We start from the raw sequence: 57,671 nt of genomic DNA on the forward strand, positions 1-57,671 counted from the left end.
ATGTTCATGAAGTCTTTTTTATTGGTTAGACAGAGTTGATTGATCTAAAAAACGATTAACCATATCTAATATTTGATAGAGATATCAGTTCCTGCAGTTTTTTGGAATAAGCTTCATCTAACGAGACGCCATCTTTTTTTATTGCATTCGCTATTTCTACATTCATACGGCTTAGTAGTAATGGCGCTGAAGCTCCTTCATTTTGTAGATTTCTTAGATTGGATTTTAGTACCACTCTAAGCGATTGGCTTTCCGAATTTACCTCTAAGTCATCGATTAATTCCGTTATTAACGCTTCTGCTTTTTTGCGTCGATCGTCTCCACCAGAAAACCAGCTTAGATTACTCATTTACTTATGCTCCTTATCTAGCTTTTCAAGGAAGAATATCGTGATTTTTGATACTTAAAATAAAGTGTTTCTAACAGAACTAATTCTTTTTGCTATTCCTTCTTGAACCAAGTAAATAGGCAATGGAGAAACCTATGAACATACCTAAAGTGAGCCACCATTTGAATGGTCTATCCAACAAATAAGCTAGCCCAAAGTTTAAGAGCAATGTTAAAAGAAAAGCGCAAAAAATCATTTTCCACTCTTTCATATGTCCTCCATTTTTATACTATAGGGTCAAGTTAGTTCAAGATAAGAAAAAATCACTTTCTTTTAAACGATATTTGTCGCTTTAATTCTCAACATTGCGAACATAGTCATCAAAATACTTGATCAAATCATTTTTGATTTTTTGATATTCTTCTTCGCTATACTCTTTGTCTTCTATTTTTCCTTGAAAAAATGGAATCTCTAATTCTTCACGTAATCGGTCTAATACTTCTTCTTTATTCATGTCAATACTCCTTAATCAAAATAAACGCAGACACACTCTGGTGCATAAATGTCTTTTTGGATCAATGTTAATTTTCCATTCTCAGCATCACGTTTGTACAAAGTAAGATTGTCTGTATTCTGATTCGCACATACCACGTAGTCATTCGCTGGATCTAATGCAAAATCTCTTGGGAAATCCCCTTCAGTTGAGATTGTTTGTACGTTTTCTAACTGTGAGCCATCTTCATTCACAGCGAATACGGCAATTGAATTATGTCCACGATTTGATGCGTAGACATAGCGTCCATCTTTGGAAATACGGATGGCAGCACCACCGTTTTCATCGGTGAATCCTTCAGGTAATGTACTGATTTTTTGTACCTCTTTGAATTCGCCAGTTTCTTCATCGTATGAAAGTACGCGGACTGTACTATCTAACTCACCAAATAAATAGGCGAATTGATTATTTGGATGGAAAACTAAATGACGCGGCCCTGTTCCCGGCTCTACTTCTAAGACTGCTTTCAAAGTCAATTTGCCATGTTCATCTACATCATACGTGTATACGCGGTCCGTTCCTAGATCACACACTGCCAATCGTTGATCAGGTGTTAAATCTGTGTAATGGACATGTGCATGATCTTGATTTTTGTGTGGGCCAGTCGGTTCTTGATGAAAGACTGCATCTGTCGCCTCTAAACTACCGTCTTCAGAGATACGATAAACATTGACTTCTCCTTTATGGTAATTTGCGCCATAAACAAGTTGACGTTTTTCATCAACTGTCACGTAACACAATGGGGCACCGGCTTCTGTTACCGCATTCAAAAAATTGTACGAATGATCATACGCACCTACGCCACCTAAGCCATCGACACTTGTTACCGTGTAAAGATTTCCTGCCACGCTTTTTGCTACATAAGTGGGGCTATTTTCTTTTGTCACTAATGTTAGATTTTCTAAAGTTCCTTTATCTGTATCTAATTCGATTTGATAAATGCCTTCACTTTTTCGTCTTGTGTATGTTCCTAGAATGATTTTTTTTAACATTTTGATCCTCCTCAAAATAAGAATTCTAATTTATTCTATCATACATCCATTCATGACGGTAATCAAAGAGAATATGTTATACTGTTTTTGTAGCGATAGAATCATTGATTTTTGTAGGAGTAAAGGAGAGAAATGAAATGACTCAAGCAACAATAACAGAAATAGGGACATCAGCAATCAACCCAGAAGAATCGATGCTGATTTTATTTGATCAGTCTGCAACCTCTGCGCTGCGTGACTATACGATCATTCAAGAATTTAGCACAAAAGAGAATTTTTCTCTTGAAACAAATGATCGGATTTCTTTTGATCATCAGGAATATACGATCGAACATGTTGGTCCGTTAGCCAATGAAAATCTAACAACGGTTGGCCACGTGACTTTGGTTTTTGAAGAACCGCCAAAAGGGGACAAAATCGTCAATGGGATCTACCTGTCCCCGTATCAATTGCCAGAAATCAATGTTGGCACAATAATCAATTATAAGCAGGTGAAATAAATGGCAGAGGACAAAAAGAGAAAAATCAAACCTGCCTCTTGGTTTTGGCGTTGGTTCTTAAACAATCAAGTAGTCACAGCTTTATTAGTTGTTCTTTTAGTCCTACTGATTGTTTTCCTATTCACCAAAGTTTCTTATCTTTTCGAACCAATTTGGCAGTTTCTAGCAATTGTAGGTTTACCGATCATTTTAGCGGGTATCCTATATTACCTGATGAATCCTGTGGTCGATTATTTGGAAAAGAAAAAGATCCCCAGACTTTATAGCATCATCGGACTATTTATACTCGTAGTCGCTTTGATCGTATGGGGAAGTGTCGTGATCATTCCTAAAATCCAGGAACAGACCGTCAGCTTTGTTAGCAATTTCCCACAATATGTTGAAACGATCGATGACAAGTTAACAGAGATCTTACGTGACCCACTATTCAATCAATTTCGAGAACAACTCGAAAAAACTGGCGATCAGTTTATGAATTCTGCCGGAGATATTTTACAGAATCTATCGAAAACGACTGTTCAAAGCTTAGGTAGCTTTGTTGGTGCAGTAGCAACGATCGTCGTTGCTGTCTTGACGATGCCGTTTATTTTGTTTTATCTGTTGAAAGATGGGAAACAATTAGCGCCTTACTTGGTGAAATTCTTGCCTACTCGGATGAGAGTACCAACTTTGAAAGTATTAGGTGAGATGAATGATCAGGTTTCTTCTTACATTCGTGGACAGTTGACTGTCGCTTTTGCGGTTGCAATCATGTTTATGATCGGATTTGCGATCATCGGCTTAGAATATGCTGTTACCTTAGGGATCATTGCTGGTTTCTTGAATTTGATTCCTTATCTCGGTTCATTCCTAGCCATGATACCTGCTGTCTTTTTAGCGATTGTCGCAGGTCCAGTCATGTTAGTCAAAGTACTGATCGTTTTTGCATTAGAACAAACGATTGAGGGCCGTTTGATTTCGCCGCTTGTACTAGGGAATCAGCTGTCGATCCATCCAGTGACGATTTTACTTGTCTTATTGACATCTGGAAAATTATTTGGTGTGATCGGGGTGATTTTAGGGATTCCTGTCTATGCCGCAGCGAAAGTATTGATTTCTCACATCTTTGAGTGGTACACCACGATTTCTTCTCTTTACGAAGAAAAACATCAAGAATAAATAAATCCGAGACGTTTGAGAATAGGAAACCTATTTTCAGTCGTCTCGGATTTTTGATTATTTCATTAATAGATTAGTCATTTTTTGGATAGCTGCTGAAATATCATCTGTTGCTTGGTCTTGTTTTGCTTCTGACGCATCAAATTGTGCTGTATCGATGCCTTTTTCCGGTTCGATACTTTGAGTCATCTCTTCACAACCAGCTACATAATTTTTGTACGCTTTTTCAAAGTTCTTATGGATACCCATCACTTTTGCTGGCGGACGCAATGTACTGATTTTCTTCAGCATCGTGCGATATTTTTCAGTGCCTTTTTCAAATAAATCGACAGTCTCAACTAACTCTTCTCGCGTGAGATCAGCTGTTTTGTTTTGATCGATTGCTTCTCTGATTTTTTCGTATTTAGGGTGCATCGTTTCGCCGATTGCTTCTGTTTCTTTGACGATTTTATCGACAGTCTGCACATAATAACCGAGATTCGGTAACATAGGTTCTCCTACTTTCTTCATTTTCTTTCTCTATTTTACCTGCTTTTTCTAGTAGAAAACAAGTCATTCTATAAATAAAATGTTATTTTTATCGTTTATTTCTCATAAAAACCTGTATCCAAACTATATTGTTCCCCTGAAACTAGATCATACTGGATCAAGCGATACGCCTCGTAGACTTCCTCTTGTGCCCGATTCAGCTGAGCTTCTTTTCCCCACTGGCCATTTTGAAAATACAGTTCGCGTTCAAATGCTGGGATGGCTGACTCCATTTCAAGTAATAATTGATAAAATCCAGTGGTCTTTAGATTCGTTTGTTCTAGTAGACTTGCTGCAAAATAAAATGGACTAGTGACTGCATCATTTATTTCTCGTTTCTCTAACTTACCAGCTGTATCAAACATTAAAAACTCTGTTTGATGTAACGCCTGCTTCTCATTTTTATTTTTGATCTCATCTGAATAGATCCCAGGTAAGTGATCGCCCCAAAACACGACCAATGTTCTCCTTGAAGTATCTTTCAGCGCTTCAGTGAATGCTTTCAACGCTTCACTACTATAAGCAATATCTTGCAAATAATTATTGAGGGTATCCGTTCCATTATTATCTTCTGTCGTAGCAGAAAAATCTAGTTGCGAATACTTGCCTGCATAAGGCATATGCGTCTGCATCGTGACTAGATGGATAAATTGCGGTGTTTCTTCATCTTTCAATAAATCCAAGATTTCTTTATAGGCAGATTCATCGGAAATATAAGGATTATTATCAATGGTATCCGTATAAGTCATATTCCTCTCACTGATAAATGAATCAAACCCTAATGTCTGATAGACATCTTCACGCTTATACATAGATGTATTGTACGGATGGATCGCCGTTGTTTGATAGTTCTGTGCATTGAGTGTCGACACAAGCGATGGTAATTGATCAAGCTTTGGAACGAGCATCGTATAAGGCGTGGTCATTTGACCATTGAATAATGCCATTGATAGACCTGTCAACGCTTCGAACTCAATATTCGCTGTTCCACCACCATAATTTTGAGAAAGCATCCGGCCACTATAGGTTTGATTCGCCACTTCACGATAGTCAGCTAACGGATCACCTGTCACTGTTACACCATTTAGATGACTTGGATCTGAAAAGCTTTCGCTCATCACATAAATAATATTTGGCTGCTCATCGCTTGCCGTTTGATTTTTTTCATCTGCTTTTGCTTGATATTTCTCAGTGATCTCTTTGATTTTTTCTTTTGAATAGCCTTCAGGTCTCTCCATTGGCTCGACTCTTAGATTATACAAAAAGCCACCAATAAATCCTGTATTATAATAATTCATTTTCTGACTGTATGGAATCCATAACGCCGTTTGATTGTAGGCTTTACGCAATAAATTATTTGGATTATTGAAATTACTGAAATAGCCCATCATTGCGACTGTCATGACTAAAGTTAACACACGGTAGATTTGGAATGTCCGGTCTTTTTTGAAACTACGGACAATTGCCCAAACTACACCACCAAAGGCGAGTGCCGCTACTAGCATCAACCCGATAAAAATCGGTGTTCCTGTCATGTCTTTTAATAAATTGAACTCTGTGATCATCTTGAGGTCATCTGGATAGATCGGTTCTTGACGATAGCTCATTTTCAAGTAATTCGCAAAACCTAAAATACCGATACTTACGAGATAAAAAAGCAGACCGAAAATATAAGAACCTGCAAAAGCGACCATAAATAAAAAGACCGTGAGTAACACGAAACAAGCAAGTAAGAATTTTTCTGTGTGCCAAGAAAAAGCAAATTTCAAGGCTAGATCAACAGAAAGATTATTCTGGCACCATTGCAAATATAAATTACTTAAAAGGATCACTAAGACTGTTACTACCCCAAGAGTAGTGATTCGTAGAATATTTTGTTGTTTGGTTGAAAGCTTATCTAAATATCTTTTCAAGAGAGCGCTCCTTCACTTTTTCTAAACTACTTTAACGCCTATTTTATTCTAGTCGCTCCTCAAATGAAAGTAAAGTTCAAAAAACAAACAATTTTTACTATCAATTTTATAAAAAAATAAATAGAAAACAAAAAAAATCGAACGCTGTCTTCGGCTTCTTCCAACACAAAGAATAAGCGGTAATAGTCCAAAATTTGAAGAACAAATTCGGCTATTACCGCTTATTTCTCGAAGTTGATCTCTTCTGTCACTTTGCTTGAAATGACGCGCGCACATCTGCCGCATATGCCACTGGTTCACCAAAAACCGGGAATCCTTCTGTATCCCATGAAAATACTTGTGCGTTGGCATGGCGATTCGGATTATTCAGTGGATCGATTCCTTCATTTTTTTCTGGTCGTGCGTGATAAACTAATACATCTTCCTGACCATCTTCTGAGAGAGTAAAGGAGTTATGTCCTGGTCCAAATTGTTTATTTTCCTCAGAAGAAACAAAGACCGGCTCAGGATGTTTATGCCACGAATAACCGTCTAATAAATCAGCTGACGCCTCTGCCCATAATAGCCCCATCGCATAATTTTCATCTGTGGCACTACCTGAGTAAGTGATGAATATCTTCCCATTACGAATCAATACGGCGGGGCCTTCATTAACTGAGAATCCTCGTTTCTCCCAAGGAAATTCTGGGATCGCTAACAGCAATTGTTTGCCAGTCAACGTCCAAGGATTCGCCATTTCTGATAAGTAGAGGTTGGAGTTCCCAGGAATCCGAGGATCTAATTGCGCCCACACATAATACAACTTCCCTTGATGTGTAAAAGTCGTCCCGTCTAAACTAAATGTGTCTGCGGCAGTAATGATTTGTCCTTTCACTTCCCAATCGGTATTCATAGGGTCAATTGAAGAGTTCTCAAGGACGAACATTCGATGGTGATGCTCTCGGTCACGTATCTCTGCATGATCACTCGCTGCAAAATAGATGTACCATTTTTCTTGGATATAGTGGATCTCCGGAGCCCAGATCAACTGGCTCATCGGTCCAGTTTCCGGCGCATGCCAAACCAGTAACGTTTCTGCTTCTTTCAAGCCATCGATCGTTTTCGCACGTCTCACTTCAATCGACTGGTAACCAGGTAAAGAACCCGTAAAATAATAGTATCCGTCCGTATGCTTGTAGATCCAAGGATCAGCTCTTTCAAGAACGATTGGATTCATATACATTGTTTTTTTCATAAAGGTCCCTCGCATTTTTTTAGTCTGATGACATTCCAAGAATATGCTTCAAGCACTACGTGGATCTTGGTCATTTCGTTTACAGCGATTTCTTGTTGCAATGGTTGAATCGTATCCGGTGCTTCTTTCGTATTTTTATCAAGCAGATCATTACTCTTTAAGACGAGTTGGACCGCCTTAGTTTCCAGATCAAAATCATGTGTTGTCGTGATCGTTACTTCCTCTTCTGTGCGATTCACTAAAAACAATACGATTTCATGTTCGTTTTCGACCACTACGCTGTCAATGATCGGAACCACTTGCCCATCCGCACACTCATAAGTAGGACAAACCATCTGTTGGTCTAATACTTCCCCTTTCGCATAGTTTGCCAAGTGCTGCATTACGTAGTACGTCGGATTCACCCAGGCACTGCCATTTTTTTCCGTTAAAATAAGCGGGATCGTATTGACTAGGAGGGATTGACAAGCAATTTTCACACGGCCAGCATGTCGCAAAATCGCAAGGCCCAACGTTCCAAATAATAAGGTATCTTCCATTGTGAAATGGCACCAATCGATCGGTGAGCCTACTTGAAATTTTTGATGGACTTGGTCTGGTTGGCTATGGACATTCCATTCATCAAAAGCTAAGTACATTGTCTTATCGCTACGCAAATAGCCTTTGACGTAATCACATGTCGCAATGATTTCTTCAATCTGTCGATCAAATCGCTCGGCTTTCGCTAAGTATACCTTCGTATCCGCTCGTTCGTTTTTCGGTGGCTTCGTCAAATCGTCTTCGTCATATTTATCGATGTAATTGTGTAAAGCAATATAGTCCACATTTTCATAGGCTTCTTCTAAAGCAATTCGGTCCCATTCAGGATAAGAGGCTAAACGCGGTGTTGAACTGCCCACTAGGATCGTTTCGATGGATTCATCCACTAATTTCATCGCTTTGGCAGCTTCATTAGCTAGGCGACCATACTCATACGCACTTTTTGCGCCAATTTGCCACGGCCCGTCTAGTTCATTCCCTAAACACCAAAGCTTCACATCAAAAGGCTTCTGCTGCCCATTTTTTTGCCGTAACTCACTCCACGAGGTACCTTCAGGAAAATTACAATACTCTACTAGATTACGCGCATCATCGATCCCTTTTGTCCCTAGATTCACTGTCATGATCGGCTCCGCTTCTACCATGTCTAACCATTGGAAAAATTCATGTAGCCCGAATGTATTCGGTTCGATCCCTTGCCATGCAAGATCGATTTTTTTTGGACGATCACTGATTGGTCCGATCGTATCTTGCCAATCATAGCCTGACGTGAAGTTTCCTCCAGGATAACGGATCACACCTAAAGACAGCTCTTTCACATAAGAAAGTACATCTTGTCTAAATCCATTCGCATCAGCGGTTGGATGATCTGGTTCATAGATCCCGTTATAGACCACACTTCCCATATGTTCGACAAATGAACCGAAAAGTCTTGGACTGATCGTCCCTTTAGAGAAACCTTTCCGCACGTCTATCTCTACTTTTTTCATTGCCACACTCCTTTTCTCTTCCTACTCCCCATCAACTGATCGATCAACCACCAAACCCCACCGGCTAACACAAAAATAATCGGGGGAAACATAAAAACAAGTACCATAAAAACCAACAACACCCCACAACAAAGCAGATTTCTCAAAAAGTTGAACAATACCCATAACGTACTTTCCTGAAAGAGCTGCTTCAAAGAAATCGTTTCATCTTTTGCCAGACGATAGCTCCATGAAAGCAAGAACATCGTAAAGACCATCGTTGCCATGTAACCACTAATCACTAAAAGCACATCAGATTCTTGGAACATACGATTGATCGAGAAAAAAATGATGATCGTTAAAGCGCTCATCAATGTTTGGAGAATAAACTTTCTTTTGAAACCTTGTAAAAACGAATAGCAAACCTGACCGGATTCCCCAGATTTCCATTTATCCAACGTCGTAAACACTCCTGTAGTAGCAGATACCACTGTGACCAAAGGTAAAGAAACGACTACCCACAAAATACCTAATAAGATATGATCGGAAATTTGGATCAATTGACCATACCACTTTGTTTCGACTAATTTCATTTTCTCACTCTTTCATGCCAGACATAGCAGTTCCTTGTACAAAGTATTTTTGAGCAAAAACATAAATAATCAATAACGGTAACATCGAAATCACTGTTCCAGCCATTACTGGTCCATAAAACGAGATGTTTTGTCCCGTGAATAACGCCAATCCCGCAGGCAACGTCCGCATTCTCGAACTTGTTGTCAAGATCAATGGGTAAAGTAAGTCATTCCAACTGTTCATCAGCGTGAAAATCGCCAATGACAACAGTGTCGGCTTACTCAACGGCAACATGATCTTCAAGAAAATCTTGAACTCACTCAAACCATCGATACGTGCGGCCTCTTCCAATGAATCAGGTAAGGTCACAAAGAACGACCGCATCATAAATATCCCAAAAGCAGTAGTCATCCGAGGAATGATCAATCCGGCATACGTGTCTAACATGCCTAGAAAATTCGCTTGGATAAACAGTGGGATCATGAAGACTTGAAAAGGGATCATCATCGTTAACAAAACAAAGTAAAACAACACCGATTTCCCTTTGAAACGCATTCGTGCAAACGCATATCCTGCGAGAGAATCAAAGAACACAGAAGTGATCACTGTCCCACCTGCAAAAATTACGGTGTTTTTGATATAGTCCAATAACGGAATCGTCGTCCAGACCTTGATATAATTGTCAAACGTATATTCATCTGCAAAAATTCTCGGGGGAAATGAAATGATGTCTTTTTCATACTTGAACGAGGAAATGATCAACCATAAAAAAGGAAATGCAATAATCAACAATACAAGCAACATTCCCACGACACGTAGCCATTTCTTCCCATCGAACTTTTTCCGTCGATTCGCTTCAACTGCTGTATAACTTTCCGAAAGCATCTTGTTTCCCCCTATTTCATTTGTTTTTCTTTTCTGCCCATGTACAAGTTTGTCGAAATGGCGATCGCCGCAACGATGACAAACAATACGGAAGATAATGCGGACGCATAGCCCAATTCATACGGTGCAGTAAAACCTCGACTATAAATATATTGGACAGCTGTTTCCGTTTTGAACTGTGGACCACCGTTCGTCGCCACATAGACTTGGTCAAATACTTGCATGGAACCAATCAGATTAGTCAATATACAAAAACCAAGGGATGGAACGATCTGCGGTAATGTGATATTAAAGAATTGTTGACGATTCGTTGCGCCATCCATTTGAGCCGATTCGTAAAGCGAAGGTGAAATCCCTTGAATTGCAGTAATCAAGATCGTCATGGTGACCCCGAAATTTTTCCAAACTGTCATAAGCGCCACCGTTGGCATCGCTAAGGTTGGGTCACGGAAAAATTGCGGAATCGGCAAACCTACTTGTGAAAAGAGATAAGGAATCGCTCCAACGTTTGGATCAAGCAACATCGAAAAGATGATCGCAATAGAAGTGAGCGAGCAAATCACAGGAATATAAAATGTTGACCGACAAAAACGATTGAAACGGGTATTTTTCGACAAAATAACCGCTGCTAATAAGCCAACGATAATCTGTGTAGGAGTTTCAAGTAAGGTAAAATACAACGTATGCAAAAGTGAATTGACTGCACGTTCATCCTCAAAGATCCGTAAAAAATTACTCATGCCTACAAACTCTCTGGAAGTAAAAAAGATGTTCAAATCAGTAAAACTGATTGCGAATGTACCAATCAGTGGTACTACTGTGAATAACAATAGAATCAAAAAGGATGGCACTAAAAATAAATACGCCGCTCGATCCGGTCGGTTCCAATATCTGGATAATGCTTTCATTTTCGTCTATTCCCCGTTGCCAAAAATCTATAAATATTTCTAACCAACTATAAAAGTTGTCAGATCAATGTTTATTTCCTGTTTCTCTGTGTCCGATTTTGCCATGTTCTCGCTACTCTCGTTTGATGTAACACTCCACAGGCGTCAATTCGGATACAACGAATCCTATCATTCTACGATTTTAATTTGATTAAAAACATGTAGATCAAGCACGATAACTCGCTAAGTTCAGACTGGTATTGTCATCCAATGTTTCTACAACGATTTTTGATCGTTTGGTTTTCACGATTTTTGTCGTTGATGGCTGGCTGTGGTTCTGACGAAGATTTGCTAGTTTTCGATGTATCTGTCGATTTTTTTAATTTATAGATGTTACAAGTTTGACAAATCGGTTTCCCTCCTTATTCATCTTGTATTTTTGAGAAGTTTTGCGTTGTAACCACGCAAAAGCGCTCAATTTGCTTATTTGTTTCTATTTAGTCAATGCTTTTGTAGATGCTGCCATTCGATAGAACTGCTCTAGCTTTGATATTAGGATAGTTTACCAGCGAAAGAAATTCGTAAATTGGTATATTCATTTTCATTGGAAATTCTTCAACGAAATCGAGTGCTACTTTTCCCTCTCAAAACTAAAATACGCATATTTAAAAGATTACCCACTAATTTTATAGGTATTTATAGATTTAAATTAGCTATTGTAGCCCCTCTTTTTTATTTGAATGATTTCCTAAATAAACATCTCTAGCTATAAAACCCAGAAAAAAACATAGGAAATGTGTTCTATATGAAACAAGGCGAAAGCGATAAAAACTGCTTTCCATTTTAATCTCTTCCGCCTTATTTACTACGAGGTCATTTCTGTTCTCTTCGTCGATTCGATGCCATGGGAAGTTGTTCCTCGATCATTCTTTCAATAAGTCATTGATCTTATCATCTGCATCATTCATCAATTTCTCTGGATCTTCACCCGCCAATAATTTTTCGATCAACGGATTGATGATATCATTATTGATCGCTGCAATCTTCGTGAATCCTGGGAGGAAAGGTTCAGCATATTCCATTTGTTTCGATAGTTCCGAAACGATAGGATCATTCTTCACTTCTTCATCTTCTGCAACAGAGGATAGATATGCAGGGAAGCCATTTTCAATGCTCCATTTTTTGCCGATTTCACTTGTATTCCAATATTTTAGGAATTCGTAAATCGCCTCTTTTTTATTGCTATCTGTACTTGCTGGAATTGCATAACCCACACCATCTAAAATCGCGGTTTTCTCACCGTCAGCACTAGCTTGTGGCAAGGTCGTCACTCCATAATCGATCTCATTGGCTTTCAAGCCATTATTCAACCACGGTCCATTGATGATAATCGACAACTGCCCAGCATTCATCAAATTATCCATTTCTGCTCCTGAAATCGATTCTGGCCCTGCTTTATCAACGTGGATCATTTTTTGGATTGCTTTTAATGTTTCTAAGTTTTCTGGTGAAGCAAACTCAGATTTTGTATAATCATCGCTGACAAGTTTTCCACCATTTGCCAACATCCAGTTGTAAAGAGGAGCAGTACCATCTTTGTTGAAAACAAAACCTGAAACATTTTTACTACTATCTGTTAGTTGTGGTGCCATTTCTGTCAATTCTGTCCAAGTCGTTGGTGGTGTCGTTTCATCCATACCTGCTTGTTTAAATAGCTCTTTGTTCCAATACATGTACATCCCTTGTACCTGCATCGGGATGAAGTATTGTTGCTCATCGACCGTCCCTAGATCAATGGCGGTGTCTTGAAAGTCTCCTTTATCCACCCCTTCATATTCCCAGAAATCATCAATAGGTTGCACCGCACCATTTTCAACGTATTGCGCAAAATCAGCGTAATTCAGTGCGACAAAATCTGGCGCTTTTCTTGAAGAAATAGCCGTTGGCAATTTTTCATTCAAGTTCGCCCAAGTCATCACGTCCATCTCGATCTTGATATTTTTGTCATTACTTTCATTAAAATCGTTAACGATCTCTTGCAAGATCTCCCCATCAGAAGCAGTAAACCCATTCCAAAAAGTCAAGGTGACATCTCCTTCTTCGTTACTTTGAGATGAAGCACCGCCACCACAAGCACCTAATATTCCAGTCGCAGCTAACAATAATGAACCAATAATGAATTTTTTTCCTCGCATGTTGAATTTCCTCCTTAATTTTTCGGGGTCAAGCTTGTTCGGATCACATTCCATGATAACGGTTTCAATAAACAGTGAAGCTGATTTTCTTTTCGTTCATACGCCTGAGAGGATACTGGTTTGATTTGCTCATTTCCAGCTTGATTGACCGCTTTGATCTCGTACCCACTCATCTCTGAAAAGTCGATAACTTCCGCAATCTCTAAGTCAGGAAGATGTAGATCCAAGTGCATCTCCTCTTCTCCACGATTCACCGCAAAGATCACCAACTCATTTTTTTCCTCATTGATCACCGCAATGCTTTCTAAATATGGGACTGCGACAAATTCACTTGTCGCATACGTATCTACAGTGATTTCAGGTCGTAAAGCCACGCCTTGCCCTAATGTAGCAACTTGCATAAATGGATAATAGATCGTTTGTCGCCAAGTTTCACCATCTTCTTCTGTCATGATGGGTGCAATCACGTTGACAAGCTGTGCCAGGCAAGCAATTTTCACCCGATCGGCATGCTTCAATAAGGTGATCAACAAGCAGCCTAACACCAAGGCATCTTCAAAATTATAGTGGTCTTCTAACAATGGCGGAGCAACTTGCCATGGCTTGACTGTTAAATCATGTTCCGCAGAATGGTACCAAATATTCCATTCATCAAAGGATAGATTGATTTGTTTCTTGCTGTGTTTTTTCGCTTTTATCGCATCGCACATTGCGACAACGCCTGAAATAAATTGATCCATATCCAGTGAACGAGCTAAGTAGTTTCCAAGATCATCTGTAGGGTTGCCATAATATTGATGCAATGACAGATAATCGATTTGGTCATAGGCTTGATCAAGGACTGTTAATTCCCACTCGCCAAATGTTGGCATTTGACTATTGGAACTGCCACATAAAACCACTTCGATCGACTCATCAACAAGTTTCATGGCTTTCGCCGTTTCTTCTGCCAACCTTCCATACTCTTTTGCTGTCTTATGACCGATTTGCCAAGGCCCATCCATTTCATTTCCTAAACACCAAGTCTTGATCGCAAACGGTTCGATTTGCCCATTCGTTTTTCTTTTCTCACTCCAATAAGTACCACCGGGATAATTGCAATATTCGACTAGATTTCTTGCCGCATCTAAACCACGAGTCCCAAGATTGACCGCCATATTGATCTCTGCACCCACTTCTTGACACCATGCAGCAAATTCATGTACACCGACTTGGTTCGTTTCTAAGGAACGCCATGCAAGGTCTAATCTTTTCGGTCGCCCCTCTACAGGTCCCACACTGTCTTCCCAATTGAAGCCAGAAACAAAATTCCCACCCGGGTAACGAATCAGTGGTACAGATAATTCTTTGACTAGCTCCATGACATCTTGGCGAAATCCTTGGTCATTTGCAGTAGGATGATCCGGTTGATAGATCCCCCCATATACTGCACGTCCCATATGTTCAATAAACGAGCCATACAAACGACGATCGATTTCCCCTATCTTTTGCCCACGACTAACTGACATTACAGCATCCATATATTCCCCTCCTTTAATTCATAAGTGAATCATATCTTTCTTTGAAAGCGTTGTCAATAATAATATTGTTAAATATAAAATTATTATTGTATAATAATTAATAGATTTATTAATCATAAATATCCATATTATATTTAACTGCTATAAATTAATATTTATGTTAATATAAAACTAAATAAAAAACCTAAGTACGAGGTGTAAACCATGCAACTACAAATCAACGAAGAATCGTTACCTGTCTATGAAGCATTAGCTAGTAAAACAAGGATAAAAATCATCCAGCTACTTTCAAAGAATAAAATGAATATCAAAGAGCTCGCCCAAGCACTCGGAATCAGTAGTGCCATTACGACGATGCATGTAAAAAAACTTGAGGAAGCGAACATCATCAAATCTGAGAAAATCGGCCAAAAAAAAATCTCCAGCTTACGTGTCGATAAAATCAACATCACGTTCCCAGAAAAAATCTTCAATGCGTTTGACACAAAAGAAACATCGATTCCTATTGGTCATTACACTCGCTATTCAATCGAGCCGACATGCGGTCTGGCAACGATCCATGATTTTATTGGCAAAGTCGATGAACCACGTTACTTTGCTGATCCCCGTCGCATGGATGCACGGATCTTATGGTTTACAAGCGGGTTCGTAGAATATCAAACTCCGAATTTTTTGAACGAAGAAGATACTTTGGAAATGTTAGAATTATCTGTTGAACTTTCTTCTGAATTTCCATTTTCCAATGACAATTGGCCATCTGATATCACATTTAGCTTAAACGGTGTGGAACTAGGTAACTGGACAAGTCCGGGAGATTTCGCAGACATTCGCGGAAAACACACACCTGACTGGTATCCAGATAACTTAAATCAGTATGGATTATTGAAAACGATCCGCATCACCAAACATTTGACCAATATCAACGGTGAACCTTTATCTGAAATCACAATCAATGACATCCCAAGAAACGAAGATATCTGGACTTTCCGCATTGAAGTCAAAGAAGACGCAAAAAACGTCGGCGGGTGCACCTTATTTGGCAAAGGCTTCGGCAACTACGACCAAGATATAAAGATGAAGGTGTATTATAGTTGAGGTTGTGAAAAAAGCGTTTTAACCTGAGCAGTAAGATGGAAAATCAGAAAATAGCTTTCCATATTTTTTGATTTTTCATCTTAATGTTGAAGGTCAGCTTTTTGAACACCGTTTATCTAGGTTGTGAGAAAGCCGTTCAACTCCGAATAGTAAGGCGGAACGTGGGAAAATAGCTTCTCATATTTTTTCACGTTTCGACTTACTATTGAAGGAGTTGGCTTTCGAACACCGTTTATCATAGGTTGTGAAAGAAGCGTTCAGCACTGAGTAATAAGACAGAACCATCGAAAATGGCTTTCTCATTTTTGATGGTTTTGGCTTATTATTGAAGTGCTGCTTCTTGAACACCGTTTATCTAGGTTGTGAGAAAAGCGTTTTAACCTAATCAATTTCAAAAACAAAAAGAAACCGTGATTCCCTTATTCAACAAAGGATTCACGGTTTCTTTGATTATTTCGTTTTATTTCCAAAAATCATCAAAAATCGAAATTGGTAAATGACGTTTATGTTGTGTTTTATTCCACCATTGTTCGATCTTTTGTTGCGCATCTGTTGGAATTTCTTTTCCTTCCAAATAGTCGTCGATTTCATCATAAGTGACGCCTAATGCGACTTCATCCGCAACCATTGGCTTGCCGTCTTCTAGGTCAGCCGTTGGGATTTTTGTGTATAAATGTTCTGGTGCATTCAAGACTTTCAATAGCGCTTTGCCTTGGCGTTTATTCAAACGGAACAACGGAAGGATATCTGCTCCGCCATCCCCATATTTTGTAAAGAACCCAGTAATGTTTTCAGCTGCATGGTCGGTACCGATCACAGCCCCTGCACGTTGTCCAGCAACCGCATATTGGGTGATCATACGTTGACGTGCTTTGATGTTTCCTTTATTGAAATCACTGATTTCCACACCTGCTTCAGTCAATGCTTGTGTTTGTGCATCAACTGCAGGTTTGATATTTACACGTAATTGGACGTCTGGTTGGATAAATTCTAACGCAGCTTTCGCATCTTCTTCATCCGCCTGTTCGCCATATGGCAACCGTACAGCGATGAATTGGTAACTGTCATCTTTCGTTTCTTCTCGCATTTCTTCCATCGCCAATTGCGCTAAACGTCCAGCTAAAGTAGAGTCTTGTCCGCCACTGATCCCTAATACTAACGTTTTTAAGAAGGGATTTTTCTTCAAATATTCTTTCATAAAATCGATACTGACACGAATTTCATTTTGAGGATCGATGACCGATTTCACGCCTAGTTCTTCAATGATTGCTTGTTGTAAATGATTCATCTTCTCTTCCTCCTATAGTTCACTAGTTAATTGTGTGACGCTTTTTTTCATTCGTTCCATGATTGCCATCTTATGATTCCAGCAATCTGTTGATAAATCCACTGGATATTTTTGTGGATTCAAATCACGTTTGTATTCTTCCCAAAGAGAATCTAGGTTTCCTCTAGTATACTCTTTGATTTCTGCTAAAGTCGGTAAGTCATAGACTCTCTTTCCTTCCACAAAAATATCTTGTAAAATTGGCCGAGCAGTAAAGTCACGAACAGTTTTATTGATAAATGTATGTGTGGGGTGGAACATGAAAATCTCTTCTTCTTGTCGAGGATCTTCATCCCATAATGTCACATAATCACCTTCTGATTTCCCATCAAAATTACGAGTGATACGCCATACTTGTTTCTTACCGGGTGTGGTCACTTTTTCTGCATTGCTAGACAATTTGATCGTATCGATCATTTCGCCTTCTTCATTTTCAATCGATACTAGCTTGAAGACTGCACCTAATGCAGGTTGGTCATAAGCTGTAATCAGCTTCGTCCCAACGCCCCAAACATCGATTTTTGCTTTTTGCATTTTCAAGTTTAGAATAGTCGCTTCATCTAAGTCATTTGAGGCATAGATTTTCGCTTCTGTAAAACCAGCAGCATCTAGTTGTTCTCTGACTCTTTTTGAGATATACGCCATGTCCCCACTATCGATACGCACTCCTTGGAAGTTGATTTTGTCACCAAGTTCTTTCGCCACACGGATCGCACTAGGAACGCCCGATTTCAAGGTATCGTAGGTATCCACTAGAAAAACACAATCTTTATGCGTCTTTGCATACGCCATAAATGCTTCATAGTCATTCCCATAACTTTGAACAAGAGAATGAGCGTGAGTACCGCTTGCCGGAATCCCGAAAATTTTTCCTGCCCGAACATTGCTCGTTGCATCTGCTCCACCAATGTAAGCTGCCCGAGTACCCCAAACCGCAGCATCCAATTCTTGCGCACGGCGTGTACCAAACTCTAATAATGGATCATCACCGATCACTGATTTGATACGAGCTGCTTTCGTTGCAATCAACGTTTGAAAGTTTACCATATTCAATAATGCTGTTTCCACTAATTGACAATGGGCTAATGGACCTTCTACTTGGATCAACGGTTCATTCGCAAAAACGAGCTCGCCTTCACGAGCTGAACGAACAGTCGCTTTGAATTTGAATTCACGTAAATATGTCAAAAAGCCTTCTGGATATACATCCATCTCACGAAGATACGCAATATCTGTATCAGTAAATGTCAAATTTTCCAAGTAATCTACTAACCGTTCTAGCCCTGCAAAAACAGCGTAACCATGATTGAATGGCATTTCGCGGAAGTAACATTCAAATACTGCATGTTTATCTGCTCTATCTAGTTCCCAGTATGTCTGCATCATGTTGATCTGGTAAAGATCAGTATGTAGCGTCAAACTGTCATCTGAGTAAGTTGTCGTCATCTTTTTATTGCTCCTCTAAGCCAATTTTCATTTCTTATCTATTATAACAAAAAAATACCCTGGTAAAAGAAATCTTGTTTTATTTTGTATAAAGTAAAGAAATAAGACAGAAGGTTGTGAGAAAGCCGGGTAGCTCCGAGTAGTAAGTCAGAACTTGAGAAAATAGCTTCTCATATTTTTTCAAGTTCTGACTTACTATTGAAGGAGTTGGCTTTCGAACACCGTTTATCTAGGTTGTGAGAAAAGCGCTTTGACCTGAGTAAAAAGATAAATTTAAAAAAAAGCCAAAATCCCAAAAGATTCTACTATCTTGGGATCTCAGCGCTTTACTTTTTATTGTATTCATTTTTGGGGTTATCTAGTAGCTTAGCCATATTTATTTTGCTAGGCGATCGCAGCAATCGCTTGTTCTACAATGACGATGTCCTTATTCGGTCGCTTGAACTTCACCCCTGCTTGTTCTAATTCTTGCTTGACACCTACATGGATATTGACAGATTCTCGTTCTGTTTTCAGTACTTTTTTGATTGCATAATCAATCTCTTGTTTAGAAATTTTCTTTTTCGTATTGATCATCACTAATTGGACTTGATCGAACGTATCAATCAATAAAATTTGCGTACGATCAAGAGAAAACAGTTTATAAAATCGAATGGCAGAATTTCTAAAAAAGAAATCAACGATTTTAGGATAAAAGGTTTTGATATTCAAGTTGCTTGTTATCGGCGTTTCAATCAATTTCATAGTGATCCTCTTCTCTCTTTTTAACTTAAAATGAATCGCTTTCATAAATGATTAAAAAAACAATTTCATTTCCCTCTCTTTTGATAATAGTATAACATATAATCAAGCAGATAAAAAAGACGATTTTTTTCTTGACCTTCTCGTTACGTCAAGGATTATGCTAGTTTTGTCAGGAGGGAAAGCAATGGAATACACAATCAAAAAAATGGCGCAGCTTTCAGGAGTGAGCAGTCGGACACTTCGTTTTTATGATGAAATCGATCTCCTCAAACCAAAACGAATCAACTCAGCAGGTTACCGCATCTATGGTTCTAATGAAATCGACCGCCTGCAACAAATTTTATTTTATCGCTCCTTAGATTTTCCATTGAATCAAATTCGAGAATTGTTAGATGAGCCTACGTTCGATCATCAACGTGCACTCATCGATCATCAGAGAAAGCTATTGGAAAAACGAGCAGAAATCGATACTCTCCTGGCAACGGTCCAACAAACATTAGCACAATACGATGGAGGGAAAAAAATGACTGATCAAGAAAAATTTGAAGGCTTTAAAAAACAAAAACTAACAGAAAACGAAACAAATTATGGTAAAGAAATCCGCGAGAAGTACGGAGAAGGAACCATCGATAAAGCAAACGAACAATGGCAAAACATGTCGCAAGAAGTGTATCAAGAGATGCAAGCAGTGGAACAACGATTACTAAGTGATTTAACAACTTACCTGTCTGATAAATCTAATCAGGCACTCGCTAAAGAAATTTTTGACGCACATAAAAAATGGTTATTGTTTAGTTGGCCAACCTATCAAACAGAAGCGCATAAAGGATTAGGCACACTTTACATCTCTGATGAACGCTTCGCTGAATACTACGATTCTCGCAGTGGCAAAGGTGCGGCAGAAGCATTGAATGAAATCATCCAAGCAAATGCGTAAAAGAAAAAAGACAAATCTTTTTTGAGATTTGTCTTTTTTTTACTAACGTTGAATAAAAGTATACGGAATTTTCACCTGTTTAATTGTGCCATTCAAAAACAAACGAAAAGCGGTTTCACCACATTGTTTCAAATGATGGTCGATCGTCGAAAAATTCAACAGTTCACTGATCAGCATATTTTCCCGACCAACTATGGGAATTTTTTTATTTTGATAACTTTGGAGAATCCCAGCCGCTACCGTATCTGAATTCGTAAAAATACCATCGATTCCTCGTTCTTCAAAAAATTTTCCTGCCTGTTTTCCTTGTTCGGTATCGATGCACTGCCAGTAAACATCCGTCTCGTTAAAATCAGGAAAAATCTCTTTACATAGTTTCAACGTGATTTTCGAATTATAACTTAATCGTCCGGTTCTTCCCAAAGTAACACCTAAGCGTTTGACTCCTTGAGTTTTTAAAAAGGTTAACCCATCAGTAATTGATTGTTTTCGATCAATATAGACACTCATAGCCTCTAACCCTTCGATCTTTTCACAAAAGACGATAGGACCGTATTGTTGATAATCAAGCAACAATTCTAAAGGATTCGCTCTTGATGTGATGATCAATCCGTCAAATGCTTTTGCCGCAAACTCTTCCAAATATTGTTGCTCACGTTTTATTTGATAGTTTGTTGGTAATAACGTCACTTTATACCCTTCGCCAAAAGCGACTTCAATGATTCCACTTAATAGCTGATCAAAGTATGGGTGATTGGTGTATGGTAAAATGACACCGATATTTTTTGTTTTTCCAGAACTTAGTTGTCTGGCATTCGCATTCGGTACATAATTTAATTCTTTGATCACTTTCAAGATCTCTGCTCGCTTTGTCTCATCAACATACGGATGTTGATTGATTACACGAGAGACCGTTGAAACAGAATAGCCTGTTCTTTTGGCTATATCGCGGATGTTTGCCATGACTGCTGTTCGCCACCTATACAAAAAGATTTTCTTGTAGATAGTCTACCACAGCTGGCCCACATTCGAAAAATTGATACAACGTTCCTTGATCGTAAAAACTGATTCGTTGACCGCCCCAATAATCATCCTTGGTCAAGCCAGAAATATCTGCTAAATTGATTTTTCTGATTACTGATCGATTAAGACCTTGAAAACTAGATAACACGAGCATGGAATCTTTAAACTCGACAAATGCGTAGAAACATTGATTCTTTAAGCCTTGTGTTGTTTTGATATAGGTATTCATAAGAAGCCCTCCTTTATTTATGCTTTGAGTATACGGTATGAAACGCGTCTCATAGCAAGGAGTTTGCTTCTTTTATTCTTCTGGTTCACCTAGATTAGGATCTAAGCGGTTAGCAGCCAAGATAAATGGTGCCCAAATTAGTGCAGCCACTAAAAGATTGACGATCGTCAAGACGATTGCGCGCCAATCACCAGCTGTTGCTAAAAACCCACTAATGATCGTCGGCATGACCCAAATCACATTTACTACTACCGGACGAACAAGACCGGCCATTGTCGCAAAGTAAGCAATCGTAGCAGTTGCAAGCGGCGCCAAGATGAATGGAATCATCAACAACGGATTCAATACGACTGGTAGCCCAAACATTACTGGTTCATTGATATTGAACAAACCTGGTGCAATCCCTAATTTACCGACCGTTTTGTAATCTGCTCGTTTTGATAAAAATAAGATCATGACAATCAGTACTAATGTTACACCCGCACCACCAGGCCATACAAATGCTTCAAAAGAACCTGCTACCCATTTGAACGGGATCGGTTCATTATTTTGAAAGGCGTTGGTATTTTCGACCATCGCTGTACCATAAAGAGTCTGTAACACTGGCGACATGATATTTGTTCCATGTAATCCAAAGAACCAAAGAACATGAACCAATAATACGATAATAAAGACTGCCCCATAACCTTGCGACAAGTTCATCAAAGGTTTTTGAATCGCTTCAGAAATCCAGTCGATCAATGGTACGCCTGCTGTTTGTCTAAAGACATAATTGATTGTACCTACAACATATAAAGAAACAACTGCTGGAATAATTGCGGCAAAAGCTCGAGCAACTGCCGGTGGAACTGATTCTGGCATTTTGATAATAATTTTTTTACGCATCAATATCGCAAAAATGATGACAGAAATAAAACCAAAGATCATGGCTGTAAATAGACCAGAACCGCCCATGTATTTTCCAAAGTTGAAATAACCCCATGCGCCCATAGAAAGGGTCTGTCCACCATCGGCACCATCAGCAATCACACCACCTGCTGTAGTGATCATGTCCATCGCATCTTGTGACAATTTTTCTGGTAACGTCAAAACAGCTGTGGCAGCATCAGGTAATCCAATAATAAATGCAACTAATGATACGATACTTCCTGATACAGGGTCCACTTCATATGCTTTTGCTAAGTTTGCACCTAAAGACAGTGCGAATACGACAGCCATGATTGCTAGCGTCCCATTCCAAATCAAACCATTGACGCCAATAACCGGTGTAAAGAAAGTCGTAATGGCGTTTCCTTCACCTAAATACGTATTAGGAAAGTCACGCATAAACGCATTCAGTAACACAGCAATAGCTCCCGCCATCGTTGCCGGCATGGTTCCGATAAACGCATCACGTAAAGCGACTAGATGCTTTTCCGAACCAATTTTCGTGGCAACTGGCAAGATATATCTCTCCATCCATTCCATTAATTTATTCATCTTAATCCTCCTATAATTCAATCTCTATCAATATGAATGCGCATACATTATAATGATATTACAAATATAGCATAACTTTGTGAAATTCGCTAGAGAAATAACAAAAGAAAAGTGATGAGAAATGAATTTTCTGGCATAGATAATATATGCGAAATAAATAGACAAAAAAACTGACAAATTAAAGCGGCATTCTATCGATTTATTACTTAAAAGATTTGTATTAGCTGATAATTATCCCGCATTTAAAATACCAATCGCTTGTGACTTTATAACGAATAATCACAAAAAAAGATCTATCTATTTTCACACAATAGATAAATCTTTTTTTCTTATTATATCTAAAGATTATTTCTCCAGTGATAATCAGACTCGATTTTAAATTCAAATGAGGAAAAATCCTTGTACAGAGTTTTTGCGAATCATTATAAATCATCTCGTCTATATCACAAGATCCACTGTAGAAACTTGCAAATGAAAAATTTAGATAATCTTTTTCTTTTCGTTTACTTGCTCATACCACTTTTCAGCTTCTTCTCTGTGTTTTACATAGTCATCGGCAATCAAATATTTTAATCTTTCTTCTAACCTTTCAGCTACTTCTTTTTTTAATACATGTTTTCTAGTTCTAACTATCGATTTATAAAACGCATAAGGTTCAGCGACTAATCGGAATAATACATCTTGTTGCTCAGATAGAATTTCACCTTTTTCTAGTCTTGAAATAGTTGCATGACTAATTGCTAAAAGTTTACTGAGATCTCTTTGACTAAGACCATAAGTTTTACGAATTGCCTTTATTTCTTTATAAGTCAATAAACCTTTGATTTCACTATATTTTTCATAATCAGATAAATAATTTAAATCATAATTATCAAATGGTTCAAACATTTCTCCGCACTTATCACACTTATAATATGTGTGTGTATTTTTAAAATCTAATTCTTTTACCGTCGTATACTCTACAAGCGTCGTCCTAGTAAAACTTGAATCAATACCACACGCTTCACAAAAATAATTATTCACTTTACTACACCCCTCTCAAATGATAAATACAAGGCATAGTTGCCTCATGAAAAGAAAGACATTTCATTCCTTTATAAGATTTGATTTTTATGTAAAATTCGATTTCATTTATGTACTTCCCAAACTCCCATATATCCCCTGGTGTTCCATTATAATCACATACTGGACCATTCAAAAAATCTTTGTAAGACAAATTATCGCAAAGATACTCAAAAAAGATGGTTGGTGTCCATCCAAAACTTCTCAAGTAATCAATTTTTTGATTTCTTCTTCTGATGAACTGAAAATTTCCTGCGATATACTCTTTTTTTAATTCTTGTAAGAATTTTTCTACTGTGTACTTTTTCTTAACGAGCATCAAATCAGTATTTACCACTCTGAACCTCCTCCACAAGAGATAATTTGTTATCGTACAGTAACATCTTTTCATATATTAAACCATGCATGGTAATATAAAGCAATCCTAAAACCTAAATTTTTGCCCATAAAGATACCAAATTTGTAATAGCCTTGCTTAGCAAAAAAAATCGACCTATTAGAGTCAAGAGCTGACTCTAGCAGGTCGATATAATATGATGTTTTTACCAGTACTCCTACATCATGCCGCCCATCATTGATGGGTCCATTGCAGGTGCAGCAGGTGCAGCAGGTGCTGCTGGTTCTGGTTTGTCTGCAACAACTGCTTCAGTTGTTAACAGTAATGCAGAAACAGATGCTGCATTTTGTAATGCTGAACGAGTTACTTTTGTTGGGTCTACGATTCCGGCTTCCACCATGTTTACCCATTCACCAGTTGCTGCATTGAATCCTGTTCCTAAATCAACATTTTTCAATTTATCAACGATGACTGATCCTTCATAACCAGCATTTTCAGCAATTTGACGAATTGGTTCTTCTAACGCACGAGTAACGATCTTGATTCCTGTTGCTACGTCGCCTTCTGCTTCGATTGCTGCTACTTTGTTGATCACGTTCACTAATGCTGTACCACCACCAGAGACCATACCTTCTTCAACGGCAGCACGAGTAGCGTTCAACGCGTCCTCAATACGTAGTTTCAATTCTTTTAATTCTGTTTCAGTTGCTGCTCCGACTTTCACGACAGCTACTCCGCCAGCAAGTTTTGCTAAGCGTTCTTGTAATTTTTCACGGTCAAAGTCTGAAGTTGTTTCAGCGATTTGGTTTTTGATCAATTGAACACGTGCATCGATGGCTGTTTTATCGCCTGAACCTTCAACGATCGTTGTGTTGTCTTTATCCACAACTACTTTTGAAGCATTCCCTAAGTTTTCGATTGTTGCATCTTTCAATTCTAGCCCTAAATCATCAGTGATCACTGTTCCACCAGTCAAGACAGCAATATCTTCTAACATTGCTTTACGACGGTCACCAAATCCTGGTGCTTTTACAGCGACAACGTTGAATGTACCACGGATTTTGTTCAATACCAATGTTGGTAAAGCTTCTCCGTCTACATCATCGGCAATGATCAATAAAGGTCGTGATTGTTGTAAGATTTGTTCTAATAAAGGTAAGATATCTTGGATATTTGAAATTTTCTTGTCAGTGATCAACAAGTATGGATTTTCTAAAACAGCTTCCATTTTGTCGTTGTCTGTTACCATATATTGTGATAAGTAACCACGGTCAAATTGCATACCTTCTACGACATCTAATTCTGTTTCGATCCCTTTAGATTCTTCGATTGTGATAACACCGTCGTTGCCGACTTTTTCCATTGCATCTGCAATCAAACGACCTACTTGTTCTGAACCAGAAGAAACAGCCGCAACTTGTGCAATTGCTTCTTTTGAATCAACCACAGTTGAGATGTTGTGTAATTCTTCGACTGCTGATTTAGTTGCTAATTCGATCCCACGACGAATACCTAATGGGTTCGCACCAGCTGTTACGTTTTTCAAGCCTTCACGAACAATTGCTTGTGTCAATACAGTCGCAGTTGTTGTACCGTCACCAGCGATATCATTTGTTTTAGATGCAACTTCTGAGACAAGTTTTGCACCCATGTTTTCAAAATGATCTTCTAATTCGATTTCTTTTGCAATTGTCACACCATCGTTTGTGATCAATGGAGAGCCATATGATTTTTCTAAAACGACATTGCGGCCTTTTGGTCCTAATGTCACTTTTACTGTATCCGCTAATTTATCTACACCACGTAACATTGCTGCACGTGCATCTTCTGCAAATTTCAATTCTTTTGCCATTTTTTCGTCACCTCATCAATTATTTTTGTTTCGTAATTACTCAACAATCGCCATGATATCTTTTCCAGAGACGATCAAATATTCTGTTCCTTCGAATTTCACTTCTGTACCGGCATATTTTTCAAACATTACTTGGTCGCCTGCTTTGACAGCTGTAGGAACTTTTTCACCGTTTTCTAGCAAACGTCCCTCACCCACTGCTACAACTGTTCCAGTTTGAGGTTTCTCTTTCGCTGATGAAGCTAAAACGATTCCTCCAACAGTTTTTTCTTCTTCTTGCGCGACTTCAATGATGACGCGATCACCTAATGGTTTTAACACGATAAATCCCTCCGATAACTCTTTTTTTGAATCCATTAGCACTCTATCACATCGAGTGCTAACCTACATTTTTAATAATACTCATTCTCCTATTCATTTGCAAGCTTTTTAAATCATAGAAAAAAATTTTTTTTACTAGGTTGTGAGAAAGCCGTCCAGCTCCAAGTATTAAGGCAAAACGTGGGAAAATAGCTCCCCATATTTTTTCACGTTTTGACTTAATATTGAAGGAGCTGGCTTTCGAACACCGTTTATCAAGGTTGTGAGAAAAGCGTTTTGACCTGAGCAGTAAGCTGGAAAATCAGAAAATAGCTTTTCATATTTTTTGATTTTTCAGCTTAATGTTGAAGGTCAGCTTTGCGAACACCGTTTATCAAGGTTGTGAAAGAAGCGCTCAGCACTGAGTAATAAGACAGAAAAATCGAAAATGGCTTTTTCATTTTTGATTTTTCTGGCTTATTATTGAAGTGTTGCTTCTTGAACACCGTTTATCACAGGTTGTGAGAAAGCCGTCCAGCTCCAAGTATTAAGGCAGAACGCGGGAAAATAGCTTCTCATATTTTTTCAAGTTTTGACTTACTATTGAAGGAGCTGGCTTGGGAACACTGCTGATCAAACTTTTAAAAAACCGATCAGTACTATCTAATCAGAGAAATAATCCGATATGGTATAATGAAAAATAGATAAAGTTTAGTAACATATATTTTCATTGAATCACTAAAGTTCGACGAAAAGTTACTTCACCTATATTTAATTCGAGCAAGGAAGATGACTACACTTGGTTATCCACTTGTCTCAAGGAGGTTTTTTATGTCATTAAAAAAATACAGCTTTTTTAGCATTTTTTGTTACGGTCTAGTATTTGTTTCACCTTTGCTTTTGACATCGGTTGGACTTGTCAATTCAACATCGGGTTTGATCAATGCAACAACGATCACCTATATTTTGGGTGCAGTGATTCTATGGTTCTTATACTACAAGCATAAAGAACCGATTGATATCGAAGCAAAAGTACCTGTCGCTTCTCGCTCAAAAATCTTCCTATATGGAATCATCGGCATCTTTATTGCTCTGATTTTACAAAGTATCGCTGTGATGATCGAGAGTTTCTTTTTTGGAGAAGTGTCTCCATCTGAAAATACGCAAAATATCATTCAATTGATTTTAGACACCCCTGCTTTTATTATCGCCACTACGATAGCAGGACCAATCATGGAAGAATTTGTGTTCCGTCGGAGTATCCTTGGAATCGTCGGCCATTATACAAACTTTTGGGTAGGTGCGGGTGTCAGCTCATTCCTTTTTGCCTTGGCACATAATGATGGGCATTTATTGGTCTACTTCTTTTTAGGATTTTTCTTTAGTTTACAATATCGTTCGACTGGTCGAATCTGGACGCCAATGATCACACACATTGGTATGAACACTTTAGTTGTCTTCGTTCAGCTGGCGATACAAAGAGGTTTGATCTAAGTAACTCTACAAAAACAAAAAAAGCGGTAGATCCGAAATTTCCTTAAAATTTTCGGATCTACCGCTTTTTGTATAGGCGCTGATATTTACCGTTACAGCCTCTTGATTAAATGGAGAATAATTCTGTTGCAGCATCTGGATCCGTATCATACACATCGAAATCGTATCCAACGCCCAGATCTTTTTCTTTAAGAATATTTTCCATCGTCAGATGAGCCAATTCTTTCATATTGTTTTCTTTACTTAAATGTCCTAGATAGATACGTTTTGTACGATCTCCAATGACATCTGTCATGACTAGTGCGCCGTCTTCATTGGATAAATGACCACGATCACCTAAAATACGTTGTTTCAAGTTCCATGGATAAGGACCCATGCGCAACATTTCTAAGTCATGATTGCTTTCCATCAAATAGCCATCGGCATTTTCAATGATTCCTCGCATATGATCACTACAGTAACCTGTATCCGTCAACATCACAAACGAACGATTCTCTTTATGGAAGCGATAGAATTGTGGTGAAGCTGCATCATGAGACACCCCGAAACTTTCGATATCTAAATCACCAAATGTTTGGACTTTTCCCATCTGAAACAGATGCTTTTGTTCGATTGGAACATTCCCGATCATCGGTGCCATGGCTTCCCATGTTTTTTCATTTGCATAGATATCTAAATGGTACTTACGAGCCAAAACACCTACACCGTGGATATGATCCCGATGTTCATGCGTAACAAGGATACCGTCTAATTGATCCGGTGTCCGTCCGATCTGTGCCATCAAGGAAGTAATTTTTTTCCCACTCAGTCCTGCATCTACTAAGAGTCGCTTTTTGTCACTCTCGATGTATAATGAGTTTCCTGAACTCCCACTTGCAAGGATACTGATTTTAAAAGCTGTATTTCCTTCAGCCATTTTACTACTACTTCCCTTCTTACTTTGTAAACTTTTTTCATTATACCTACTTTTTTAATGATCTTCCACCTTTGGGATCGCATTATTTGTAATAATCGTATTACTGAACGCATTGACCGTTTCGATCTGATACGTTTTATCCGGGGTTTCAATTGCGACATACCATACTGGGACATACACATTTTTCTCACGTACTTTCAAAATACGAGAGTAAGCCAACTGACGCCAAAGAATTTTAGAACCTCGGGAGATTTTATTATTTACATACAATGTATTGATAGCTTCTTCTTCTGTATGTAATTCTGTTTTTTCCCGCAATTGTTCAATACTCGATAAGTGGGTTTGTGTAAACTTTGAAATACGATACTCATCCCCCTTTTTTTCGAGCGAGAAAATGATCTTCGCTGTATCATCATAAAATGGTAGCCCTTCATAGGTTTGACTTGCCGTGATTTCAGGAGAATCACCTTCTAACACAGAAAAATTTTTCATGTAAATATACTCGCTGCCAAATAAAACATCTTCTTCATTATCCAAAAAGTCATTGAGTGAGCTCGCCATACGATCTGGATCAAGTGCGTTACTTTCCCCTTCAGAGTCCGTTAATGTTTTAGTCAATATATTATCGTTGATCGAAACCCCACTCTCTAAAAGGCCACGTCGATTGTTTTCTTGACGATGCTTAAATAATGCTTGACTGAGTTCTGTTTCTTCTGCACTTAAATAGTATCCTTGTTTACTTTCTGAAGAAAAATCTCCAGTATAGGTAATATCATCATTTGCTAAACGCTTTTGGATCGTTTCAGTCTGATCCGATCGTATAACTGTATGCTCTTGATTGATTGCTTCATGATAGCTGCTAAACAAAAAGACATTCAATCCTAAAAAGGCGACGAAGAAAATCCATTCAATTTTTTTGAAATCCATATTACTCCGCCTCCTTCTCAGGTAACTTGGCTAACAATTCATTCGCAGAATGCCATTCTCCTTGATATTTCACATACCATTCTGGGAAGAGATCAACGACGCGATTGGTTTCCTCGATATTTTGCCATGTATAACCAACGATGATCAGCTCGATTTTCGATTCTTCCGCTCCTTTATCAATCAGTTCTTGATAGACTTCATCCGTGCTAGGCAACTCGACTTCTTCATCTGAAGGGATAGGAACTTGAATGGTATTTAAGCTTGTTTGGATACTTACTTGGTTACTCGCTTGCTCATTACCGATTTCGATCCCGACTTTCCCTTTGCTGTCTGAACCAAAAACAGGGAAACCTTCCACAAAAATACGATAATCGATTTGATTCTTATTGCGATCGAAATAACGAACATTTCCTAAAGCTCCGCCTAATTTGCTGACATAAGGAAAACTATCCGTAAAAATATTGTTAGGTTCTTCAGTCGTCGGCAACTCACCTCTAAAATCAACGATTTGATTCTCAGAATGGATCGTCATCGTTTCATTGCCATCATAAAAGATCAATTCAGTACTTTCATCATTATTTTTTACCTCATCTGCCTGAGAAAAGAAGGCATTTCGAAAGACCGTATACGGTTGCTGAGATAAAATATAACTGTATTTTTTCAATTTCATTGGTTCTTTAATGCTGTGCTGTGTTTCGATATTTGTTGGTGTGTTGAAGACAGGTGTCCAGTTGACATCCGAAGAATTTAAATCATGTTCTACCACATTCCAATCCATTGATAGACTAGCTTCATAAATCGTTTGTTGATCATAATCGATAAAACTGACTTTGTCTCCTTTTTCATCAAACTGGACACTCGTAAAGTAGACATCTTCGTTTTGAACTTCTCCTAGATCAATGTTCAATCCAAATGCTTTGACATAGCCGCTCAGCAGATATGGAGCATTGTATGAGAATTCGATTCCTTCATTGAGTGCCTTCTTCTGATCGAACTTTTCTTGATCTGCTTCCACGACTTCTGTCAACTTGCCGAAACGTGCGCCTTCGATCAATCCATGGATTCTAGAAATCAAGTTCTCGCTATTCGTTTCTTTCGCTGTCTCTTTTTGGAACCAAGTGAGGTGTAAAGGCAGATAAATTTCTGATGCTTTACGATAGCTTTGTGATTCAACCACTTGTGAAGTGGTCTCCTCCAAGTTGATTGAGGTTTTCCCAGCTGGACTTAGCCAAATCGCATAAGAGAAATATAAGCTTAATGCAACCATCAAGATCAAACCAATTCGTATAAATTTTTCAGAAATCTTCATTCCCACCATTCCTCCTCATACGGTTCATAAGGTAAAGAAATATAGAAGGTTGAACCTTGTCCCTCCTTACTTTCTGCCCAGATTGCGCCACGATGTGCTTTCACTACTTCACGAGAGATCGCTAAACCGAGTCCTGTTCCGCCTTGTGCTCTAGCTCTTGCTTTGTCCACTCGATAAAAACGCTCAAATACACGGTTCAAATCTTTTTTCGGAATACCGAGCCCTTGGTCCGTAATACTTAAAATCACATTGTTATGGGTTTCAAGTAAGCGACAGGTAATGGCGCCTCCATCAGGTGAATATTTGATCGCATTGTTCATGATATTGTCGATGACCTGGATGATTTTATCCGTATCGATCTCGACCCAAAGATCTCGTTGAGTGAACTCTCGACGGATCGTATAATTCTTCTCTTGATTCCCTACCATCATATCAAAACGATCTAACACAAAATTGACGAGTTCATTAAAGTTCACATACTCTAATTGTAACTGGGTATTCCCTGTATCCATACGAGAGAGATTCAGCAAATCGTTGATCATACGGATCATACGGTCGGTTTCATCCAAGGTCACTTTCAAGAAGTTCGGTGCGACTTCTTCGTCCTTCCAAGCGCCCTCACTTAGTGCCTCGATGTAGCTACGCATACTAGTTAATGGCGTACGCAATTCATGCGAGACATTTGAAACGAATTCTCGACGTTCCCGTTCCGTTTTCTCTTGTTCTGTAACGTCATGTAACACTGCAACTAACCCACTGATAAAACCAGATTCTCGTCGGATCATCGAAAAATCGACACGTAAGATCATTTGGTCTGCTTCTCGCGCTCCTGTCGAGCGATCTAAGATCATTTCATTCGGGTCTTCTAAAAGCTTACGTAGCGTGTATTCTTCTTCGATCGCTAATAGTGTCAAGATGGATTGACCGATTGCTTCTTCCTTTTTCAAATCTAATAATGAGACAGCCATATCATTGATCGTAATGATTTTCCCACGACGATCGGTTGCGATAACACCATCCGTCATATGTGACAAGACGCTATCAAGACGATTTCGTTCGGCTTCCATGGTGTCTTGCGCTTCTTCGATCCGTTCTGCTAACTGGTTGAACGTTTCAGCGAGTTGCCCTAATTCATCTTGTCCGTGGACTTTTACCTTGCGGCTATAGTCACCACGAGCAATGCGGATCGCTTGTTCACGCATTTCCCCAATCGGTTGCGTGATCGAACGCGCAACCAAGACAGAAACGATCATTGAAATGAATGCGGCGATCAATGAAGCAGTGAAAAAAATCAACGCTGTATTAGTGATCTCTGAATATTTTTGTTCAATATCACTTTTGACGTAAAGAGCCCCGATAACGGCGTCGCCGGTCGGGGACAAAATGGGTTGGATATTGATATTTACTCGTTTTCCATCGTCGTCTAAGGCGACATATCGTTTGGTTGTAAAATCATTGATATCGACATAGTCATTCTTTTTGCCGACCGAGCCTTGTTCACTGACTTCTGTCGTTGCACGAATGATCCCTCTTTCATCCACGACACGAATCTCGATAATATCGCTTGAGGCACTGGTCTCAATAAAACGTTTGATATTCGTATTGGCGTCATCGATACCTGCGCTGTCATTTCCTTTACGGTTCAGCTCCGGACTGATCGTTGTCGCTAACGTTTCTACTGTTTGGTTCATATCTTTGATAAAGGTATTGATCGTTGAACGTTCCAATCCCCTGATAAAATACGCTCCAATGATTTCAATTGAGATCAGTAAAATCAAAATAAATGTGATCGCTATTTTGAAGTTTACTGATCGAAAAAAACGGACTTTTCCTTTCATCCAATTACTCCTGTTCTTGATTACGCAAGTAGTATCCTACGCCTCGGCGTGTAACTAAATAGCTAGGATGACTTGGATTGTCCTCGATTTTTTCACGTAAACGACGAACGGTCACGTCTACTGTACGGACATCTCCAAAATAATCATATCCCCAAACGGTCTGTAACAAATGCTCCCGTGTCATTACTTGACCAATGTGTTTTGCCAAATAAAATAGAAGTTCAAACTCGCGATGAGTCAATTCGATCGTTTCGCCACGTTTTGTCACCATATAGGCATCGGGATGGATCGTCAAATCACCAATGACCAATTCAGAAGGAGTTACTTCTTCTACTTCTTTGGCAGCAGAAGCCCCACGTCGAAGGTTTGCTTTCACCCGAGCCACTAATTCCCGATTAGAAAATGGTTTGGTCACATAATCGTCTGCTCCAAGTTCTAAACCTAGAACTTTGTCAATCTCAGAATCCTTCGCTGTCACCATGATGATCGGCATGTCAAACGTTTTTCGCACTTCACGAGCCACTTCTAAGCCATCCATTTTTGGCAACATCAAATCTAAGACGATCAAATCAGGTTCCACCTCAGCTACCTTTGCTAAAGCTTCTTCCCCATCATACGCTGTATAAACATCATAGCCTTCTTTTGCTAAATTAAATTTGACGATATCCGAAATCGGTTTTTCGTCGTCGACAACTAGTATTTTTTTCATAAAGAGCCACCTCTTAGTTAGTATTGTCATTCTGTTCCATTATACCGCATTTCTTATCAGGTTTCATCTTTCTTAAAAAATAGCACGTTATTAATAAAAATCTCCTGACAGAAAACATGGATGCGGATAAAAATAAACCGCTAACTCGTTAAAGTTTTAGCGGTTTATTTATGTTTCTGTTATCCATGATCCACATAAGACAGATCAAAATAGTTGTTTCATTCGGGGCAAGATATCCCTTCAATTATTGGGAGTTGCCAGAAAACATGCCAGTGATCGAATCCCATATCCCACTAAAGAATCCTTTGATATTCTCCCAAAGACCTTTTGATCTTTCTTCAATTTGTTTGCGTGCCTCAGTTAAGTCTAATTCTTTCACGAAGTCTTCAAAAATGTTTTTATCTTTCATCTCGCTCATCAATGAAGTGATTTCAGTGACTTGATCGCTTGTCATGACATCTTCTAATCCATTATCTTTCAGTGCTTTTTCAACTGTCGTTTGAATATCTGCTTGTGTCAATTCTTTTCCATCAGCAGTTTTAGCCGCCAATTCTTCTTTTGCTTGCTCTTGTGCTTTGTTTAACGCTTCGTCAGAATAGCCGTCTTTATCTTTGTTTTCTTCTGTGATAGAAGATAAAACATCCATTTCATTTTGAGCGACAGATACTCTATCCTGATTGATGATCCCACCAGATTCTTCAACGATCTTATACACGCCTGCTAAAGCTCCTGAGCCATCGATCGGCACTGCGGATGCGACCGTCAATTTCGCATCAGTGATCCCAGCTGTCAACGCTGCATTTTGATATTGCGCAGCAGTGATTCGTGTGATATTTTCTGGTGTCGCGATATCGACAGTGATTCCTTCACCTTCAGAAAGTGTCTGCATACGGACAGAGCTATAAACTGCCCAGTCTGCGGTAAATCCACCATCAGGGATATAGGTCATTAAATCTGTACCAGATGTCTTATAAATCGGCGTCTCACCTTTGATCCCTAGTTTGTCTAATGTATAAGTTTCTTGTTCTTTCGTTAACGCATTACCGATTGCTACTGCATTGATCTGCAAACGTTCACTCGAACTACTTGATGTTGATGATTCAGAAGAATCAGTAGCAACTGTCGAGTCAACAGTTCCTGAAATCGGGACAATGCTTTGTGTTGTACCTGTCTCAGAAGAGTCCGTTGCGACTGCCGGGTCAACAGTTCCTGAAATTGGAACAATGCTTTGTGTTGTCGCCGTTTCTTCTGCTAATACGATTGGTGTCGCTAGTAAAACTTGGCTTGAGACCAAGAGAGTGGCAATTATTTTTGTTTTTTTCATACATAACCTCCATGTAGCTGTTTTCTGTTTTAAACATTGTACTATAAGGTCTATAAGATAACCTACGCCTCAAGGCTGATTTGAAAAGAATCTTATACTATCTTTTAATATTACTGGTGTTTTTTAACCATTATAACCTTTTTAGCCTTTCTTTCATCGTTCATAAAAAAAGCCCAACCTCCGACTATTTTCGAATGTTGGGCTTTGGACCTCGCCTTCTAGGCTTTTTTTTACTTTTGTATCATTTGATTTTAGTAGCGTAATTGCAATAGGATCGGCGATTGATTTTCTAACACTTTCGATTCAACGAAAATAACTTCTCCTCCGTATCGCATTACTTCGTAAATGATCTCATTCACGATATCTTCGACATAGCCTTCGTCGGTTGAGGAGATATCTAATAATTTGACTTGATGATCGACAATCACTGCCTCTTGGTAGTAATCGTGGTCAACGATCAATTTTTGTCCTTTTCCTTTGATTACTTGTCTATAGATATTGGCTACATCTCGCTCTAAACGTCCTTGATTTTCCATTCCTGCTAAAGTGTACAACAACGTTTCTTTTTGATGACGAATATATTCTTGGATCACCTGATTTGCTTGCTCTCCTATTGCCAACTCATTTTCGCCGCTATCAGCGGTAAAGTTTCCATAGATTTCCCCAACGATCAGTTCATCTTTATGGCAAATCTGCTTATACGCAGCAATATTTTCAGTTGTTCCAGCTAAAATGATTGGCCGTGGCGTACGATTCAAATAAGGTTGCAACTCAGAATCGATCCATTTAAAGAACTCTTTTTTGTAATTCGTTTGTACGCTTCCCATTGAGTTCAATACACGGTCTTTTGTCCAATAGCCTTTATTCCTGATTGGGAAATGCGCATCTTTCACTTCTTGTACTAAAATATGATCGACATATTCTAGTAGACGTGAACAATCCATCCCAATCGTCAACACATAATAGTGATTCATTTTACTTTCGCTTCTTAAGATTTCTTTTGTATGGAAATACTCATCGATAACGTATTGACTCTCCAACACAAATGGTACTTCGATTTGTTCATTGATACTTGGCGAAACAAAATAGACAATACTTCCTCTTTTATGCGTAGGTTGAAAGTCTTCTAGCAATTGATCAATTTTATTAATCATTGTTTTCGCCGCTGTTCCTGCCATTTCTTCCAACTCTAAAATAATCTGTTTTACAAGATTTTTTAACACTAGTTTATATTTTTCAGCACTTTTCTCGTCATTTGGCATCCCTAACATGATCGTCACCGCCGGATTTTCCCTGTGAGCACTTAATTCTACATAATTCATTTTGAAACTCCTTCTTTCTACCTATAAATAAACTGACATAGTGATCAATCGATATGATTCGTATTTCTATGTCTACTTTAATGATATTGGTTAGAGCGATTCTAAGGTCAAGCTACTTTTGAAGAATTTATCATTTGAATCCAAAATTAAGTTTGCCTATAAAAATACCGCCCTCTAGAAATTAGATGCTGATCTAACTTCTAAAGAGCGGGTCTTCATTTGCAATTCTTTTAGTATTCTTTTATTTTTTATCTCTAGTTGTGAACGATAAAAAATAAATCTATTCTTTGACGATTACTTGTCGTTGGTCATCCTATGCTTCAAGTATTTGGATACCGATACCCAATAGACCTGGACCAGTGTGGACGACTAATGCCGGTGAGATTTGTCCAAAATAAATCTCTTGGACATTTGGAAATTCACGTTCAAAACGTGCCTTCATTTCGATTGCTTCTTCTTCTGCATCACCATGTGCAACCGCTAAGTTAAAGACTTTCGCATCTCCGACTACTTCTTTCACATAGGACATCGTTTTCTCTAAACTTTTCTTTCTTCCACGTGCTTTACCTACTGTATAATAGATACCTTCTTCATTACAAGAGATGATTGGGTTCAATTTTAGAGCATTTCCCAAAATTGAAGCAACTAAACCAATACGTCCACCTTTTTGTAGGTATTCAAGTGTTGCTACGTTGAAGAAGACTTTCGTACGTTCTGCTAATGCAACTAATTCATCGATCAGTGTTTCCCATTCCATGCCTTCTTCGATCCATTTCGCGGCTTGGATTGCTGTGAATCCAGCACCGATACCAATATTTTTTGTATCTAACACATGCGTTTGTAGTCCTTCTTGTTCTTGTGCAACAAGACGAACGACATTGTTCGTTCCACTTAAACCACTTGAGATAGTGATTGCGAGTACTTTATCGTAACCATCATCTTTGATTTGATCAAAAATTTTGGTGATTGATTCTCCATCGGGTAAAGATGTGCCTGGAATTTCTTCAGGTAAACGCTTATAAATTTCTTCAGGAGTGATGTCAACTTTATCTGTATATTCTCTATCTTTATAGATGATTTTCAAAGGAATCACATAAATATTGTACATATCAATGATTTCTTGTGGCACATCTGTTCCTGAATCTACTAAAATTGCAATTTTATTCTTCATTTTCTTTCTCCTTTTTTGCCTCTTGTAAATATTCGCTTTCCAGGCTGATGGTTTTTTCCGCTAGTAGCTTCATTGCAAAAGAAATCGTCGCTGAACGAACAGCAACATATTCTAATGGAATTTCTTTATTTAATAATTGTTCATGTTGTTTTCCTTGGGCTAATTGACTAACCATTCGTATCGCATTTTCTTGCTCATCACAAAAAAGATTGTACGCTTCTCGTATCCCAATCGTTTTCCCTTGGAATAAAATCCCTTCTTTAATCTCGGGGATCGTTAAGATTTGTTTGAGCGTCGTGATCGCAATCAAAAATGCCACATGTTGTTTACTGTATTTTTTTTTGACTGGCGCCGGTATCATCCCTAACTTCACATAGTTATTCACCATGGATGAAGTCAGCAAAGGATGTTTTTCTCCTTGGATCACTGGTGAGAGATAGCGATCTACCAATGTTTTCACTTGGTCCATATAAAGCTCTAGGTCGGGAAGCTCTTCCCAATGAGGTAATCGAAAGGATTCGAGATTCTCTCCCCAATCGACTAACTGCTGTCGCATTTTTTCCATTATGAAAGCTCCTTTAATGTTCTCATTAATATCTTATCAAAGTTTCAAAAAACATGCAATCTAGTTTCTTTGACTAGATTATTTAATAACAAGAACTTTCGTTTTTTATAAACGTTAAACAGCTGATATATTAGTTATTTTAAATACAAAAAAGACCCGCCGTAAAACGGCGGGAAAGGAGTAAAAAATGAAAAAGTGTTATGGGTTGTTCCTCTGCAAGAACTTTGTTGGTTGGGATAGTTTTATCTTAGCGGTTATTTATGAATAAACTATGAATGAATTTCTAGGAAGTAGTAAAGTTTTGACGTATTTTTATTATTCGCTTCTTGCAATTTAAAATACTTAGTGCTACTATAATTAAGTACTTTTTCATATGGGCCGTTAGCTCAGTTGGTAGAGCAGCTGACTCTTAATCAGCGGGTCGCGGGTTCGAGCCCCTCACGGCCCATTGGGTGCCAAACCCACGTCACCAGTACACTCTTGGCTACTACGGTAGTTTGGAAAAGAGTGTGCGTGGTGGCATTTTTTTGTGCTCGGGCATACTCTTGATTTCCCTATAATTTGAATAAAAAAGAGCCTTCTTCCAATTAAATGGTTGAAGGCTCTTTCTCCAAAATCAAACAAACTGGTTTTCACGCTTGTAAGGCAATCATTTTTTTGATCGTATGGAGCACCGCATTTTCGTCATTTGATTTTGTTACAAATTGTGCAACTTCTTTGATTTGCTCAAAGGCATTGCTCATCGCAAAGCTGTAAGCTGCGCGTTCTAATAATTCGATATCATTTAGGCCGTCACCAAATGCCATTGTTTCTTCTGGTGTGACGTTTAGGATCTTTTGTAATTCTGCTACTGTTGTTCCTTTATGGACATTATAATTTGAGATGTCGATCCAAGCAGCTTCTGAAGCAACGATATAGGCTTGTTGTTTAAATTCTTCTAACTGTTTGACATGTTCAAAACATTTTTTTTGCGGATCAAACACGGTGATTTTTACAAAGTCTTCTGTTATTTCTTTTAGACTTTCAACCGTCTTGACCCTGGCATAGGAGCGACGAACCACTTTGGCTTCTTCTTCAGGTACGGTATTTTTGATGATTGCTGCACTTGGTGTGCAAGCGATGATCGTGTATTCATCAGAGATTTCCTCTAGTTTTTGAAGGATTTCAGTTCCGACTTTATTTGGTAATAAAGATTCGTAAACATATTCATCTTGGTGCTTGATTCGAGTAGCGCTATCGCCGAGAATCCATAAATCCTGGGAAAGCTCAGGTCCGAATAACTCTTCGACACGTTCACATTGTTTTCCTGTGCATGGTGCAAAAAATATTTGTTGTTCGTCCATAAGCGCTTTCACTTCTGTGTATAATTTTTTATCAAATTCCCCTTTACTATTTAAAAACGTGCCATCTAAGTCTGTTAAGATCAATTTAATCATATGTGATCCTCCTTAACGCTTTAATTAAGTTCCTTTATTAAGTTTATCAATTAATAAGATTACGTCAAGTATTAAATGAATAAAATACTCAAATATGCCTATTTTAGCTATAGATTTACATTTAGATGGGCATCCGATATACTTAATTAAATGTCTTAATAAAGGATAATGAATGATGACAACTAAGAAAAATCTAATACGGCAAACCAATTTAAATCGCGTACTTTCCTTGCTTTATCAACATCAAAAGCTATATTCATCCGAAATCGTTGAAGCAACAAAGATTAGTATGGTGACGATCAATTCTTTAGTGAAGGAGTTGGTGGATGATGGCTTTTTATTTGAACATCCTAACAAACCAAGAGAAATCGGGCGTCCGGCAACACAATATGAATTCAATTATGATAGAAAGCATTCATTGCTGTTTGTTTTTCGAGAAAAAAACAAACAATTATATGTAGATATTTTTACGATTGACTTAAAAGGTGAACGATTGGCAAAACAAACACGCCCTTTTTTTGATGTCTCTCCTTCTGCCTTTCAGTTGCTGATTGCTAATCATCTAAAGAGCGCATCAACGATTGCCTCTCTTGGATTTTCGATTCCTGCTAAAATTTCAGAGGGAATAATCACTTCTAGTTGGTATGAAAAAATGGATCATTGGCCGATTCATCAGTTGATTGAGGAAGTAACTGATCTTCCTTATCATATTCAAAATGATGCCCACCTTTTTACGATCGGTCATTGTCTTTTAAAACAACTGCCATTGTCTGAAACGATCGTTGGCATCTACTATCCACAAAATAGCATGCCGGGTGTCACATTGCTTGCCAAGTCCTCTTTGATCGAAGGCCATGACTCGCTTGCTGGCGAAGCGAAATATTTTCCGATGTTCTTAGATCAAGGAAGTCCTGAAACGCCTGGCGAACTAGCTGAAAATCTTTCTTCTTTGATTGCTACGTATAATGCGTTGATTGCCCCAGATAAATTCGTCTTGGCAATTGACACAGATATCAAGCCTCTTGTAGAGGAATCTTTAGCACAAAACCTTTATTTAGCAAAACAACCTAATTCTCCTCTATTTATCTATCTGGATGATTTAGAGACCAGTATCGTTTTAGGTCTTCACTGGCTGATTTATCACCATACGCCTTTTGACCTTGCTTGCTATTGATAATTTTCATACAAAAAACGGCTTTTCCGAAACCAACGATGTGTTTCGAAAAAGCCGTTTATTATCGTGTACTTAGTTTTTCCAACTAGCAACTTTTTCTTGGTTCTTATCGATCCATTCTCTGGCTGCTTGTTGTGGGTCTTTGCCGTTGTTGATTTCCAACATGACTTCTTCCATATCTTTTTCTGTCCAGTTGAATTTATCCAACACAGCGTATGCTTCTGGTTGATCTTCTTTCAAGCCTTGGCGAACGATCGTGTGGATCTCTTCCGCATCTCCCATGGCATTCTTTGGATCTTCTAGATATTTCAAGTCATACTTCGCAAACATCCAGTGTGGTGTCCAACCAGTAAAGACGATTGGTTCTTGATTTTTGATTGCTTGTCCTAAAGCAACCGTCATCGCACCTGAAGAAGAGGTCTCAACTGTCCAACCGTCCAGATTAGGATATTGGGCAATCGTATTTTCTGCTGCATTCACGACACCTGCACCAGGTTCGATACCTGTGATTTTCTTACCTGCTTCATCGGTTAGATCTGCAATCGAATTTACGTCCATGTATGCTGGAACAGCTAATCCGACTTTAGCGCCTTTCAAGTTTGCACCTAGATCATCAACTTGATCTTTGTATTGTTCATATTGAGAACCATGCGTTTTAGGTAGCCAAGCGGCAACCATCCCATCTGATTCTCCTTTTGCGACAGATTCCCACATGATCGAGTTATCTAAAGGCGTCACTTTTACATCATAGCCCATCTCTTTTAAGACTTCTGCTACAACATTCGTTGAAGCTACCTCTGTATCCCATTCCACGTAAGAAAGATTGATCGTGTTTGTGTCTTTGGTTGAAGAAGTAAAACTTCCGACACCGATTGCACCTAGTAAAACTACTACGACTGCACCGATGATCAGTCCTTGACGCTTTTTATTTTTTTGTTTCGAAGTACTTGCTGCTTTTTGATCATTTGGTTGATTCAAATGTTGTGTAAAACGGTCAATGATGATGGCCAAGATAACTAATGCTACCCCATTGACGAAACCATTTCCGACTTGTGCACGTTGTAGAGCGGAAAGAACGCCCCGACCTAAACCAGGTGCTCCGATCATTGAAGCAATCACGACCATTGAAAGAGAAAGCATGGTTGTTTGGTTGATCCCTGCCATGATCGTTCCTTTTGCTAGAGGCAATTCCAGCTTCACTAACTTTTGCCAACTCGTACTACCAAATGAATCAGAAGCTTCGACTAACTCTCTTGGCACTTGGCGAATCCCTAAGTTTGTAAAACGAACAGTTGGTGGTAATGCAAAGATCACAGAAGCAAATACCCCTGGAACCATTCCGATTCCGAAGAAGGCAACTGCTGGGATCAAGTAGACAAAACCTGGCATTGTTTGCATAAAGTCAAGGATCGGTTTAATGATTCCTTGTGCTTTATCATTTTTCGCCATCAAAATACCCAGTGGCACACCAATGATGATCGAGATCACACTAGACAGTAAAACTAATGTGACGGTGTTCATCAAATCTGTCCATAGCCCTTGATTATAGATGAACCATAACCCAATCAAAGTAAATAATGTCAACCCAGGACGTTTTTTTGAAATAAAGAATGCTGCAACTGTCATTAAAAGAATAAATAGTGGTGCTGGTATCACTAATAAAAGATTCGTGATAGCTGTCATCACTGCTTGACCAATCGTTTGTAGGAATGAAAACAGTCCTGCGAACGTTGTGGTCAACCAATCAGTGATCGTTTCGACCCAGTCAGCGACGGGTACCTGATAGTTTAATAGATTATTCATGTTCGCTCACCTCACTTGTTTCTGCTAACGCTTCGATCACGCTACCTCGGATAACAACGCCTTTTAATTTACCGTTGTCAACCACAGCTAATGGTGTTGGCGAATCATAAATAATATTGAAGATATCACTAACAAGCATATCTTTGCCGATCACTGTAACATTTTCATCAAGGAAATCGATTAGTGGACGTTTTTGACGTCTTGCTTCTAATGCTTGATCTGCTGTAATGATCCCTTTCAAGTTGCGTTTCTTATCGACAGCCATCAACATGCTGACTTCTTCATTACGCATACGTGTCAACGCAACGTTTGGTCCATCTGATTCAATATTTGTTGTTAATGCTGGTACCATGATGTTTTGAGCTGTCAAGACTTTCGAACGGTCCACTTCTTCAACGAATTCTCTCACGTAATCATTGGCTGGATTTGTCAGTATTTCTTCTCCAGTACCGATTTGCATGATTTCGCCATCTTTCATCAACGCAATGCGGTCCCCGATACGCAACGCTTCATTTAAATCATGTGTGATGAAGATAATCGTTTTTTGTACATTTGATTGTAGTTCTAACAATTCATCTTGCATTTCCCGACGAATCAACGGATCAAGTGCTGAAAAAGCTTCGTCCATCAAGAGGATCTCTGGATCATTTGCCAATGCACGGGCTAACCCCACACGTTGTTGCATCCCCCCAGATAATTGACTAGGGTATTGATCTTTAAAGGTTAGCAAACTTGAGTTTTCTAACGCTTTTTCTGCTTTTTCTTGACGTTCTTCTTTAGGAATACCACGAACTTCAAGACCGTATTCTGTGTTTTCTAAAATCGTTCGATGAGGGAAGAGACCGAAGTTTTGGAAAACCATATTGATTTTGTGACGGCGAACTTCGCGCAGTTCTTCTTTACTCAATTTCGAGATGTCTTCTCCGTCAATCAAGATGTTTCCTGATGTCGGCTCGATCAAGCGATTCAATAAACGGATCAAGGTTGATTTCCCACTCCCTGAAAGTCCCATAATTACGAATATCTCGCCTTCTTGTACATCAAAACTTGCTTCATATACACCGACAGTGGCGCCGGTCTTTTGTAAAATCTCTGTTTTCGGTTGATGCTTTTTCATCATTTCCAAAGCAGCTTGTGTTCGTTTACCAAATATTTTCGTTAAGTTTTTGACTTCTACTTTTACCAAACAAATTCTCCTTTGTATGTAAATTCATTTTTCTTTCTGAAAAAAGTGACCACACTACGATAACACCATGTAGTCACTTTGTCAAAATTGAAGTATCTCCATTATTAATCAGCATACACAAAAAAATGGCCAATCCCTTATCACTATAGGGATTGACCAAAATTAGAATAAAATGAGAATTTTTTTATAGGTACGCTCACTGCCCATCTGGGTAAAAAAAGTTTGTCATTCGTTGCAACGTGTACTCGTTCCCAATAAAGTGGACAGTATCTCCTGCTGAGAATTTAGCATATGGACCAGGCGAGACTAATAGCTCTTGCTCATGGGAGATCGCAATAACTGTGGCACCAGTTGCTTGCCAAATATTCAATTCACTGATTGATTGATCTAAGTGAGCCGCTTCTTCTGTCAACGCAAGTTCAAAAGGAAGAAGTGGGTTCATCTTATGTATTCGCTTCGTTTGACTCACGAGTTGATCTAACAGTTGCGAAAAATGGTTCAATTCTTCTTGTTGTTTCTTCACACTTTCCATGATTTCTGCTTTCGTTTCTTGGATCGATTGCACATCTTGGTATTGCAACAAGAAATCCTTTGCTTTTTCTTTAGAAGCTACAAATGCACCACTCCCATGGCGCACTTCCATGATACCCAGATCGACCAGAACATTGATTGCTTTACGAGTCGTTTCCGGCGAAGCGTTATATGTGCTTGCTAAAGTTGATCTTGCATGGATCTTCTCACCGATCTGATAGCGATTTTCGACGATTCGTTCAGCTAAATCAACGGCGATCTGTTGATAACGTGGGCGCACCACCTTGGTTTTTTCGCTCATTTTATCCCCCTCTTTCACCTACTTGTCAGCTAACATCTTACTATGGTATTTGTAAAGAAGCAAAAGTAAACTGGTTTTATTTTTTTCTTCTATCGTAAAAAATCCTGTATTTATAGTTGATTCACCGAATGAGCTCATGCATATCACTCACGACAAAAATAAAGCAGCAGCTACGAAAATCCACAGATCTTCGTAGCTGCCGCTTTGTTCCTTATGCTAAAAACTAAGCTTAACTTGTAAATTTTTTTAAATAATCACTACTTACATCAAAATATCTGGTAGGAAATTCTGGGAAATAAAGATCACTTGCCCACTGCCAAGCTGCTGTATCCGTATGCAATGGATTTTTATCAGAAGGATCATATGGCCATTGCGCAACCCAACAGTTCTCTTTTCCGAGACGTGTCATATCTAGTTTATTTTCGGTAAACCAAGAAGCACTGGAATAGTGGACAACTTGTTGATAACCGCCTTGTTGGATCATTTTTTGGAAGATCAGCGCATTGTCTGTTGCTTTCTCCACATTCATTTTTGGATTTTCACTATCGTTGACAACAACAGTTGAGGCTGGCAGATGCAGTTCTTTCATATAATCCAATAAAAATTGTGCTTCGGCTTTGGTATCTGCTTCTTCATTGAACCATGCATAATGATAGACACTCACTTTTAACCCTGCTGCAACTGCCGCAGCGATCTGTTCAGGAGCCAGCGGATTTTTGTACGAGTCTGCTTCAGTCAATTTCACGACTACACCTTTGATGCCGTAGTTTTTCATCGTTTGGAACTCTTCGACAGTAATCGGACCATTGTTAGAAGAAATATCAATAAAATCTTTGGCTGGTCTTCCCGGTTCTGCTGCTGATATGCCGGAGTCATCCGTCACAGTCCGCGTGCTTAGTTCTGGAAGTTGACTACTACCTAGTACATGTTGATTTTTTTCAGTGATCGTTGGCTTGATCGCAAGTGAAGTGGCATGTGCTGTTCCTCCGGTAAAAACCAATAAAGTAAAACAAATAACACCTATCCATTTGATCATTGTACCCATCTTGAATCGCTTCCTTTTATTGAATTTTCAAAGCATCAACAAGACGTCCTGTTGGCTCTATTTAACCAAAAACCTAGTGATAAAAAAACAAATAACATGACAATTTAATAATTTTTAATCATAACATCGTTATTAAAAAAATATCGCCCGTTACGGTTCATTCAAATGATGCTTTGACTACTATATATAGTATGTGCTTTTACGATTTCTACTATTTTTTTATTCTAAATTCCAAGTTGATCCTTTCAAACACTCTTCTACTATTTTGCCTTTTGTGAAATAATTTCTATAAAAAAATGTATAAACTTTTTGCTTTTTTAAGTTTTGACACTATTTATTCTGCTTGTTTTTACTGTCATCTTGCATATTTTTTTCATTTGTGATTTTTCGATCGAACATTCATTTATTAATAAGATATGGTTAAAAAAATATTTTTTAACGGAGTTTTCCACAAGCTTTTCTGTATTAATACAAGCTGATTTGCACGAGATACTTGTTTTCATTGTTTTTCAAAAACCACAAAACATAGTATTCCACAATATCCACAACACAAGATGTAGTGTTTGTTGATTGACTTTTTTACTAATAGATTTATACTATTGATTATAGAGAAAACACATGGACAAGGAGGCAAACAATAATGAACGTAAAAATCTTTTCTAAAAATAATTGTATGCAATGTAAAATGGTGAAACGCTTTTTAGCTGAAAATAAAATCGACTTTGAAGAAGTAAATATCGACGAGCAACCTGAAGCAATCTCATGGTTAAAAGACCAAGGATTCCAAAGTGTTCCGGTCATCACTTCTGACGCAGCAACTGTCATCGGCTTCAGACCAGACCAACTACGTCACTTAGCTAGCTAAGAATAATTCAAACAGTTGTCAAATAGATCGAGGATCAACTTGATCCTTCCACTACCTTGGATTTGATGGACTTACGGTGTTTGACCGTAACCTCCCCAAATCCTTTTTTACAGCAGTGAATACCACTATATGTTGTGGTCAAACACGTATCATCAAAATTATAAAGAAGGTTGGGCGTATGTATGAGTCTTAAAAATTTAAAAGATGTCAGCTACTTTAAGCTGAACAATGAAATCAATCGACCAGTCAACGGGCAAATCCCTTTAAATAAAGATAAAGAAGCTTTAGCTGCTTTTTTTGAAGAAAATGTCAAACCAAATACCATGACTTTTCCGACAGTGATCGACAAAATCAAGTATTTGATCGACAATCAGTATTTAGAAGCTGAATTTGTTCAATTATATAGTAGTGAATTTATTGAAAAACTTTATCAATTCCTATTCGAACAAAACTTTACATTCAAATCATTCATGGCGGCATATAAGTTTTATTCCCAATATGCCTTAAAAACAAATGATGGTTCTGCTTACTTAGAATCTTATGAAGATCGTGTAGCGTTCAACGCATTGTACTTTGCGAATGGTGATGAAGAACTAGCTTTGGCTTTAGCTGACGAAATGATCCATCAACGTTACCAACCGGCAACTCCTTCATTCTTGAATGCTGGACGTAAACGTCGTGGTGAATTGGTTTCTTGTTTCTTGACTCAAGTAACGGATGACATGAATTCGATTGGTCGCTCGATCAACTCAGCCTTACAACTTTCACGAATCGGTGGCGGTGTGGGGATCACTCTTTCGAACTTGCGTGAAGCCGGCGCTCCGATCAAAGGCTACGAAGGTGCAGCCAGCGGTGTTGTTCCAGTAATGAAGTTGTTTGAAGACAGCTTTAGTTACTCGAACCAACTAGGTCAACGTCAAGGTGCAGGTGTCGTTTACTTAAATGTCTTCCATCCTGATATCATGATGTTCCTTTCAGCTAAAAAAGAAAATGCGGACGAAAAAATCCGTGTAAAAACTTTATCTCTTGGCGTGATCGTTCCAGATAAATTTTATGAATTGACGCGTAAAAACCAAGAAATGTATCTATTCAGCCCATACAGTGTCGAAAAAGAATACGGCGTACCGTTTTCTTACGTGGATATCACTGCGGAATATGACAACTTAGTGGCAAACCCAAATATCCGCAAACAAAAAATCAAAGCGCGTGATCTAGAAAACGAGATCTCTAAATTACAACAAGAATCTGGTTATCCATATATCATCAATATCGATACAGCAAATCGTGAAAATCCTGTAGATGGTAAAATCATCATGAGTAACTTATGTTCTGAGATTTTACAAGTACAGACACCTTCTGTCATCAATGGCAAACAAGAATACGAAGAGTTGGGAACAGATATCTCATGTAACTTAGGTTCGACAAACATCGTCAACTTGATGGAAAGTCCTGACTTTGGTCGTTCTGTCCGCACGATGACTCGTGCTTTGACTTATATCACTGATGCTTCAGATATCGATGTCGTTCCTCCAATCCAAAACGGGAACAAGTTGAATCATACGATCGGACTTGGTGCAATGGGACTTCACACTTACTTTGCTAAAGAACAAATGGAGTATGGTTCTGAAGATTCGCTTGATTTCACGAATGTCTATTTCATGTTGTTGAATTACTGGACACTTGTTGAAAGTAACAATATCGCACGTGAAAGAAAACAAGTCTTCCATAACTTTGAAAAATCAGCTTATGCAGATGGTACGTATTTTGATAAATATGTGACTGGCGAATTCCAGCCAAAATCGGAAAGAGTCGCTGCTTTGTTTGAAGGCATCTTTATTCCTACTGCACAAGACTGGGAAAACTTGAAGCAAGCAATCATGAAAGATGGCTTGTATCACCAAAATCGTTTAGCGGTAGCGCCTAATGGTTCTATTTCTTATATCAATGATACGAGCGCAAGTATCCACCCAATCACTCGTATGATCGAAGAACGTCAAGAAAAGAAAATTGGTAAGATCTATTACCCAGCACCATATCTATCAAATGAAACGATTCCATATTATACTTCTGCATATGATATGGATATGCGTAAAGTGATCGATATTTATGCAACAGCACAAAAACATGTGGATCAAGGTATGAGTATGACGTTGTTTATGCGTTCAGAAATCCCAGAAGGTTTATATGAATGGAAAGACACGACAAAACAATCCACACGTGACCTGAATATTTTAAGACACTATGCTTTCCACAAAGGAATCAAATCGATTTATTATGTACGTACATTTACAGATGACGCAGAAGAAATCGGCAGCAATCAATGTGAAAGCTGTGTGATCTAATTTCACTTAGTGTTCGGAACCGTTACTGGATTTTAATAAAGGAGCATTCTCATGTCAGAAACTTATTATGCAGCGATAAACTGGAATGAAATTGAAGATATCATCGATAAATCGACTTGGGAGAAATTAACCGAGCAATTTTGGTTAGATACACGTATCCCTTTGTCAAATGACTTAGACGACTGGCGTACGCTTTCTCAATTAGAAAAAGATACAGTCGGTCACGTATTTGGTGGGCTGACTTTACTTGATACAGTCCAATCAGAAAGCGGCATGGATCAATTGCGTAAAGATGTCCGCACGCCTCATGAAGAAGCAGTATTGAACAATATCCAATTTATGGAGTCTGTCCATGCGAAAAGTTACTCTTCGATCTTTAGTACATTGAATACAAAAAAAGAAATCGAAGAAATCTTTGAGTGGACGAATACGAATCCTTATCTACAGAAAAAAGCAGAGCGTATCAATGAGATCTATAAAAACGGTACGCCTTTAGAGAAAAAAATCGCGAGTGTCTTTTTAGAAACTTTCTTATTTTACTCAGGATTCTATACCCCACTTTATTATTTAGGGAATAATAAATTAGCCAACGTAGCAGAGATCATCAAGTTGATCATTCGTGATGAATCTGTCCATGGCACATATATTGGGTACAAATTCCAATTAGGATATAACGAATTACCTGAGGAAGAACAAGAAACATTAAAAGATTGGATGTACAATCTTTTATATGAATTATACGAAAATGAAGAGCGCTATACGGAAGAACTGTATGACCCAATCGGTTGGACAGAAGAAGTGAAAACTTTCTTACGCTATAATGCGAACAAAGCATTGATGAATTTAGGAATGGACCCACTATTTCCTGATACAGCAAACGATGTCAACCCAATCGTTATGAACGGGATCTCTACTGGAACAAGCAACCATGATTTCTTCTCACAAGTCGGAAATGGCTACCTATTAGGTAATGTCGAAGCGATGAAAGATGAAGATTACTTGATTGGTTTAGACTAAACAAAAAAGAGCTTGGATATAAAATCCTCGCTCTTTTTTTGTTTCTTTTTCTTTAACTGACAAACGTAGTTCTTCTTATTTATTATCCAAATAAAGATGTGCTGGGTAAGTCATATATTGAACAGGTGCCAATTGATCGATCGTGACATAACCTGCGGCAGAGTTGATCACCGTTGGTATGCGGTTGATCAACGTTGCACACGTATGTTTTGGTGTATCTGGTTTTGTTACTTCAAATTGCATACTTGGTGTTCCTTCGATCGACCAAGTACATAGATCGCCTTCGCCTGCTTGATACACTTTTCCAGTACAACCGACTTCAACGATTGGTCCTTGGATCGTTTCAACAGTCGCCACAGCAGACATCCCGATCGCTTCGCCTGCTTTGATCGTACGTTCCATTGTTTTCGATGGAATATCTTTATCTAAAACAATTGGGACATTCTTTTGAGAAATGCGTTTGATCGACCAATTCATTTTCGAACAGATTGCTTCTGCCGTCATCCAAGAATAAGAAGGTAAATCTGTTGCGTTCGCAATTTCTTTTGCAAATTTCTCTTGATCATAGCCCACCCCATGGGCTTCAGCTAACGCTTTACCATAGTGTTCGACATCATAACTAACTTCACCACTGATTTTTTGTACATCATTCATTCCAGCAGCCATCAACGCTGGGAACAATACCCAGTAAATATCTTGCATTCCTGTACCTGAAATTGTGACGTTGTTGGCTTTTGCGATTTTATCTAGATGGTTAGTTTCTGCAACAGAAGTCGTCCAAGGATACAAGGCTTCTTCGCTAATCGTTAAAACATTGACGCCATAGGTTAAAGGAATCTCTAAACTTGGCATGAAGTCTTTGATATAACTAGCAATCGTTACTAAAGCGACATCTGCATCACAATTTTGAAATACTTCGTGGGGATCGTTAGAGATTTTCACTCCTAAAGCTTGGTCATATCCTAAATATAGCCCTAGATCCTGACCGATTGCTTCGGGGCGATTGTCAACCGCTCCAACGATTTCAATTCCTTTTGCCATGGCATATTTGATAATCTCTTTCGACATTTTTCCACAGCCGACTTGTACCATACGAATCTTTTTGTGCATTTCATTTCCCTCACATTTCTTTAAAATCTTTAAATTAATTCACGAACATCAGCAACTGTTCGCTCAAACACTTCGCCTACTTCAAGGCAGGTCAATTTCCCGTCTAGTGTGCTGATACCCGGTATCAGTTCTGGATAGGTTTGGATCACGTCAGTCAGTGATTGAGAGGCTAGTCCTTTGATATATCTCATCGTGACATTCGTCAAAGCAAGCGTAGATGTTTGTGGCACTAATCCTGGCATATTTGCTACAGAGTAATGGATCACGCCATGTTTGACGAAAGTTGGTTCTTCATGAGTGGTTGGATAGCTTGTTTCAAAACAGCCGCCCTGGTCAATTGCAATATCAACCAAGACTGTTCCTTCTTTCATCTGCTTCACTAATTGTTCTGTGATAAGATGTGGTGCTTTTTTACCTGGCAATAAAACTGAACCAATCACGATATCGCTCGTTAACGCCATTTTTTCAATATTCGCTGGGCTTGAATAGAGGGTTTTAACTTGTCCGTTGAACATTTCAGATAGTTCACGTAAGCGATCGACATTGATATCTAAGATCGTCACATCTGCCCCTAATCCGTGCAAGTAATGCGCCGCACTCACACCAGCGATCCCACCGCCTAAAATGGCTGCTTGAATCGGTGAAACGCCGGTTACACCTGAAATCAATTTCCCACTTTGCTTCGCTAATATCTCAGCACCTAATAGACCACCTAAACGACCAGCGACTTCACTCATTGGTGCGAGTAATGGGAATGCTCCGTTTTTCGTTACCATTTCATACGCAATCGCGGTTGTCCCAGACTTGATCAATGCTTCAGTCAATTCAAGATTTGCGGCTAGATGCAAGTACGTAAATAAAATCAAATCTTTTCTAAAGTATTGATATTCTGATGTTAGTGGTTCTTTGACCTTGACGACGATTTCTGCCGACCAGACTGTTTGTGGATTCGCTTTGATTTGAGCGCCAGCTTCGCGGTATTGTTCATCTGTAAAGCCTGAGCCTTCCCCTGCACGTTCTTCCACATAAACGATATGACCTGCTGTTACTAACTCTTTGACTCCTGCAGGTGTTAAACCTACACGTTTCTCTGAATTTTTGATTTCTTTTGGTACGCCAATGATTGTCATATTGATCCTCCTTTAAATTATTGTTGCTTTTGCCACTCCTCAAATCCCATATGGATCGCATCAAATAGTTGATCTGCGTTTTCTTTTGAGAATGTCAACGATGGTGAAATGATAATCGTTTGTAATTCATCACGTAGCAAGACACCTGCATTAATAGCATAATCAGCAACGGCTTGTACATTCTTTGATGTTTGTTCCACATCATATTTCCCTGTATTCTCAAAATCGATGGCGATCATCAAGCCTTTTCCACGCACATCACTGATACAGTCGTATTTTCCTTCAAGTGCTTTTAGACGTTCCAATAAATAAGCACCGACTTCACGTGCATTCATAACTAAATTTTCTTCTTCAACGATCCGCAAAGCTTCTAATGCAGCCACGCAGCCTAGTGGATGTCCACCATACGTATGACCATGGATGATAACATTTGCTCCGTTAGTTGCTGATTCGATGCCTTCAACGATTCGCTTGTTGAACACAGCCGCTCCTAATGGGACATAACCGGAAGACAAGCCTTTTGCTAAAATCATGGCATCTGGCTTGATACCCCAGCCGCGACTTCCGAATAGATGACCCGAACGGCCAAATCCTGTCACCACTTCATCTGCAATCAATAAAATATCATGGTTGTCACAGACCTCACGTAAAGCTGGCCAGTAAGAACTTGGTGGAACGATGATGCCTCCAGCACCTTGGATCGGTTCAGCAATAAATGCAGCAATATTATCTGCGCCAACTTGCTCGATCGTATCAACTAATTCAGCGATACATAATTTTGTCAATTCTTCTGGATCTTGGCAATTCCATTTGTTTTTCTTCAAATGCGGGGAAGAAACACGTACACAATCTTGTAGACCAGGACCGATAAATTCCCGGTAGATCGGGTTGCCTCCTACCGATGTTCCACCATAATGCATCCCATGATAGGCTTTTTCCAAGGAAAGAAAGACTTTCTTATTTGGTTTACCCACCGCTTGCCAGTATTGTCTTGTGATTTTCAAAGCAGTATCTACTGAATCACTTCCTCCAGAAGTAAAGAATACTTTCGCCATCTCTTCTTCTTGCGTCATTTGGATGATTTTTTCTGCCAAGTCATATGCCTTTGGATGGGCAATATTCGTAAACAATTGATAATAAGATAATTTTTCCATTTGCTCAGAAATCGCTCGGTTCATTTCAGGGCGATTATGACCAACGTTCATACACCATAATCCACCAACGCCATCAAGTAATTTTCTTCCCGTATCATCATAGATAAAATTTCCGTCTCCACGTTCGATAACGATCGTTTCCTCTTCACTTGCTCTTGTATCAGTCATAGGATGCCAAAAATACTTTTTCTTTCGATTGTTCATAATAATCTCTCCTTTTTAGTCTTTCATGTTTACAAGTTAAGACTAAAGGGTAGAACAACTCTAAGGTCAATCTTTTTTTGATATTTTTTTAAAAACGTTTACATTCAAAAGAAGAAAAAAAAGTACTTATATAGAAGAAAAAATACTTTTGTAATTTTATTTATAAATCGTATTGACCTTAGAACCATTCTACCCTCTAGCATGTGGTTGAGGGGGATTGGTAAACATGCACAGCCATTGTAAATAAACTAATTAAAACATTCACAAAATCGAGGAGGAAAAATTAAATGTCACTATCAGAAACATTAAGCAATGTCATTAACATGGAAATCATCAGTGCGATCACTTCCACACTGTTTATCATATTACTAGGGTATTTTTTAAGAAAGCGTGAGGTTTTCTCATCAGATGTCGGGAAGACCTTATCGAAAGTTGTCTTAACTGTCGCTATCCCTGCACTAGCTTTCAATTCGTTTATGCAGGATTTAAATGATGAAGTATTGAATCAAGGAATCAACATTTTGATACTTGGGATATTAGTCCACGTTTTCTTGATTTTTCTAAGTAAATTCTTCTTTTTCAGATATGCACCAAATAAAGAAGATACGTTGCGCGTACTCTCTATTTTCGGATCGACAACGTTTTTCGGGATTCCTGTCGTGGGCGCTGTCTTTGGTGCAGAAGGAATTTTATATGCATCGATATTTAATATCGGCTACCGCATCTTCTTATACTCTTATGCTTATCTAAAAATGAGCGGATTGAAGATGGCACGCAAGAATATTCGAGAAATGATTTTGAATCCCATCGTGTTGGCTACTTTTATCGGGTTATTTATTTGGCTCTTCCAAGATAGCTTACCACAGATTGCTCAGTCTAGCTCTGAATCTGTTGCCTTTTTAAGAATAGATCAGACGTTACCGTGGTTATTTAAACCTTTGACGTTCCTTTCTAGTCTAGCTTCTCCACTTGCTTGGTTGGCAATCGGGATCACATTAGGCGATCTGCCATTCGGAAAAACCCTCAGCAGTCAAACCTCTTGGTACTATTCATTCATCAAAGTCGTTGTTTTCCCACTTGTGATTTTACTTTCACTCTTATTGCTCAACGCAATGAATATTTTACCGGTAAATTCGGTTGGTTTGAGTACGATGATCATTATGATGGCTACACCTGCCGCAACAGTTGCAGTCGCTTATGCGATCAACTTTGAGAAAGAAGCTGTTCTTGCTTCAAATGCCTCGTTGCTTTCGACACTCTTCTCAATCGTCTTGATCCCCATCTGGATCATTGTCTTAAACTTGATTGGAAATTAAAGCACATTATATAATTAATTGAACGAAAGGAAATTTTACTATGAAAAATTTAAACGTTGTATGTTATGGTGTTCGCCCTGCTGAAAGATCCCTCTTTCAGCAGTTGAACGTTCACGGATTCAACTTGAAACTAGTAGAAGATTTATTAAATGAGACAAACTACACCGAAGCAAAAGGCATGGATGCCGTCATCGTTCGAGGAAATTGTTTAGCAAATCGCATAAATATCGAACGCTTTGCCCAATTTGGCATCAAGTTCTTACTCACACGTACAGTTGGGACAAATCACGTGGATGTAATGGCAGCGAAAGAACACGGAATGCAAGTAGCATATGTGCCATTCTATTCACCAAACGCAATTGCTGAATTATCTGTTACTTTAGCGATGATGCTTTTACGCAGAACGACCCACACTACCAATAAAACAGCTTCTTATAATTTTACGATCGATCGCTTTATGTTCAGTAAAGAAGTCCGAAATTGTACAGTTGGGATCATTGGTGTTGGCAACATCGGTTTAACAGAAGCAAAACTTTTTAAAGGTTTAGGCGCAACGGTGATCGGCAACGACCTGTATCCAAGTGAAGAAGCAAAAGCATTCATCGAATTTAAGTCGCTTGATGAATTACTGGCAGAAAGTGATATCGTCAGTATCCATATCCCTTACATCCCCGGTAAAAATGAACGCTTCATTAATAAGCAGTTCATCGACAAAATGAAGGATGATGCGATTTTGATCAATACTGCTAGAGGGGAATTACAGGATAATCAAGCAATCCTTGATGCGTTGACGAGCAAAAAATTATCTGGATTTGGCACAGATGTCTTGCCTAATGAAGCGCTGATTTTCAACAAAAATTTTGATGAAGATCCATTATTGATCGATGCAACAGCTAAAGCGCTGATCGATATGTATCCGCGAGTGATCGTTACACCACATATCGGTTCTAATACTGATGAAGCAGTATCTAATATGGTCGAAACAAGTTTTGACAATCTTTATAAAATGTTCAATCAATTGGACTGTGCCAACACACTGTCCGTTTAGACTGGAATGTCTATAGCAAAGAACTAGCTACCCTGAAGTTCTGTAAGAATTATCCAGCTCGGATAAATAAGCGTGAAAACCAAAAATCATTCAAATTTTTGGGCTTTCGCGCTTATTTTTGGAGGTATGAGCTAACTAATGTCATCACCTCTTTTCTTTATCGATGTGTGAGAGAATAAAGCAAGATCCCCAAAAATTTGAAGAACGATTTCTGGGGATCCTGCCTTATTATTCAAAGTTAAACATTTTTGTCAATCTCAATTGATTTTTTTACTCTGTTTTTTCTCCTTTTGCTGTCAATGCAATGGAGTCATACATATGAGTAGTTGGTTCATTGATCAAAGTTGCCAGGTATTTTCCTACGGTTTTGCGACTAATTTCACCAATAAAGCTCATGCCATTGCGATTCTCGATGCGAATATCTTCAATGATCTCTTTATCGGTTAGCCAATTGGGGCGGATAATGGTAAAATCTAGATTGCTGTTCTCAAGCAGATCTGCTGCAATACGTTGATCACCTAGGTAAGTGTCGGGATCGCGATAATCACCTAACTCTGAAATAGCTTCTTCATCATTGAAGTCAACTTCACCGTAAATCCCAAGTGTTGCCATCCAATACACACGTTTGATCTTATTCTGATTCATCGCTTCGATCACATTTTTAGCTAAAGGCACCATATTATATGGGCCCAAACAAGAATAGACGATATCAATGCCTTTCATTGCATGGACTAAATCTTCTAGATTCATCGCATCACCAATGATGCTTCTCTCTTTATCAAATACTTTATCCGGATTTCTCAAGAATAAAGTCAAGTTCACATTCGGATCATTTTTTAAAAACTCATAGCTATATTTAGCAATTGGTGCCGATGCACCAAGAATCAATACGTTCTTTTTCAATTTATTCCACCTCTAATTTAATTTTTTAACTTGTACAACGGTCCTCCTTTGGTAAGATGAGTTAAGTGTAAGGCTTAGAACGACTCTAACCGCAAGTATTTATTCGAATTTTTTATTATAATGAGTATTATTCTCAAAAAAGCAGTTATTCCAGAAAGGATTTTATCTATATGAAAAATACGCAAAAAATCAAAAAACTATTGACCGCCTCCACCATCGCTGGGACGATTTATGGTCTCTTGGCGCTACTCACCGGTTTGATGGTCAATTACAACGTCCTCTTGCTTGATGGGGTCTACACGATGGTCGGTGCATTGATGTCCCTGATTGCTTTATATATTGCTAAGTTTATCCAGACACAAGATTTTGAACGCTTTCCTTTTGGTAAGGAATCTCTGATGCCTTTAGTTGTTTTTATCCAATACAGTGTCATCTTATTGATTTCTTCTTATGGTCTGATTGAGTCTTTTTTCAGTTTGATTTATGCAGACACTTACGTTGATCTATCGATTGGCTTGCCCTTTTCCTTATTTGGGATGTTCTTTAGTTTTGCTTTTTATGTTTATTTGAAAAAAAATCCAATCAACCATTCCTTTTATAAAGTGGAATTGGAACAATGGCGCTTCGGGTTTCTGTTTAGTTTAGGGGTAGTGGTTTCCATCATTGTCTCCGGACTACTCGCAAAAACATCTTATATTGCAATCGCACAACTGATCGACCCTGTGATCTCCATTGGCATTACCATTTTTTATATTTATCTTTCAGTCACTGAAATCAAAAATGCAACATTAGAGCTTACTTATGCACCGCCGAAGTATGAGTTACGCGAAAAAATACTAGTATTAGTTGATAAGATATTGAAAGACATTCAGATTGAAACGTCAGTTTTACGAATCGCAAAAGTAGGCGATCAAGTCATTCTT

At 38.6% G+C, this 57,671-nt stretch carries 52 protein-coding genes and 1 tRNA gene (1 of these 53 running past the window's edge); 13 read left to right on the forward strand and 40 right to left on the reverse strand.

What is annotated here, in order from left to right:
• Nucleotides 1-55: 55 nt before the first annotated feature.
• From JZO83_RS00170 to JZO83_RS00180, 3 genes are all read right to left on the reverse strand, one after another.
• Entirely contained in the window at nt 56-349 is a 294-nt protein-coding gene (locus JZO83_RS00170; RefSeq protein WP_206856861.1) for a bacteriocin immunity protein, read from the reverse strand.
• 331 nt (nt 350-680) lie between these two features.
• Nucleotides 681-842 carry a hypothetical protein gene (locus JZO83_RS00175; RefSeq protein ID WP_206856863.1) on the reverse strand — a complete coding sequence of 54 codons (162 nt, stop codon included), beginning with the start codon at nt 840-842 and terminating at the stop codon, nt 681-683.
• Nucleotides 843-853: 11 nt separating this feature from the next.
• Complete coding sequence (locus tag JZO83_RS00180; RefSeq protein WP_207114700.1) at nt 854-1,873, reverse strand: lactonase family protein; 1,020 nt, start codon at nt 1,871-1,873, stop codon at nt 854-856.
• A gap of 137 nt (nt 1,874-2,010) precedes the next feature.
• Here JZO83_RS00180 and JZO83_RS00185 point away from each other — a divergent pair, with 137 nt between their 5' ends.
• Both JZO83_RS00185 and JZO83_RS00190 read left to right on the forward strand, forming a co-directional pair.
• Nucleotides 2,011-2,373 (forward strand): PTS glucitol/sorbitol transporter subunit IIA, encoded by a 363-nt coding sequence (locus tag JZO83_RS00185; RefSeq protein WP_206856866.1) that lies wholly within the window; start codon nt 2,011-2,013, stop codon nt 2,371-2,373.
• Nucleotides 2,374-3,531, forward strand: a complete 1,158-nt coding sequence (locus JZO83_RS00190; RefSeq protein ID WP_207114701.1) for an AI-2E family transporter — start codon at nt 2,374-2,376, stop codon at nt 3,529-3,531.
• Between the two features lie 57 nt (nt 3,532-3,588).
• On the opposite strand, the gene JZO83_RS00195 is transcribed toward JZO83_RS00190, so the two are convergent.
• The 9 genes from JZO83_RS00195 to JZO83_RS00235 all read right to left on the reverse strand — a co-directional run bounded on the left by JZO83_RS00195 (nt 3,589) and on the right by JZO83_RS00235 (nt 14,777).
• Nucleotides 3,589-4,020: a hypothetical protein gene (locus tag JZO83_RS00195; protein ID WP_207114729.1), complete on the reverse strand. Its 432-nt coding sequence runs from the start codon at nt 4,018-4,020 to the stop codon at nt 3,589-3,591.
• Between the two features lie 95 nt (nt 4,021-4,115).
• Nucleotides 4,116-5,972, reverse strand: a complete 1,857-nt coding sequence (locus tag JZO83_RS00200; protein ID WP_207114702.1) for a sulfatase-like hydrolase/transferase — start codon at nt 5,970-5,972, stop codon at nt 4,116-4,118.
• Nucleotides 5,973-6,219: 247 nt separating this feature from the next.
• Nucleotides 6,220-7,206 (reverse strand): glycoside hydrolase family 43 protein, encoded by a 987-nt coding sequence (locus tag JZO83_RS00205; protein WP_207114703.1) that lies wholly within the window; start codon nt 7,204-7,206, stop codon nt 6,220-6,222.
• The gene (locus JZO83_RS00210; protein WP_207114704.1) at nt 7,203-8,735 is read right to left on the reverse strand and encodes an alpha-L-arabinofuranosidase C-terminal domain-containing protein; all 1,533 of its coding nucleotides are present in this window, start codon (nt 8,733-8,735) and stop codon (nt 7,203-7,205) included. The genes JZO83_RS00205 and JZO83_RS00210 overlap by 4 nt, the downstream gene beginning before the upstream one ends.
• Entirely contained in the window at nt 8,732-9,307 is a 576-nt protein-coding gene (locus JZO83_RS00215; protein ID WP_207114705.1) for a DUF624 domain-containing protein, read from the reverse strand. Before JZO83_RS00215 ends, JZO83_RS00210 begins: the two co-directional genes overlap by 4 nt.
• A 4-nt stretch (nt 9,308-9,311) precedes the next feature.
• On the reverse strand, nt 9,312-10,175 hold the full coding sequence (locus JZO83_RS00220) for a carbohydrate ABC transporter permease (protein ID WP_206856872.1): 864 nt from the start codon (nt 10,173-10,175) through the stop codon (nt 9,312-9,314).
• 11 nt (nt 10,176-10,186) lie between these two features.
• Complete coding sequence (locus tag JZO83_RS00225) at nt 10,187-11,083, reverse strand: sugar ABC transporter permease (protein ID WP_206856873.1); 897 nt, start codon at nt 11,081-11,083, stop codon at nt 10,187-10,189.
• A gap of 902 nt (nt 11,084-11,985) precedes the next feature.
• Nucleotides 11,986-13,257: an ABC transporter substrate-binding protein gene (locus JZO83_RS00230; RefSeq protein ID WP_206856875.1), complete on the reverse strand. Its 1,272-nt coding sequence runs from the start codon at nt 13,255-13,257 to the stop codon at nt 11,986-11,988.
• A 14-nt stretch (nt 13,258-13,271) separates the two neighbouring features.
• Nucleotides 13,272-14,777 carry an alpha-N-arabinofuranosidase gene (locus tag JZO83_RS00235; protein ID WP_207114706.1) on the reverse strand — a complete coding sequence of 502 codons (1,506 nt, stop codon included), beginning with the start codon at nt 14,775-14,777 and terminating at the stop codon, nt 13,272-13,274.
• A gap of 204 nt (nt 14,778-14,981) precedes the next feature.
• Here JZO83_RS00235 and JZO83_RS00240 point away from each other — a divergent pair, with 204 nt between their 5' ends.
• Nucleotides 14,982-15,872, forward strand: a complete 891-nt coding sequence (locus JZO83_RS00240; protein WP_207114707.1) for an ArsR family transcriptional regulator — start codon at nt 14,982-14,984, stop codon at nt 15,870-15,872.
• Between the two features lie 460 nt (nt 15,873-16,332).
• Here the strand turns inward: JZO83_RS00240 and nadE are convergent, their stop codons facing one another.
• From nadE to JZO83_RS00255, 3 genes are all read right to left on the reverse strand, one after another.
• Nucleotides 16,333-17,160, reverse strand: a complete 828-nt coding sequence (nadE, locus tag JZO83_RS00245; protein ID WP_206856883.1) for an ammonia-dependent NAD(+) synthetase — start codon at nt 17,158-17,160, stop codon at nt 16,333-16,335.
• A gap of 12 nt (nt 17,161-17,172) precedes the next feature.
• On the reverse strand, nt 17,173-18,645 hold the full coding sequence (locus tag JZO83_RS00250) for a nicotinate phosphoribosyltransferase (RefSeq protein WP_206856884.1): 1,473 nt from the start codon (nt 18,643-18,645) through the stop codon (nt 17,173-17,175).
• A 384-nt stretch (nt 18,646-19,029) separates the two neighbouring features.
• Nucleotides 19,030-19,389: a DUF1827 family protein gene (locus JZO83_RS00255; RefSeq protein ID WP_206856885.1), complete on the reverse strand. Its 360-nt coding sequence runs from the start codon at nt 19,387-19,389 to the stop codon at nt 19,030-19,032.
• Between the two features lie 184 nt (nt 19,390-19,573).
• Here JZO83_RS00255 and JZO83_RS00260 point away from each other — a divergent pair, with 184 nt between their 5' ends.
• Complete coding sequence (locus JZO83_RS00260; RefSeq protein ID WP_207114708.1) at nt 19,574-20,326, forward strand: MerR family transcriptional regulator; 753 nt, start codon at nt 19,574-19,576, stop codon at nt 20,324-20,326.
• Between the two features lie 42 nt (nt 20,327-20,368).
• Here the strand turns inward: JZO83_RS00260 and JZO83_RS00265 are convergent, their stop codons facing one another.
• From JZO83_RS00265 to groES, 7 genes are all read right to left on the reverse strand, one after another.
• Nucleotides 20,369-21,289, reverse strand: coding sequence for a LacI family DNA-binding transcriptional regulator (locus JZO83_RS00265; RefSeq protein WP_207114709.1), 921 nt, complete (start codon nt 21,287-21,289; stop codon nt 20,369-20,371).
• Nucleotides 21,290-21,305: 16 nt separating this feature from the next.
• Nucleotides 21,306-21,578 carry a hypothetical protein gene (locus JZO83_RS00270; protein WP_206856888.1) on the reverse strand — a complete coding sequence of 91 codons (273 nt, stop codon included), beginning with the start codon at nt 21,576-21,578 and terminating at the stop codon, nt 21,306-21,308.
• Between the two features lie 72 nt (nt 21,579-21,650).
• The gene (locus tag JZO83_RS00275) at nt 21,651-23,057 is read right to left on the reverse strand and encodes a PTS sugar transporter subunit IIC (protein ID WP_206856890.1); all 1,407 of its coding nucleotides are present in this window, start codon (nt 23,055-23,057) and stop codon (nt 21,651-21,653) included.
• A 480-nt stretch (nt 23,058-23,537) separates the two neighbouring features.
• Nucleotides 23,538-24,080, reverse strand: a complete 543-nt coding sequence (locus JZO83_RS00280; RefSeq protein ID WP_207114710.1) for a type II TA system antitoxin MqsA family protein — start codon at nt 24,078-24,080, stop codon at nt 23,538-23,540.
• A 4-nt stretch (nt 24,081-24,084) separates the two neighbouring features.
• On the reverse strand, nt 24,085-24,456 hold the full coding sequence (locus JZO83_RS00285) for a hypothetical protein (protein ID WP_207114711.1): 372 nt from the start codon (nt 24,454-24,456) through the stop codon (nt 24,085-24,087).
• A 217-nt stretch (nt 24,457-24,673) separates the two neighbouring features.
• Nucleotides 24,674-26,308, reverse strand: coding sequence for a chaperonin GroEL (groL, locus tag JZO83_RS00290; RefSeq protein WP_207114712.1), 1,635 nt, complete (start codon nt 26,306-26,308; stop codon nt 24,674-24,676).
• A gap of 36 nt (nt 26,309-26,344) precedes the next feature.
• Nucleotides 26,345-26,629, reverse strand: coding sequence for a co-chaperone GroES (gene groES / locus JZO83_RS00295; protein ID WP_206856896.1), 285 nt, complete (start codon nt 26,627-26,629; stop codon nt 26,345-26,347).
• 810 nt (nt 26,630-27,439) lie between these two features.
• On the opposite strand from groES, the gene JZO83_RS00300 reads away from it, so the two are divergent.
• The gene (locus tag JZO83_RS00300; protein ID WP_206856898.1) at nt 27,440-28,102 is read left to right on the forward strand and encodes a type II CAAX endopeptidase family protein; all 663 of its coding nucleotides are present in this window, start codon (nt 27,440-27,442) and stop codon (nt 28,100-28,102) included.
• A 106-nt stretch (nt 28,103-28,208) separates the two neighbouring features.
• Here the strand turns inward: JZO83_RS00300 and JZO83_RS00305 are convergent, their stop codons facing one another.
• The 9 genes from JZO83_RS00305 to JZO83_RS00345 form a co-directional block, all read right to left on the reverse strand.
• On the reverse strand, nt 28,209-29,018 hold the full coding sequence (locus JZO83_RS00305) for an MBL fold metallo-hydrolase (protein ID WP_206856900.1): 810 nt from the start codon (nt 29,016-29,018) through the stop codon (nt 28,209-28,211).
• 54 nt (nt 29,019-29,072) lie between these two features.
• Nucleotides 29,073-29,945 (reverse strand): two-component system regulatory protein YycI, encoded by an 873-nt coding sequence (locus JZO83_RS00310; protein WP_206856902.1) that lies wholly within the window; start codon nt 29,943-29,945, stop codon nt 29,073-29,075.
• A 1-nt stretch (nt 29,946) separates the two neighbouring features.
• Nucleotides 29,947-31,254 (reverse strand): two-component system activity regulator YycH, encoded by a 1,308-nt coding sequence (gene yycH, locus JZO83_RS00315; protein ID WP_206856903.1) that lies wholly within the window; start codon nt 31,252-31,254, stop codon nt 29,947-29,949.
• Nucleotides 31,251-33,092, reverse strand: coding sequence for a cell wall metabolism sensor histidine kinase WalK (gene walK / locus JZO83_RS00320; RefSeq protein WP_206856904.1), 1,842 nt, complete (start codon nt 33,090-33,092; stop codon nt 31,251-31,253). Before walK ends, yycH begins: the two co-directional genes overlap by 4 nt.
• A gap of 4 nt (nt 33,093-33,096) precedes the next feature.
• Nucleotides 33,097-33,801 (reverse strand): response regulator YycF, encoded by a 705-nt coding sequence (gene yycF, locus JZO83_RS00325; RefSeq protein ID WP_207114713.1) that lies wholly within the window; start codon nt 33,799-33,801, stop codon nt 33,097-33,099.
• A gap of 244 nt (nt 33,802-34,045) precedes the next feature.
• Complete coding sequence (locus tag JZO83_RS00330) at nt 34,046-35,125, reverse strand: DUF1002 domain-containing protein (protein ID WP_206856906.1); 1,080 nt, start codon at nt 35,123-35,125, stop codon at nt 34,046-34,048.
• Nucleotides 35,126-35,376: 251 nt separating this feature from the next.
• A complete protein-coding gene (locus JZO83_RS00335) occupies nt 35,377-36,447 on the reverse strand; it encodes a hypothetical protein (RefSeq protein WP_206856907.1) in 1,071 nt (356 codons plus the stop codon).
• Between the two features lie 313 nt (nt 36,448-36,760).
• A complete protein-coding gene (locus JZO83_RS00340) occupies nt 36,761-37,618 on the reverse strand; it encodes a DegV family protein (RefSeq protein WP_206856909.1) in 858 nt (285 codons plus the stop codon).
• Nucleotides 37,608-38,183, reverse strand: a complete 576-nt coding sequence (locus tag JZO83_RS00345) for a DUF1836 domain-containing protein (RefSeq protein WP_207114714.1) — start codon at nt 38,181-38,183, stop codon at nt 37,608-37,610. The genes JZO83_RS00340 and JZO83_RS00345 overlap by 11 nt, the downstream gene beginning before the upstream one ends.
• A 375-nt stretch (nt 38,184-38,558) precedes the next feature.
• Here JZO83_RS00345 and JZO83_RS00350 point away from each other — a divergent pair.
• Nucleotides 38,559-38,631, forward strand: a tRNA-Lys gene (locus JZO83_RS00350).
• Between the two features lie 184 nt (nt 38,632-38,815).
• Here JZO83_RS00350 and JZO83_RS00355 read toward each other — a convergent pair.
• Entirely contained in the window at nt 38,816-39,619 is an 804-nt protein-coding gene (locus JZO83_RS00355) for an HAD-IIB family hydrolase (RefSeq protein WP_207114715.1), read from the reverse strand.
• 175 nt (nt 39,620-39,794) lie between these two features.
• Here JZO83_RS00355 and JZO83_RS00360 point away from each other — a divergent pair, with 175 nt between their 5' ends.
• Nucleotides 39,795-40,793, forward strand: coding sequence for an ROK family transcriptional regulator (locus JZO83_RS00360; RefSeq protein WP_207114716.1), 999 nt, complete (start codon nt 39,795-39,797; stop codon nt 40,791-40,793).
• Nucleotides 40,794-40,865: 72 nt separating this feature from the next.
• On the opposite strand, the gene JZO83_RS00365 is transcribed toward JZO83_RS00360, so the two are convergent.
• The 4 genes from JZO83_RS00365 to JZO83_RS00380 all read right to left on the reverse strand — a co-directional run bounded on the left by JZO83_RS00365 (nt 40,866) and on the right by JZO83_RS00380 (nt 45,659).
• Nucleotides 40,866-42,596, reverse strand: coding sequence for an ABC transporter permease/substrate binding protein (locus JZO83_RS00365; RefSeq protein WP_206856457.1), 1,731 nt, complete (start codon nt 42,594-42,596; stop codon nt 40,866-40,868).
• Nucleotides 42,589-43,782, reverse strand: coding sequence for a glycine betaine/L-proline ABC transporter ATP-binding protein (locus JZO83_RS00370; protein WP_207114717.1), 1,194 nt, complete (start codon nt 43,780-43,782; stop codon nt 42,589-42,591). Before JZO83_RS00370 ends, JZO83_RS00365 begins: the two co-directional genes overlap by 8 nt.
• Before the next feature lie 196 nt (nt 43,783-43,978).
• On the reverse strand, nt 43,979-44,614 hold the full coding sequence (locus JZO83_RS00375; protein ID WP_206856463.1) for a GntR family transcriptional regulator: 636 nt from the start codon (nt 44,612-44,614) through the stop codon (nt 43,979-43,981).
• A 229-nt stretch (nt 44,615-44,843) separates the two neighbouring features.
• On the reverse strand, nt 44,844-45,659 hold the full coding sequence (locus tag JZO83_RS00380; protein WP_207114718.1) for a GH25 family lysozyme: 816 nt from the start codon (nt 45,657-45,659) through the stop codon (nt 44,844-44,846).
• Between the two features lie 640 nt (nt 45,660-46,299).
• Between JZO83_RS00380 and nrdH the strand changes: the two genes are divergently transcribed.
• From nrdH to nrdF, 3 genes are all read left to right on the forward strand, one after another.
• Nucleotides 46,300-46,524 (forward strand): glutaredoxin-like protein NrdH, encoded by a 225-nt coding sequence (gene nrdH, locus JZO83_RS00385; RefSeq protein ID WP_010734318.1) that lies wholly within the window; start codon nt 46,300-46,302, stop codon nt 46,522-46,524.
• 182 nt (nt 46,525-46,706) lie between these two features.
• A complete protein-coding gene (nrdE, locus tag JZO83_RS00390; protein ID WP_206856469.1) occupies nt 46,707-48,866 on the forward strand; it encodes a class 1b ribonucleoside-diphosphate reductase subunit alpha in 2,160 nt (719 codons plus the stop codon).
• A gap of 51 nt (nt 48,867-48,917) precedes the next feature.
• Complete coding sequence (gene nrdF / locus JZO83_RS00395) at nt 48,918-49,883, forward strand: class 1b ribonucleoside-diphosphate reductase subunit beta (RefSeq protein ID WP_010734316.1); 966 nt, start codon at nt 48,918-48,920, stop codon at nt 49,881-49,883.
• A 75-nt stretch (nt 49,884-49,958) separates the two neighbouring features.
• Here the strand turns inward: nrdF and JZO83_RS00400 are convergent, their stop codons facing one another.
• From JZO83_RS00400 to JZO83_RS00410, 3 genes are read right to left on the reverse strand one after another with little or no spacing between them, the layout of a single operon-like run.
• Nucleotides 49,959-50,993 carry a dihydrodipicolinate reductase gene (locus JZO83_RS00400; RefSeq protein ID WP_207114719.1) on the reverse strand — a complete coding sequence of 345 codons (1,035 nt, stop codon included), beginning with the start codon at nt 50,991-50,993 and terminating at the stop codon, nt 49,959-49,961.
• 29 nt (nt 50,994-51,022) lie between these two features.
• Nucleotides 51,023-52,123 (reverse strand): alanine dehydrogenase, encoded by a 1,101-nt coding sequence (gene ald / locus JZO83_RS00405; protein WP_207114720.1) that lies wholly within the window; start codon nt 52,121-52,123, stop codon nt 51,023-51,025.
• Nucleotides 52,124-52,140: 17 nt separating this feature from the next.
• Nucleotides 52,141-53,481: an aminotransferase class III-fold pyridoxal phosphate-dependent enzyme gene (locus JZO83_RS00410; RefSeq protein WP_207114721.1), complete on the reverse strand. Its 1,341-nt coding sequence runs from the start codon at nt 53,479-53,481 to the stop codon at nt 52,141-52,143.
• A 287-nt stretch (nt 53,482-53,768) separates the two neighbouring features.
• Here JZO83_RS00410 and JZO83_RS00415 point away from each other — a divergent pair, with 287 nt between their 5' ends.
• Together JZO83_RS00415 and JZO83_RS00420 are read left to right on the forward strand one after the other, a co-directional pair.
• A complete protein-coding gene (locus JZO83_RS00415) occupies nt 53,769-54,797 on the forward strand; it encodes an AEC family transporter (protein ID WP_206856477.1) in 1,029 nt (342 codons plus the stop codon).
• A gap of 40 nt (nt 54,798-54,837) precedes the next feature.
• Nucleotides 54,838-55,845, forward strand: coding sequence for an NAD(P)-dependent oxidoreductase (locus tag JZO83_RS00420; RefSeq protein ID WP_207114722.1), 1,008 nt, complete (start codon nt 54,838-54,840; stop codon nt 55,843-55,845).
• A gap of 270 nt (nt 55,846-56,115) precedes the next feature.
• On the opposite strand, the gene JZO83_RS00425 is transcribed toward JZO83_RS00420, so the two are convergent.
• Complete coding sequence (locus JZO83_RS00425) at nt 56,116-56,748, reverse strand: NAD(P)H-binding protein (RefSeq protein ID WP_206856481.1); 633 nt, start codon at nt 56,746-56,748, stop codon at nt 56,116-56,118.
• A gap of 170 nt (nt 56,749-56,918) precedes the next feature.
• On the opposite strand from JZO83_RS00425, the gene JZO83_RS00430 reads away from it, so the two are divergent.
• On the forward strand, nt 56,919-57,671 hold the 5' portion of the coding sequence (locus JZO83_RS00430) for a cation transporter (protein WP_206856484.1). The gene runs 156 nt beyond the window's last position; the window shows 753 of its 909 coding nt (coding positions 1-753); it begins with the start codon at nt 56,919-56,921; its stop codon lies off the right edge, out of view.

Origin of the sequence: Enterococcus sp. DIV1298c, assembly GCF_017316315.1 — a bacterium.
GTDB lineage: Bacteria > Bacillota > Bacilli > Lactobacillales > Enterococcaceae > Enterococcus_B > Enterococcus_B mangumiae.

What these genes read in the sequence shown, in the direction of transcription:
- JZO83_RS00180 (WP_207114700.1), bottom strand. Translation starts at nt 1,873, where the DNA reads ATGTTAAAAAAAATCATTCTAGGAACATACACAAGACGAAAAAGTGAA.
- JZO83_RS00185 (WP_206856866.1), top strand. Translation starts at nt 2,011, where the DNA reads ATGACTCAAGCAACAATAACAGAAATAGGGACATCAGCAATCAACCCA.
- JZO83_RS00415 (WP_206856477.1), top strand. Translation starts at nt 53,769, where the DNA reads ATGTCACTATCAGAAACATTAAGCAATGTCATTAACATGGAAATCATC.
- JZO83_RS00190 (WP_207114701.1), top strand. Translation starts at nt 2,374, where the DNA reads ATGGCAGAGGACAAAAAGAGAAAAATCAAACCTGCCTCTTGGTTTTGG.
- JZO83_RS00170 (WP_206856861.1), bottom strand. Translation starts at nt 349, where the DNA reads ATGAGTAATCTAAGCTGGTTTTCTGGTGGAGACGATCGACGCAAAAAA.
- JZO83_RS00400 (WP_207114719.1), bottom strand. Translation starts at nt 50,993, where the DNA reads ATGCACAAAAAGATTCGTATGGTACAAGTCGGCTGTGGAAAAATGTCG.
- JZO83_RS00205 (WP_207114703.1), bottom strand. Translation starts at nt 7,206, where the DNA reads ATGAAAAAAACAATGTATATGAATCCAATCGTTCTTGAAAGAGCTGAT.
- JZO83_RS00330 (WP_206856906.1), bottom strand. Translation starts at nt 35,125, where the DNA reads ATGAAAAAAACAAAAATAATTGCCACTCTCTTGGTCTCAAGCCAAGTT.
- JZO83_RS00275 (WP_206856890.1), bottom strand. Translation starts at nt 23,057, where the DNA reads ATGAATAAATTAATGGAATGGATGGAGAGATATATCTTGCCAGTTGCC.
- JZO83_RS00335 (WP_206856907.1), bottom strand. Translation starts at nt 36,447, where the DNA reads ATGAATTATGTAGAATTAAGTGCTCACAGGGAAAATCCGGCGGTGACG.
- JZO83_RS00230 (WP_206856875.1), bottom strand. Translation starts at nt 13,257, where the DNA reads ATGCGAGGAAAAAAATTCATTATTGGTTCATTATTGTTAGCTGCGACT.
- nrdE (WP_206856469.1), top strand. Translation starts at nt 46,707, where the DNA reads ATGAGTCTTAAAAATTTAAAAGATGTCAGCTACTTTAAGCTGAACAAT.
- JZO83_RS00360 (WP_207114716.1), top strand. Translation starts at nt 39,795, where the DNA reads ATGACAACTAAGAAAAATCTAATACGGCAAACCAATTTAAATCGCGTA.
- JZO83_RS00305 (WP_206856900.1), bottom strand. Translation starts at nt 29,018, where the DNA reads ATGGCTGAAGGAAATACAGCTTTTAAAATCAGTATCCTTGCAAGTGGG.
- JZO83_RS00300 (WP_206856898.1), top strand. Translation starts at nt 27,440, where the DNA reads ATGTCATTAAAAAAATACAGCTTTTTTAGCATTTTTTGTTACGGTCTA.
- JZO83_RS00195 (WP_207114729.1), bottom strand. Translation starts at nt 4,020, where the DNA reads ATGTTACCGAATCTCGGTTATTATGTGCAGACTGTCGATAAAATCGTC.
- JZO83_RS00255 (WP_206856885.1), bottom strand. Translation starts at nt 19,389, where the DNA reads ATGAAATTGATTGAAACGCCGATAACAAGCAACTTGAATATCAAAACC.
- JZO83_RS00215 (WP_207114705.1), bottom strand. Translation starts at nt 9,307, where the DNA reads ATGAAATTAGTCGAAACAAAGTGGTATGGTCAATTGATCCAAATTTCC.
- walK (WP_206856904.1), bottom strand. Translation starts at nt 33,092, where the DNA reads ATGAAAGGAAAAGTCCGTTTTTTTCGATCAGTAAACTTCAAAATAGCG.
- JZO83_RS00220 (WP_206856872.1), bottom strand. Translation starts at nt 10,175, where the DNA reads ATGCTTTCGGAAAGTTATACAGCAGTTGAAGCGAATCGACGGAAAAAG.
- JZO83_RS00375 (WP_206856463.1), bottom strand. Translation starts at nt 44,614, where the DNA reads ATGAGCGAAAAAACCAAGGTGGTGCGCCCACGTTATCAACAGATCGCC.
- JZO83_RS00310 (WP_206856902.1), bottom strand. Translation starts at nt 29,945, where the DNA reads ATGGATTTCAAAAAAATTGAATGGATTTTCTTCGTCGCCTTTTTAGGA.
- JZO83_RS00270 (WP_206856888.1), bottom strand. Translation starts at nt 21,578, where the DNA reads ATGAATACCTATATCAAAACAACACAAGGCTTAAAGAATCAATGTTTC.
- nadE (WP_206856883.1), bottom strand. Translation starts at nt 17,160, where the DNA reads ATGAATCATTTACAACAAGCAATCATTGAAGAACTAGGCGTGAAATCG.
- JZO83_RS00345 (WP_207114714.1), bottom strand. Translation starts at nt 38,183, where the DNA reads ATGGAAAAAATGCGACAGCAGTTAGTCGATTGGGGAGAGAATCTCGAA.
- nrdF (WP_010734316.1), top strand. Translation starts at nt 48,918, where the DNA reads ATGTCAGAAACTTATTATGCAGCGATAAACTGGAATGAAATTGAAGAT.
- JZO83_RS00420 (WP_207114722.1), top strand. Translation starts at nt 54,838, where the DNA reads ATGAAAAATTTAAACGTTGTATGTTATGGTGTTCGCCCTGCTGAAAGA.
- nrdH (WP_010734318.1), top strand. Translation starts at nt 46,300, where the DNA reads ATGAACGTAAAAATCTTTTCTAAAAATAATTGTATGCAATGTAAAATG.
- JZO83_RS00225 (WP_206856873.1), bottom strand. Translation starts at nt 11,083, where the DNA reads ATGAAAGCATTATCCAGATATTGGAACCGACCGGATCGAGCGGCGTAT.
- yycH (WP_206856903.1), bottom strand. Translation starts at nt 31,254, where the DNA reads ATGAAGATTTCTGAAAAATTTATACGAATTGGTTTGATCTTGATGGTT.
- JZO83_RS00210 (WP_207114704.1), bottom strand. Translation starts at nt 8,735, where the DNA reads ATGAAAAAAGTAGAGATAGACGTGCGGAAAGGTTTCTCTAAAGGGACG.
- JZO83_RS00340 (WP_206856909.1), bottom strand. Translation starts at nt 37,618, where the DNA reads ATGAAGAATAAAATTGCAATTTTAGTAGATTCAGGAACAGATGTGCCA.
- JZO83_RS00250 (WP_206856884.1), bottom strand. Translation starts at nt 18,645, where the DNA reads ATGACGACAACTTACTCAGATGACAGTTTGACGCTACATACTGATCTT.
- JZO83_RS00365 (WP_206856457.1), bottom strand. Translation starts at nt 42,596, where the DNA reads ATGAATAATCTATTAAACTATCAGGTACCCGTCGCTGACTGGGTCGAA.
- JZO83_RS00175 (WP_206856863.1), bottom strand. Translation starts at nt 842, where the DNA reads ATGAATAAAGAAGAAGTATTAGACCGATTACGTGAAGAATTAGAGATT.
- ald (WP_207114720.1), bottom strand. Translation starts at nt 52,123, where the DNA reads ATGACAATCATTGGCGTACCAAAAGAAATCAAAAATTCAGAGAAACGT.
- JZO83_RS00235 (WP_207114706.1), bottom strand. Translation starts at nt 14,777, where the DNA reads ATGGATGCTGTAATGTCAGTTAGTCGTGGGCAAAAGATAGGGGAAATC.
- groL (WP_207114712.1), bottom strand. Translation starts at nt 26,308, where the DNA reads ATGGCAAAAGAATTGAAATTTGCAGAAGATGCACGTGCAGCAATGTTA.
- yycF (WP_207114713.1), bottom strand. Translation starts at nt 33,801, where the DNA reads ATGAAAAAAATACTAGTTGTCGACGACGAAAAACCGATTTCGGATATC.
- JZO83_RS00265 (WP_207114709.1), bottom strand. Translation starts at nt 21,289, where the DNA reads ATGGCAAACATCCGCGATATAGCCAAAAGAACAGGCTATTCTGTTTCA.
- JZO83_RS00355 (WP_207114715.1), bottom strand. Translation starts at nt 39,619, where the DNA reads ATGATTAAATTGATCTTAACAGACTTAGATGGCACGTTTTTAAATAGT.
- JZO83_RS00240 (WP_207114707.1), top strand. Translation starts at nt 14,982, where the DNA reads ATGCAACTACAAATCAACGAAGAATCGTTACCTGTCTATGAAGCATTA.
- JZO83_RS00410 (WP_207114721.1), bottom strand. Translation starts at nt 53,481, where the DNA reads ATGAACAATCGAAAGAAAAAGTATTTTTGGCATCCTATGACTGATACA.
- JZO83_RS00380 (WP_207114718.1), bottom strand. Translation starts at nt 45,659, where the DNA reads ATGGGTACAATGATCAAATGGATAGGTGTTATTTGTTTTACTTTATTG.
- JZO83_RS00260 (WP_207114708.1), top strand. Translation starts at nt 19,574, where the DNA reads ATGGAATACACAATCAAAAAAATGGCGCAGCTTTCAGGAGTGAGCAGT.